The 57512-nt window shown below is 63.2% G+C and carries 50 protein-coding genes and 2 pseudogenes (2 of these 52 cut by a window edge); 31 read left to right on the top strand and 21 right to left on the bottom strand.

The window, feature by feature from the left end; translation table 11 throughout:
* Positions 1-554, bottom strand: the start of a protein-coding gene (locus tag NKI49_RS08060) for a DNA polymerase IV (RefSeq protein ID WP_352599078.1). Its footprint begins 775 nt before the window's first position; 554 of the gene's 1329 nt are visible here — the first part of the coding sequence; the start codon lies at positions 552-554; its stop codon lies off the left edge, out of view.
* A gap of 65 nt (positions 555-619) precedes the next feature.
* Here NKI49_RS08060 and NKI49_RS08055 point away from each other — a divergent pair, with 65 nt between their 5' ends.
* Together NKI49_RS08055 and NKI49_RS08050 are read left to right on the top strand one after the other, a co-directional pair.
* The gene (locus NKI49_RS08055) at positions 620-1207 is read left to right on the top strand and encodes a GNAT family N-acetyltransferase (RefSeq protein WP_352599080.1); all 588 of its coding nucleotides are present in this window, start codon (positions 620-622) and stop codon (positions 1205-1207) included.
* A gap of 82 nt (positions 1208-1289) precedes the next feature.
* Positions 1290-2828 carry a hypothetical protein gene (locus tag NKI49_RS08050; RefSeq protein WP_352599082.1) on the top strand — a complete coding sequence of 513 codons (1539 nt, stop codon included), beginning with the start codon at positions 1290-1292 and terminating at the stop codon, positions 2826-2828.
* 41 nt (positions 2829-2869) lie between these two features.
* Here the strand turns inward: NKI49_RS08050 and NKI49_RS08045 are convergent, their stop codons facing one another.
* Both NKI49_RS08045 and NKI49_RS08040 read right to left on the bottom strand, forming a co-directional pair.
* Complete coding sequence (locus NKI49_RS08045) at positions 2870-3523, bottom strand: hypothetical protein (protein ID WP_352599084.1); 654 nt, start codon at positions 3521-3523, stop codon at positions 2870-2872.
* Complete coding sequence (locus NKI49_RS08040; protein ID WP_352599086.1) at positions 3520-3819, bottom strand: DUF3572 domain-containing protein; 300 nt, start codon at positions 3817-3819, stop codon at positions 3520-3522. The genes NKI49_RS08045 and NKI49_RS08040 overlap by 4 nt, the downstream gene beginning before the upstream one ends.
* 198 nt (positions 3820-4017) lie before the next feature.
* Here NKI49_RS08040 and NKI49_RS08035 point away from each other — a divergent pair, with 198 nt between their 5' ends.
* From NKI49_RS08035 to NKI49_RS07995, 9 genes and pseudogenes are all read left to right on the top strand, one after another.
* Positions 4018-4434 (top strand): response regulator, encoded by a 417-nt coding sequence (locus NKI49_RS08035; protein WP_352599088.1) that lies wholly within the window; start codon positions 4018-4020, stop codon positions 4432-4434.
* A 34-nt stretch (positions 4435-4468) separates the two neighbouring features.
* Positions 4469-5842 carry a PleD family two-component system response regulator gene (locus tag NKI49_RS08030; protein WP_352599090.1) on the top strand — a complete coding sequence of 458 codons (1374 nt, stop codon included), beginning with the start codon at positions 4469-4471 and terminating at the stop codon, positions 5840-5842.
* A gap of 811 nt (positions 5843-6653) precedes the next feature.
* Positions 6654-6941, top strand: a pseudogene (locus NKI49_RS08025) (GIY-YIG nuclease family protein).
* A gap of 431 nt (positions 6942-7372) precedes the next feature.
* Positions 7373-8107 carry a FadR/GntR family transcriptional regulator gene (locus NKI49_RS08020; protein ID WP_352599092.1) on the top strand — a complete coding sequence of 245 codons (735 nt, stop codon included), beginning with the start codon at positions 7373-7375 and terminating at the stop codon, positions 8105-8107.
* Entirely contained in the window at positions 8104-9291 is a 1188-nt protein-coding gene (locus NKI49_RS08015; protein WP_352599094.1) for a PLP-dependent transferase, read from the top strand. The genes NKI49_RS08020 and NKI49_RS08015 overlap by 4 nt, the downstream gene beginning before the upstream one ends.
* Before the next feature lie 29 nt (positions 9292-9320).
* Positions 9321-10598: an ABC transporter substrate-binding protein gene (locus NKI49_RS08010; protein ID WP_352599096.1), complete on the top strand. Its 1278-nt coding sequence runs from the start codon at positions 9321-9323 to the stop codon at positions 10596-10598.
* A gap of 228 nt (positions 10599-10826) precedes the next feature.
* The gene (locus NKI49_RS08005) at positions 10827-11750 is read left to right on the top strand and encodes a carbohydrate ABC transporter permease (RefSeq protein WP_352599098.1); all 924 of its coding nucleotides are present in this window, start codon (positions 10827-10829) and stop codon (positions 11748-11750) included.
* Positions 11750-12598: a carbohydrate ABC transporter permease gene (locus NKI49_RS08000; RefSeq protein ID WP_027025244.1), complete on the top strand. Its 849-nt coding sequence runs from the start codon at positions 11750-11752 to the stop codon at positions 12596-12598. The genes NKI49_RS08005 and NKI49_RS08000 overlap by 1 nt, the downstream gene beginning before the upstream one ends.
* 4 nt (positions 12599-12602) lie before the next feature.
* Positions 12603-13670, top strand: a complete 1068-nt coding sequence (locus NKI49_RS07995; protein ID WP_352599100.1) for an ABC transporter ATP-binding protein — start codon at positions 12603-12605, stop codon at positions 13668-13670.
* A gap of 72 nt (positions 13671-13742) precedes the next feature.
* Here the strand turns inward: NKI49_RS07995 and rpmG are convergent, their stop codons facing one another.
* The 8 genes from rpmG to NKI49_RS07955 form a co-directional block, all read right to left on the bottom strand.
* Complete coding sequence (gene rpmG, locus NKI49_RS07990; protein WP_006201775.1) at positions 13743-13910, bottom strand: 50S ribosomal protein L33; 168 nt, start codon at positions 13908-13910, stop codon at positions 13743-13745.
* Between the two features lie 437 nt (positions 13911-14347).
* Positions 14348-14806, bottom strand: coding sequence for a YqfO family protein (locus NKI49_RS07985; protein WP_027025242.1), 459 nt, complete (start codon positions 14804-14806; stop codon positions 14348-14350).
* A gap of 89 nt (positions 14807-14895) precedes the next feature.
* Positions 14896-16074, bottom strand: coding sequence for an MFS transporter (locus NKI49_RS07980; RefSeq protein ID WP_027025241.1), 1179 nt, complete (start codon positions 16072-16074; stop codon positions 14896-14898).
* A 22-nt stretch (positions 16075-16096) separates the two neighbouring features.
* Complete coding sequence (locus NKI49_RS07975) at positions 16097-16837, bottom strand: NUDIX hydrolase (protein WP_352599103.1); 741 nt, start codon at positions 16835-16837, stop codon at positions 16097-16099.
* A 73-nt stretch (positions 16838-16910) separates the two neighbouring features.
* Positions 16911-17345, bottom strand: a complete 435-nt coding sequence (locus NKI49_RS07970; protein WP_352599105.1) for a DUF983 domain-containing protein — start codon at positions 17343-17345, stop codon at positions 16911-16913.
* Complete coding sequence (rnr, locus tag NKI49_RS07965) at positions 17345-19663, bottom strand: ribonuclease R (RefSeq protein WP_352599107.1); 2319 nt, start codon at positions 19661-19663, stop codon at positions 17345-17347. Before rnr ends, NKI49_RS07970 begins: the two co-directional genes overlap by 1 nt.
* A 5-nt stretch (positions 19664-19668) precedes the next feature.
* Complete coding sequence (topA, locus tag NKI49_RS07960) at positions 19669-22308, bottom strand: type I DNA topoisomerase (protein WP_352599109.1); 2640 nt, start codon at positions 22306-22308, stop codon at positions 19669-19671.
* A 355-nt stretch (positions 22309-22663) separates the two neighbouring features.
* Entirely contained in the window at positions 22664-23041 is a 378-nt protein-coding gene (locus tag NKI49_RS07955) for a COG4315 family predicted lipoprotein (protein ID WP_352599111.1), read from the bottom strand.
* 169 nt (positions 23042-23210) lie between these two features.
* Here NKI49_RS07955 and NKI49_RS07950 point away from each other — a divergent pair, with 169 nt between their 5' ends.
* From NKI49_RS07950 to NKI49_RS07925, 6 genes are all read left to right on the top strand, one after another.
* The gene (locus NKI49_RS07950; RefSeq protein WP_352599113.1) at positions 23211-23957 is read left to right on the top strand and encodes a cytochrome c biogenesis CcdA family protein; all 747 of its coding nucleotides are present in this window, start codon (positions 23211-23213) and stop codon (positions 23955-23957) included.
* Positions 23958-24123: 166 nt separating this feature from the next.
* Positions 24124-25500: a bifunctional UDP-N-acetylglucosamine diphosphorylase/glucosamine-1-phosphate N-acetyltransferase GlmU gene (gene glmU, locus NKI49_RS07945; protein WP_352695595.1), complete on the top strand. Its 1377-nt coding sequence runs from the start codon at positions 24124-24126 to the stop codon at positions 25498-25500.
* Positions 25501-25689: 189 nt separating this feature from the next.
* A complete protein-coding gene (gene glmS, locus NKI49_RS07940) occupies positions 25690-27513 on the top strand; it encodes a glutamine--fructose-6-phosphate transaminase (isomerizing) (protein ID WP_352599117.1) in 1824 nt (607 codons plus the stop codon).
* Positions 27514-27624: 111 nt separating this feature from the next.
* Positions 27625-27906 (top strand): type II toxin-antitoxin system RelE/ParE family toxin, encoded by a 282-nt coding sequence (locus tag NKI49_RS07935; protein WP_352599119.1) that lies wholly within the window; start codon positions 27625-27627, stop codon positions 27904-27906.
* A 37-nt stretch (positions 27907-27943) separates the two neighbouring features.
* On the top strand, positions 27944-28243 hold the full coding sequence (locus NKI49_RS07930; protein ID WP_352599121.1) for a HigA family addiction module antitoxin: 300 nt from the start codon (positions 27944-27946) through the stop codon (positions 28241-28243).
* Between the two features lie 79 nt (positions 28244-28322).
* Positions 28323-29075: a DUF502 domain-containing protein gene (locus tag NKI49_RS07925; RefSeq protein WP_352599123.1), complete on the top strand. Its 753-nt coding sequence runs from the start codon at positions 28323-28325 to the stop codon at positions 29073-29075.
* Here NKI49_RS07925 and recG read toward each other — a convergent pair.
* On the bottom strand, positions 29027-31135 hold the full coding sequence (gene recG, locus NKI49_RS07920; protein ID WP_352599125.1) for an ATP-dependent DNA helicase RecG: 2109 nt from the start codon (positions 31133-31135) through the stop codon (positions 29027-29029). The genes NKI49_RS07925 and recG overlap by 49 nt on opposite strands.
* Before the next feature lie 92 nt (positions 31136-31227).
* On the opposite strand from recG, the gene NKI49_RS07915 reads away from it, so the two are divergent.
* The 3 genes from NKI49_RS07915 (at position 31228) to NKI49_RS07905 (ending at position 36690) form a co-directional block, all read left to right on the top strand.
* Positions 31228-31515, top strand: a complete 288-nt coding sequence (locus NKI49_RS07915) for a succinate dehydrogenase assembly factor 2 (protein ID WP_352599127.1) — start codon at positions 31228-31230, stop codon at positions 31513-31515.
* Between the two features lie 74 nt (positions 31516-31589).
* Positions 31590-35081, top strand: a complete 3492-nt coding sequence (mfd, locus tag NKI49_RS07910) for a transcription-repair coupling factor (RefSeq protein ID WP_352599129.1) — start codon at positions 31590-31592, stop codon at positions 35079-35081.
* A 235-nt stretch (positions 35082-35316) separates the two neighbouring features.
* Positions 35317-36690 (top strand): class II 3-deoxy-7-phosphoheptulonate synthase, encoded by a 1374-nt coding sequence (locus NKI49_RS07905; protein WP_352599131.1) that lies wholly within the window; start codon positions 35317-35319, stop codon positions 36688-36690.
* A gap of 70 nt (positions 36691-36760) precedes the next feature.
* On the opposite strand, the gene NKI49_RS07900 is transcribed toward NKI49_RS07905, so the two are convergent.
* From NKI49_RS07900 to NKI49_RS07890, 3 genes are all read right to left on the bottom strand, one after another.
* On the bottom strand, positions 36761-37528 hold the full coding sequence (locus NKI49_RS07900; protein ID WP_352599134.1) for an RES family NAD+ phosphorylase: 768 nt from the start codon (positions 37526-37528) through the stop codon (positions 36761-36763).
* A complete protein-coding gene (locus tag NKI49_RS07895; RefSeq protein WP_352599136.1) occupies positions 37488-37862 on the bottom strand; it encodes an MbcA/ParS/Xre antitoxin family protein in 375 nt (124 codons plus the stop codon). The genes NKI49_RS07900 and NKI49_RS07895 overlap by 41 nt, the downstream gene beginning before the upstream one ends.
* A gap of 101 nt (positions 37863-37963) precedes the next feature.
* Positions 37964-39034, bottom strand: a complete 1071-nt coding sequence (locus NKI49_RS07890; protein WP_352599138.1) for a GGDEF domain-containing protein — start codon at positions 39032-39034, stop codon at positions 37964-37966.
* 388 nt (positions 39035-39422) lie between these two features.
* On the opposite strand from NKI49_RS07890, the gene NKI49_RS07885 reads away from it, so the two are divergent.
* A complete protein-coding gene (locus tag NKI49_RS07885; protein ID WP_352599140.1) occupies positions 39423-39845 on the top strand; it encodes a GFA family protein in 423 nt (140 codons plus the stop codon).
* Between the two features lie 78 nt (positions 39846-39923).
* Positions 39924-40283 carry a diacylglycerol kinase gene (locus NKI49_RS07880; RefSeq protein WP_352599365.1) on the top strand — a complete coding sequence of 120 codons (360 nt, stop codon included), beginning with the start codon at positions 39924-39926 and terminating at the stop codon, positions 40281-40283.
* 40 nt (positions 40284-40323) lie between these two features.
* Here the strand turns inward: NKI49_RS07880 and NKI49_RS07875 are convergent, their stop codons facing one another.
* Entirely contained in the window at positions 40324-40911 is a 588-nt protein-coding gene (locus NKI49_RS07875; RefSeq protein WP_352599142.1) for a DedA family protein, read from the bottom strand.
* A complete protein-coding gene (locus NKI49_RS07870; RefSeq protein ID WP_027025221.1) occupies positions 40911-41471 on the bottom strand; it encodes a DUF1003 domain-containing protein in 561 nt (186 codons plus the stop codon). The genes NKI49_RS07875 and NKI49_RS07870 overlap by 1 nt, the downstream gene beginning before the upstream one ends.
* Positions 41472-41559: 88 nt before the next feature.
* Here NKI49_RS07870 and NKI49_RS07865 point away from each other — a divergent pair, with 88 nt between their 5' ends.
* The 5 genes and pseudogenes from NKI49_RS07865 to gltX all read left to right on the top strand — a co-directional run bounded on the left by NKI49_RS07865 (position 41560) and on the right by gltX (position 48311).
* Complete coding sequence (locus NKI49_RS07865; RefSeq protein ID WP_352599145.1) at positions 41560-42276, top strand: DNA-3-methyladenine glycosylase I; 717 nt, start codon at positions 41560-41562, stop codon at positions 42274-42276.
* Between the two features lie 144 nt (positions 42277-42420).
* A complete protein-coding gene (locus tag NKI49_RS07860) occupies positions 42421-44097 on the top strand; it encodes an NAD+ synthase (RefSeq protein WP_352599147.1) in 1677 nt (558 codons plus the stop codon).
* A 55-nt stretch (positions 44098-44152) separates the two neighbouring features.
* Positions 44153-44562, top strand: a pseudogene (locus NKI49_RS07855) (GNAT family N-acetyltransferase).
* A 387-nt stretch (positions 44563-44949) separates the two neighbouring features.
* On the top strand, positions 44950-46755 hold the full coding sequence (locus tag NKI49_RS07850; protein ID WP_352599149.1) for an ABC transporter ATP-binding protein: 1806 nt from the start codon (positions 44950-44952) through the stop codon (positions 46753-46755).
* Positions 46756-46937: 182 nt separating this feature from the next.
* Entirely contained in the window at positions 46938-48311 is a 1374-nt protein-coding gene (gltX, locus tag NKI49_RS07845; RefSeq protein WP_352599151.1) for a glutamate--tRNA ligase, read from the top strand.
* Here the strand turns inward: gltX and NKI49_RS07840 are convergent.
* The 3 genes from NKI49_RS07840 to NKI49_RS07830 form a co-directional block, all read right to left on the bottom strand.
* The gene (locus NKI49_RS07840) at positions 48229-49437 is read right to left on the bottom strand and encodes a DUF2865 domain-containing protein (RefSeq protein WP_352599153.1); all 1209 of its coding nucleotides are present in this window, start codon (positions 49435-49437) and stop codon (positions 48229-48231) included. The genes gltX and NKI49_RS07840 overlap by 83 nt on opposite strands.
* Before the next feature lie 75 nt (positions 49438-49512).
* Positions 49513-51837 (bottom strand): NADP-dependent malic enzyme, encoded by a 2325-nt coding sequence (locus tag NKI49_RS07835; protein ID WP_352599155.1) that lies wholly within the window; start codon positions 51835-51837, stop codon positions 49513-49515.
* 176 nt (positions 51838-52013) lie between these two features.
* Positions 52014-52793: an SDR family oxidoreductase gene (locus tag NKI49_RS07830; RefSeq protein ID WP_352599157.1), complete on the bottom strand. Its 780-nt coding sequence runs from the start codon at positions 52791-52793 to the stop codon at positions 52014-52016.
* A gap of 153 nt (positions 52794-52946) precedes the next feature.
* Between NKI49_RS07830 and NKI49_RS07825 the strand changes: the two genes are divergently transcribed.
* Together NKI49_RS07825 and NKI49_RS07820 are read left to right on the top strand one after the other, a co-directional pair.
* Positions 52947-53729 carry a UDP-2,3-diacylglucosamine diphosphatase gene (locus NKI49_RS07825; protein WP_032919518.1) on the top strand — a complete coding sequence of 261 codons (783 nt, stop codon included), beginning with the start codon at positions 52947-52949 and terminating at the stop codon, positions 53727-53729.
* Positions 53730-53843: 114 nt separating this feature from the next.
* The gene (locus NKI49_RS07820; protein ID WP_352599160.1) at positions 53844-55058 is read left to right on the top strand and encodes an MFS transporter; all 1215 of its coding nucleotides are present in this window, start codon (positions 53844-53846) and stop codon (positions 55056-55058) included.
* On the opposite strand, the gene dgcA is transcribed toward NKI49_RS07820, so the two are convergent.
* Positions 55029-56012 carry an N-acetyl-D-Glu racemase DgcA gene (dgcA, locus tag NKI49_RS07815; protein ID WP_352599162.1) on the bottom strand — a complete coding sequence of 328 codons (984 nt, stop codon included), beginning with the start codon at positions 56010-56012 and terminating at the stop codon, positions 55029-55031. The genes NKI49_RS07820 and dgcA overlap by 30 nt on opposite strands.
* A gap of 77 nt (positions 56013-56089) precedes the next feature.
* Here dgcA and NKI49_RS07810 point away from each other — a divergent pair, with 77 nt between their 5' ends.
* Complete coding sequence (locus NKI49_RS07810; protein WP_352599164.1) at positions 56090-57277, top strand: MlaE family ABC transporter permease; 1188 nt, start codon at positions 56090-56092, stop codon at positions 57275-57277.
* A gap of 7 nt (positions 57278-57284) precedes the next feature.
* Positions 57285-57512, top strand: the 5' end (the start) of a protein-coding gene (locus NKI49_RS07805) for an ABC transporter ATP-binding protein (protein WP_352599367.1). 579 nt of this gene lie beyond the right edge of the window; only the first 228 of its 807 coding nucleotides appear in the window; it begins with the start codon at positions 57285-57287; its stop codon lies off the right edge, out of view.

Below are 57512 nucleotides of genomic sequence, written 5' to 3'. Positions count from 1 at the left end.
GCCGAAACGGTGATGCCGATCTCCTTCTCGACGGCCAGCGCGAAGCGGGCCAGCACGACGGCCGGCGGCAAGCCATGCAGCCGTTCGGTGCCGGCAAGATCGAGAAACGCCTCGTCGATCGACAGCGGCTCGACCAGCGGGGTCAGCGCCTGCATCATGGTGCGCACCTCGCGGCCGACGCGGACATATTTCTCCATGTTGGGCGGGATCACCACCGCTTCGGGACAGGCTTCGAGCGCCTTGAACATCGGCATCGCCGAACGCACGCCCTTTATGCGGGCGATGTAGCAGGCCGTGGAGACGACGCCGCGCTTGCCGCCGCCGATGATCAGCGGCTTGTCCTTCAGCGCGGGATTGTCGCGCTTTTCGATCGCCGCATAGAAGGCGTCGCAGTCGATATGGGCCAGATGCAGCCGGTAAAGCTCGGGATGGCGCGCCAGCCGGGGGCTGCCGCAGCGCTCGCAGCGGCGCGTCTGGCTGCGCTGAAAGGCCAGGCAGTCGCGGCAAAAACCATGATCGGGACTATTGACAGGAGCCGCCATTTGTGCGAACATAAGAAGAACAAAACCAATATTACGACGGCGCAAGGCCGGCGACAAGGCTGGCCTGGGGAGAACCTATGAGCACGACCATAGCGCCTCTTGCGCCCGCGCTATGGGCGGATTTCGAGGACCTCTTCGGCAAGCAGGGCGCCTGCTACGGTTGCTGGTGCACGCATTTCCGGCTGGCGCCGGCGGTGCGGCGCGCGAGCAGCCGCGAACGCAACAAGGACCATATTAAGGCGCGCATCGAGGCCGGGCCGCCGCCTGGCCTGCTGGCATTCGAGGACGGCAAAGCGGTCGGCTGGATGCAGGTCGGGCCGCGCGCCGACGTGCCCGAATGGAACAACAAGGGCAGGGGCTCGGCACCGATCGACCCCGCCGACGCCAGCGATCCGGCCGCCTGGGCGATCTCCTGTTTTTTCATCCGCGCCAAGGCGCGGGGCAGGGGGATCACACACCGCCTCGTCGAGGGCGGCATCGATTTCGCGCGCAGCAACGGCGCGCGGTTACTCGGGGCCTGCCCGATAGACCTGTCGCGCGATTCGCGATCGATCGGATTGTTCGTCGGCTCGTCGCGGGTTTTCGAGAAGGCCGGGTTCGAGAGGCTCGTCGAGCGCAAGGCGGGCCGGCCATTGATGCGGCTGGTGCTGGAGCCGACGGCTTGACAGTCGTCGTCTTGCGGGTGTGATGGTATTTCCCTACCAAAGCACGAAGTGATTTTGCCTTTGGGGCCAAACGGAGATTGCCGTGAACCGTATCCTGCCTTTTGCCTTTTTTGCGCTGCTGCTCGGGGCGCCCGCTTTCGGCCAGACGATCGACAGCCAAGGTGCGAAGCAATTGTCCGACGACCTGTCCCGCTATGTCGGCAAGCAAGCGATCGACAAAGGCGTGCTCAAGGTTTCGGTGGAAGGCGGTGCCTACAAAATCGCTTTTGATTTCAAGACTCTAGCCGGAATGTTTCCCCAGCAGAAACTGGTGAAGTTCGACTTTGCGCCTTACGCTCTGCTGGTCAAGCCGCGCAGCGACGGATCCTGGGATGTCTCCATGGATTTTTCGCAAAGCGCCTCCTTCGAGTTCAACGGGCCAGAGGGGCTGCAAAGCACGCAATTTTCGGTCAAGGACGGCAAGGGCAACGGCGTCTACGATCCGAATCTAGCGGCTTTCACCAGCGGCAGCAGTTCCATGGCTGGCATGACCATGGCGTCGAAAGACGCCAAGCAGCAGATGGATGTCAGCGCCGGTGCCGCCACCGCGACCATTGCCGCGACCAAATCCGCGACCGGCGGCGTCGATTTCACGATGTCGCAAAAAATATCGAATTTCGTCGAGGCGATCAAATTCGACGATGCCGAGAGCGGGCTGAAATTCCCGGTCACCGTCAGGTCGCCTGAACTGTCGGTGGAGGCCAGCGGCAAGGGCATGCGGACGAAGCCGCTGCTCGATCTCCTTGCATTTGCCGTGGCCAATGAGGATGAGACGACGCTGAAGGCAAACCAGGCGCAGCTCAAGTCGCTCCTGCTCGCCGCGCTTCCGGTGTGGGAGCGCATCGACGGCACCTATGGTTTCAAGGATTTCGTGGTGGAGAGCCCGGTCGGAAATTTCGGCGCGGCGCAGCTCAGCACCGCGTTCGGTACCGACGGCGTGGCCCAGAACGGCAAGATCGACTATGGCATCAAGGCGTCAGCGCTGACCATACCGCAGCAGCTCGTACCGAGCTGGAGCGTGGCGCTTCTGCCGACCGATATCGACCTCAACTTCGGCGGCGCCAACATCGACCTCGACACCATGGCGAAGAAGGCGATCGAAGCTTTCGATCTCAATCAGGATCCGCCGCTGTCGGCCGATTTCGGCGACAAGCTCAAAGCCGATTTCATGGCCAAGACGCCGAAGCTCGTCATCGGCCACAGCACCGTGAAGAACAAGGATGTGGAGGTCGCGCTGGAAGGCGAGATGACCTTCCCCGACGAGAAGCCGGACGCAAATCTGACGGTCGATGTCACCGGCTTCGACAAGATGGTCGAGGCCTTGCAGGCGGCGGCGAAATCCGAGCCGGAAGTGGCGCAATACGTGCCCGTCGCTCTCATGGTGAAGGGCTTCGGCAAGACGCTGCCCGATGGCCGGATCGAGTGGATCGTCAACGCCAAGCCCGACGGTTCGGTCATGGTCAACGGCGTCATGGTGAAGCCGGCCGATCCAGCCGTGGACGACAGCGTCGACGACAGTGGCGGCGACAGTGATGGCAGCGGGGACGACAGCGGCGGGTCGGGGGCGGACCTGAACCCTTGACGGCTGGAAGTGACGGGAAGAAGGAAGCCAACTTGACGCGCTTATAATCCCAGCGCGCTCGCGATCTTCGGGCCGGCTTCGTGCCAGTCCTGGACGACGACGACATCGTCCGGCACCGGCGGGAGGAATGCGCGCAGCGAATTGTCGGCCATCAGGTGGAAAAGATCGGCGTCGGCGACCGATTCCCGCACCGATGCCAGATTGTGGGGCTGATCGTCGACGAAGACCACCGGCCGACCGCTCTTGCCGCGCAGCCGGGCCACTGCCGGCCCCTTGGCCATTTCGGTTGTCAGAAGCGGGTAGTTCAGCCCGAGCGCGTCGAGATGGACGCGCCGAACGGCACGGTGCCTGTGCGGCATGGCCGTGAGCAATATGATTTCCGCGTCTCCGCCAAATCCTGACAGCGCGTCCGCGGCACCATCCGTGATGCTCTGCCAATCGGCTTGCGCGTCGAAGAAATCGCCCAGAAGTGCCGTGACTTCTGGCTGCTCGATAAGGCGGCCGCTCGCCGTTTCCGCGATATTGCCGGTCAGGCGAAAGGAGGCCAGCGTCAGGCCATAACCGCGCGACTTAAGGAAATGCGGGAACGGGCGGATGAACTCGAGCACGACGTCGTCGACGTCGAGCACCAGCAATGGCCGGTCGTCGGCCGCCAGTTCTTCGATCTGGCGCGCGGTTTCGGGATCATCGCTCATACCGAATGCTCATGGTCGTCATTGCCAAGCGGCAGCGCGCGCAACGCCTTGCCGACGGAAGCCGGCGGCGTGCCGGTGTCCTCGGCGAAGCGCATCAAGGTCGGCTCATGGGCGAGGATGAATTGCAGCACGCCAGCCAGGAACCCCGGTTCTCCGGCAGCCTTGCGGATCGAATGCGCGTCGATCCCCGTGATCGCCAGGAAGCGCGGCAACAGCTCCGGATCGGAGGCGACGAAGCCCAGTGCCTTGACGGCAATGATTTCCGCCTCTTCGCGCATTGACGCTGCGTTTGCCATCATTACCTTCGGTATGTGGAATGAGTCTCCCACGCAGTAATGGCAAGAGTTGGTTGCGGCAAGCCATTACAGCGCGGCGCGCCTTTCAGACGCACGGGACGGGGTGGAATTCGTGCTACTTTCCAGCCGTGGGTTTCCGTTTCGTCAATCATATTGCCGTATAGTGAAGCAGGGTTTGGTGCGTCCAGGGAAAAGCGCATGACGGCCGCCTTCGAGCGGAGGAACGGCCGGGACGGGATATCGATGCCTAAGAAGGTCATGATCGTCGAGGACAATGAGCTCAATATGAAGCTCTTTCGGGACCTCATCGAAGCCAGCGGCTACGAGACGGTGCGCACCCGCAACGGTCTGGAGGCGCTCGACCTGGCGCGCCAGCACCGGCCGGACCTCATCCTGATGGACATCCAGTTGCCGGAAGTGTCGGGGCTGGAGGTGACCAAATGGCTGAAGGAGGACGACGATCTGCACGTCATCCCGGTCATCGCGGTGACCGCCTTCGCGATGAAGGGCGATGAGGAGCGCATCCGCCAGGGCGGTTGCGAGGCCTATATTTCGAAGCCGATCTCGGTGCCGCGTTTCATCGAAACCATCAAATCCTACTTGGGCGATGCCTGATGTGCCTTTTTGAGTCGAGCCGGAGCGTTATGAAATGACCGCGCGGATCCTCGTCGTCGACGACATCCCTGCCAATGTGCGGCTGCTGGAAGTGCGGCTGCTGGCCGAATATTTCGAGGTGCTGACCGCCACCAACGGCCCCGATGCGATCGAGACCTGCGAGAACGGCAAGGTCGACGTCGTGCTGCTCGACGTGATGATGCCCGACATGGACGGGTTCGAGGTCTGCCGGCGGCTGAAGAGCGATCCGGCAACGTCGCATATCCCCGTGGTGATGATCACCGCGCTCGACCAGGTTTCCGACCGGGTGCGCGGGCTCGAGGCAGGCGCCGACGATTTCCTGACCAAGCCAGTCAACGATCTGCAGCTGATGACGCGCGTCAAGAGCCTGGTTCGGCTGAAGTCGCTGACCGACGAGTTGCGGCTGCGCGCCTCGACGACGCGCAACATCGGCATCGAAGAGCTGCTCAGCCGCAATTTCGCGTCCGAGGACACGACGCCGAAGGTGCTCCTCATCGACGAGCGCAAATCGTCCGTCGAACGCATCCAGAAGATGCTGCGCGACCGCGCCGACCTCGACGTCACCAGCGATCCGCATGCCGGCTTCTTCCAGGCCGCCGAGACGCCGTATGAATGCGTGATGATCTCGACCGCCTTTGCCGATTTCGATCCGCTCAGGCTGTGTTCGCAGTTGCGCTCGCTGGACCGCACCCGTTTCGTGCCGATCATCCTTTTGGCGGAGGAGGGCGAGGAGGAGCGCATCATCCGTGGCCTCGAACTCGGCATCAACGACTATCTGATGCGGCCGATCGACCAGCAGGAGCTGACGGCGCGGCTGCGCACCCAGGTGCGCCGCAAGCGCTACAACGACCAGCTGCGCGCCAGCGTCACGCAGACCATCGAAATGGCGGTGACGGACGGCCTGACCGGATTGCACAACCGCCGCTATCTCGACAGCCATTTGCAGACGCTGTTCGACCGCGCAGTTGCGCGGCGCCGGCCGCTGTCCGTGATGATCACCGATCTCGACCGCTTCAAGTCGATCAACGACACGTATGGCCATGATGGCGGCGACGAGGTGTTGCGGGAATTCGCGCGGCGGCTGCGCAAGAATGTCCGCGGCATCGACCTTGCCTGCCGCTTTGGCGGCGAGGAGTTCGTGGTGGTCATGCCGGACACCGACGGCGCGGTGGCCGAGAAGGTGGCCGAACGCATTCGCGCCGAAATCGCGCAGGCGCTGTTTGCCATCGGTCCTGACGGCAAGGCGATCGAGGTCACCGTCAGCGTCGGCGTCTCGTCGGTGCTGAAGGGGGTGGATACGGTGGCGGCGCTGATGAAGCGCGCCGACCTTGCGCTCTATGAAGCCAAGAGCGGCGGCCGCAACCGCGTCGTCGCCAAGGCGGCGTGACCGCCCGGGCCCGATTACCCGGTCTGCCGTTAGGATTACCCGTTTACCTTAATCCAAGCGATTCGCGAGCCTTGGTTAAGAAAGTGTTGATTTCCATAAGCTCTTGCGCAACTGTGCTGGTCAAGACGAAGCCGGCACGAGGGTAGACCGCCGGCTCGATCCCTGGAATACCCCATGATGCTCAGGTCCGCCGCATCTCCTGGGTCCGTGGGGTCGGCCGGCCGGCGCTGGCACATAGTGGCCTCCTCGTACCGCTGCCAAACGCCGACCGGCCCCCTTTGTCTCACCTGACATTAGGATTCCGTGCCAAGCTCCGGAAGATGCGGGGCTTTTTCCGCGCGGACCTGCACGTCGGGGCAGATGCCGGATGTGAACCGCATGCTGTAGTGATTGGTGGAGATGCCCGTCGCTTCGACATCCCGGGCGGAGCGAAGAGTGAAGCGGCGCGGCGCAGACGTTGGGATAACTGCCTAATTTAGGAATGCAGCGCAAGGCAAGTCTGCACCGTAGTTGCCGCTCCTAGGTCGCGGCATGGATCCTAGGGTCTGCGCCTCGTCGCTGCGCTCCTTGCTCCGCCCTAGGATGACGACGTAAGGGGATGCTTCGGCTAATCTCGAAGGTGCCGGCTGCCATTGATGCCAAGCTCCAACGCTCGCGATTAGCCTCAGACCCTCCACGCCCGTCGTCATCCTAGGGCGGAGCAAGGAGCGAAGCGACGAGGCGCAGACCCTAGGATCCATGCCGCGACGCCTGCCGAGAAATGCAGCGGATGAGGATAGTCGGCGCTCCGATTGCCCGTTATGATTGAGGCGTGACCGGCTATGTCTACATAAGTGCGAGTCAGAAGCGCGGCACCCTCTATATCGGCGTCACCAACGATCTCGGCCGCCGCATGCCTGAGCACACGTCCGGCCAAGGCTCCCGTTTCACCAGCCGCTACGGCGTGCAGCGGCTGGTCTGGTACGAGGAATATTTTGACATCACCGATGCGATCCAACGCGAGAAATCGCTGAAGCGTTAGCCCCGTCAGTGGAAGATCGAACTGATCGAGAAAACCAACCCGGAATGGTTCGAACTCTTTCGCGGGACTGGGTGGTAGGTTCTGGATCGCCGTGATCGTCGCGAAGGTCGCGGCATGGATCCTAGGGTCTGCGCCGCGTCGCTGCGCTCCTTGCTTCGCCCTAGGATGACGACGGCGTGGAGGCCCGAGGCTAATCGCAGGCGTTGGAGTTCGACATCGGAGGAGTTTGGCATCGTTGGAGTTCGGCATCAATGGCAGCCGGTAACCTTCGAGATTAGCCGAAGCATCCCTTCCCGTCGTCATCCTAGGGCGGAGCAAGGAGCGCAGCGACGCGGCGCAGACCCTAGGATCCATGCCGTGACTTCTGAGCGATACTACGGTGCGGGCTTCTCTTCCGCTGAATCGACAGATGCTACAGCCCCACGTCTAGCGAGCCTCCCGGCAGCCGATTGACAGCACCTCCTATCTGTGCAGAAATTGGTTGGACCATTGGACCACTTGGAGAGAGCGTGGACCAGAACAGCCTGCCACCCATCCAGACCACGGCGCGCGACGACGCCGTGCTGAAGGCATTGGTGGGCTTTGTTCGCGCCGAGGCCTTGCAGCCGGGCGAGAGACTTCCGACCGAGCGTATTCTGGCCGAGCGGCTGAAGGTCAGTCGCAACACGGTGCGCGAGGCGCTGACGCGGTGGGAAGGGCTCGGCCTCGTCGAGCGGCGGCAAGGCAGCGGCACCTATCTCAAGGCGGCCGTGTCGCCCGACATGCTGCATTTGCCGCTGACGCTGGCCGGCGGCAATGACTTCACCAGCCTGATGCAGACGCTGGAAATACGCCGCGCGCTGGAGGCGGAGGCGGCCGCCCTTTGCGCCGAGCGCGCAAGCCAATCCGACATCGCCGAGATCGAACGCAAGCTTGACATCATGGAGCAGGCGTTTCGCACCCGCGACGGCATGTCCTCGGAAGAGGACTGGGAGTTTCACCAAGCGATCTACAAGGTCTCGGGCAATCCGCTGTTCGAGCAGATCATCGCCGCCATGCACGAGCTGTTCCATCGCTTCTGGGAACATCCGCTCGGCGTGCGCGATTTCGGCCACGCCAGCTTTCCCTACCACCGGACGATCTGCGAGCGCATCGCCGCGCGCGACCCGCAAGGTGCTCGCGACGAGGCGCTGAAGCTGATCGCCACCGTCGAGGACGATCTGAAGCGCGGCGCGGCCAAACTCAAACTTTCGAGCCAGACATGAACGAGCATCCAGCCGCTTTCGATTACGACTATCTCGCCGAGGCGGCGACACTGCTGGCCCATGACGAGCCTTTCCCGGGCGGCGCGGTGGTGCCGCCGATCTACCAGACGTCGCTGTTCACCTTCGCCAATTATGCCGAGATGGCGGACACCTTTGCCGGCAAGCGCAAGCAGCCGATCTATTCGCGCGGCGACAATCCGACGGTGATGGAGTTCGAGGCGCGGGTTGCGGCGCTCGAGGGTGCCGAGGCGGCGCGCGGTTTTTCGAGCGGCATGGCTGCGATCAGCGCCACCGTGCTCGCTTTCGTCGGCGCCGGCGAGCGCGTCGTTGCGGTGCGCAATTGCTACGGCGACGCCTACAGGCTGTTCGAGCGGCTGCTGCCGCGGCTCCACATCAAGGTCGACTATGTCGATGGCTCCGACCCGGATGCGGTGGCGGCGGCACTTCCGGGCGCCAAGCTGCTCTATCTGGAAAGCCCGACCTCGATGATGTTCGAGCTCCAGGACCTGCCGCATCTGACCCGGTTGGCCAGGGAACAAGGCATCGTCACCACGATCGACAATTCCTGGGCGACGCCGGTGTTCCAGAAGCCGATCGCGCATGGCGTCGACCTGGTGCTGCATTCGGCCTCGAAATATCTCGGCGGCCACAGCGATACGGTCGCCGGCGTGGTGGCGGGCTCGGCCGCCCACATCAAGCACATCAACGAGCAGACCTATTCCTATCTCGGCGGCAAGCTGTCGCCTTTCGAGGCATGGCTGCTGCTGCGCGGGATGCGCACGCTGCCGCTGCGCCTGCCGCACCACATGAAGAGCGGGCTCACCATCGCCGAACGGCTGAAGGCGCACGGCAACGTCGAGCGCGTCAACCATCCCGTCTATTCGAACCATCCGGGCAAGGCGACGCTGGCCGGCTATGGCGGACTGTTCTCCTTCGAGGTGACGGACGATATCAATATCCCTGGCTTCGTCGACGCGCTGAAATATTTCCGCATCGGCGTCAGCTGGGGCGGGCATGAAAGCCTGGTCGTGCCGGCCAAGGCGTCGCTGGAGCAGACGCCGGGACTGAATTCGATGGCGCGCTTCGGCGTCAGCCCCCGAACCATCCGCTTCAATGTCGGATTGGAGAATGTCGAAGATTTGTGGGCCGACGTCGCCCAGGCCTTCGAAAAAGCCAGAAAATAACAAGCGGGTTCAAAATGGGAGTCTTGAACATGAAAAAACTGACCGTCATGCTTGCCACCGTCGCGGGGTTGGCGATTTCCGCCGGAAGCGCGCTGGCCGATTCGACCCTCAAAATGGTCGAAGTCATCACCAGCCCGCCGCGCACCGAGTTCCTGAAAAAGCAGATCGCCGAGTTCGAGGCGGCCAATCCCGGCATCAAGGTCGAGCTGATCTCGCTGCCGTGGGGCCAGGCCTTCGAAAAGTTCCTGACCATGGTGCAGGCCGGCGATACGCCCGACGTGGTCGAGATGCCGGAGCGCTGGATGGGCCTTTATGCCAACAATGCCCAGCTTGAGGATCTCGGCCCCTATATGGCCAAATGGGACGATGCCAAGACGCTCGGCGAGCGCGCCAAGCAGTTCGGCTCGACCGTCAACAATACCCAGTTCATGATCCCTTACGGCTACTATGTGAATGCGCTGTTCTGGAACAAGAAACTGTTCAAGGAAGCCGGCCTCGACGGCCCGCCGGCGACGCTCGACGAGTTCGTCGCCGACGCCAAGAAGATCTCGGCGCTGCCGGGCAAATACGGCTACTGCCTGCGCGGCGGGCCGGGCGCCTTCAACGGCATGCACATGTTCATGAACATAGCCGCCGGCAAGGGCGGCTACTTCAACGAGGACGGCACCTCGACCATCAACGAGGAAGGCTCGGTCAAGGGCCTACAAATGCTGGCCGACATGTACAAGGATGGGCTGGCGCCGAAGGATGCGGTGAGTTGGGGCTTCAACGAAACCGTCACCGGCTTTTATTCCGGCACCTGCGCCATGCTCAACCAGGATCCCGACGCGCTGCTCGGCATTGCCGACAAGATGAGCGCCGACGACTTCGCCGTGGCGCCGCTGCCGGTCGGACCGAGCGGCAAGTCCTATCCGACGCTCGGCTATGCCGGCTGGGCGATGTTCGCGAATTCGCAGCACAAGGACGACGCCTGGAAGCTGATGGCGACGCTGCTCTCGCCCAAGGACAATCTGGAATGGGCCAAGGAAGTCGGCGTCGTCCCGATCCACAACGGCGCCGACCAGGATCCGCATTTCAAGACGGAGCAGTTCAAGGGCTGGTTCACTGAGCTCAGCGACAGTTCCAAGTATGAAATGGTGACGCCGCCGACGCATCTGGAGAATCTCGGCAATTTCGTCGACCAGGTGGCGATCAAGAATTTTCAGGAAGTGCTGCTTGGCCAAAAGCCGGCCAAGGAGGTCGCCGACCAATGGGCGGCCTTCCTGACCAAGGAGCAGCAGGACTGGCTGGCGAAAAACAAGAAGTAGCGCGCGCCTTTTTCCTTCTCCCCGTTTCACGGGGAGAAGGTGTCACGAAGTGACGGATGAGAGGCGGCGCCAAGTTCTGAAAAGCTGGCGCTGCCCCTCATCTGCCTGCCCGTCCTCCGCAGCAGCTGCGCAGCAGCTGCGGAGGGTGGACCGGCATCTTCTCCCCGTGAACGGGGAGAAGGACGCTGTCATCACCGCCGGCATCCAACCATCATCGCAGAGCTGCCAATGACCTATGCCGTGTCCGAAATACGATCCGCCGGCAAGCCGCGTCGCAAGCGGCTATCGCACGCTACTATCGAGCCCTGGCTCTATCTCAGCCCGGCGATCGTCCTGCTGGTCGTGGTGCTGCTCGTGCCGCTGGTCATCGGCATCAGCTATTCCTTCCGCAAATTCTCGGCCTTCAAGTCGGAATATGTCGGGCTCGGCCAGTACCAGGCGATGCTGTCGGACCAGGTGCTGGGGCAGGCGCTGGTCAACACGCTATGGTGGACGGTCGCCAGCCTTTTCTTCCAGTTCTTCCTCGGCCTTGGCCTGGCGCTGCTGCTCGACAAGCCGTTCTGGGGCCGCAAGGCGGTGCAGGCGCTGGTGTTCCTGCCCTGGGCGGTGCCGTCCTTCCTGTCCGGCCTGACCTGGGCCTGGCTGTTCAATCCGATCATCGGCCCGCTGCCGCACTGGTTGTTTGCATTGGGGCTGAAGGCCGAGCCGACCAACGTTCTCTCCGATCCCTCGACCGCCATGTGGGGGCCGATCGTCGCCAACATCTGGTTCGGCATCCCGTTCTTTGCCATCACGCTATTGGCGGCGCTGAAATCCATTCCGTCGGAACTGCATGAGGCGGCGGCGATCGACGGCGCTTCACCCTGGCAGCGCTTCACCAAGGTGACGCTGCCGTTCCTGGCGCCGACCATCGCCATCACCGTCATGCTGCGCACCATCTGGATCGCCACCTTCGCCGACCTGATCTTCGTCATGACCGAGGGCGGTCCGGCCGGCTCGACCAACACGGTGCCGGTCTACATCTATGTCAGCGCCTTCAAGTCGCTGGACAAGGGCTATGCCTCGGCGGTGGCCGTGCTGCTGCTGGTCCTGCTCATCGCCTATGCGATCGCACTGATCGCCATCCGCCGCACGCTGGTGAGGCACGTCTGATGATCGCGGGACGTTCAGCCTCGCAGCGCTTCTTCGGCGGCATCGGCCTCTACGCCGCGATCGCCGCCTATGTGATCTTCGCCCTGTTTCCGATCTACTGGACGCTGAAGATCTCGGTGACGCCGGAGCGGCTTCTCTATTCTGAAGGCATCACCTTCTGGCCGTCGCGCATGACGCTACAGAACTTTGTCACCGTGCTCGAGGCCACCGATTTTCCACGCTATTTCCTCAACAGCGTCATCGTTTCGGTATCGACGGCGGCGCTGGTGACGGTCATCGCCACGCTCGCCGGCTATGCCATGTCGCGCTTCACCTTCCGCGGCAAGGCGGCGCTGGCGCTGATGCTGCTTTTGACCCAGACTTTTCCGCTGGTGATGGTCATTCCGCCGATCTACCGCGTGATGGGTCAGATCGGCCTGATCAACAGCCTGACCGGGCTGATCGTCATCTACACCGCCTTCAACACCGCCTTCGCCACTTTTCTGATGCAGTCCTTCTTCGACGGCATTCCGAAGGACCTGGAAGAGGCGGCGATGATCGACGGCTGCACGCGTGCGCAGGCGATGCGCCGCGTGATCGTGCCGCTGACGCTGCCCGGCATGGGCGCGACGCTCGGCTTCGTCTTCACCGCCGCCTGGAGCGAGCTTCTGTTCGCGCTGATGCTGATTTCCAGTGACGACCAGAAGACCTTTGCCGTCGGCCTGCTCACCTTCATCGGCAAGTTCGCCGTCGACTGGGGGCAGATGATGGCGGCGTCGATCCTGGCGTTGATCCCGGTCTGCATCTTCTTCGCCTTCCTGCAACGCTATCTCGTCACCGGCCTGACCGCCGGCGCCGTCAAAGGATAGATCGATGGCCTCTGTCACGCTCGAAAAGGTCCGCAAGGATTATGGCGCCGTCCGGGTGCTGCACGCAGTCGACCTCGAAATCGCCGATGGCGAGTTCGTCGTCCTGGTCGGCCCGTCCGGTTGCGGCAAGTCCACGCTTTTGCGCATGATCGCCGGACTGGAGGAAGCTTCCGGCGGCGAGATCCGCATCGGCGAGCGGCTGGTCAACGACGTCGCGCCGAAGGACCGCGATATCGCCATGGTGTTTCAGTCCTACGCGCTTTATCCGCATATGGACGTGTCGAAGAACATGGGCTTCAGCCTGATGCTGCGGAAGGCCGAGAAGCCGGCGATCGACGCGCGGGTCGACGGTGCCGCCAAGCGACTCGGCCTCGACGCGTTCCTGCAACGCCTGCCGCGGCAATTGTCCGGCGGCCAGCGCCAGCGTGTCGCCATGGGCCGCGCCATCGTGCGCGATCCCAAGGTCTTTCTGTTCGACGAGCCGCTTTCGAACCTCGACGCCAAGCTGCGCGTCCACATGCGCGCCGAAATCAAGGCGTTGCACCAGCAGCTGAAAACCACTTCGGTCTACGTCACCCACGACCAGATCGAGGCGATGACCATGGCCGACCGGATCGTCGTCATGCATGACGGGCTGATCCAGCAGGTCGGCGCGCCGCTCGATCTCTATGACCGGCCGGCCAACATGTTCGTTGCCGGCTTCATCGGCTCGCCGGGCATGAATTTCCTGCCGGCGACGGTTCGCAAGGGCAGGGCGCTCGACGCCGTGCTGGCCGATGGGCAGACGCTGCGGCTGCCGGACGGGTTGCCGCTGGAGGATGGCGACGCCATCACCGTCGGCTTGCGGCCCGAGCATATCAGGCTGGCCGATGACGGTGCGCTGCAAGGCGAGGTGGGGGTCGTGGAACCGCTCGGCCTCTCGACGCAGTTCTACGTCAAGGCGGCCAACCAGCAGCTCTGCGTCTTTGCCATGGGCCGGGCCGGCGTGAAGCCCGGCGACGTCGTGCGTCTGGCGGCCGATCCGGCATCGCTGCACATTTTCGATCCGGCAAGCGGCGATCGCATCGGGTGAGGCACTTCAGCCCCTGGTGAAAACAAAAACGCCGCCCAATGGGCGGCGTTTCGACATTTCCGGAAAACCAGATTACTTGATCTTGGTTTCCTTGAATTCGACGTGCTTCTTGGCGACCGGATCGTACTTGCGGAACGACAGCTTGTCGGTCTTGGTACGGCTGTTCTTGCTGGTCACGTAGAAGAAACCGGTGTCGGCGGTCGACAGAAGCTTGATCTTGATGTTTGCGGCTTTGGCCATGATATCAGTCCGTTGTGTTCGTGGGGTTTTGGCCGCTGAAGCACGGGAAAACACCCGGACGCGGGAAACTTGCCGCGACACATAAACAACGTGCCCGGAAAGTCAAGCCCGGCGACAGCCCGGCGGAGCTTGTGAAGCGGAACGGTCGAACAGCGACAGTCTATTTGCCGAAGTCAGCGCAGTCCGCCGAGCTGCCAATCTCCCCCCTCGTGGGGGAGATGTCCGGCAGGACAGAGGGGGCGCCGTAGAGCGCCGATCTCCCAATTCGCCAGGCCGATCTGGCTCGGCCCATCCTAGATCTTCACCGAACCTGCGCTGCGTGTAGGCCGAAGATTACAGCAAGGCTGGCGGGACAGCGCCCCCCTCTGTCCTGCCGGACATCTCCCCCACTTGGGGGGAGATCGACCTTCATCTCGGATTTCGCCAATCACCAATGCTCACGCGTCCGCTGTGGCTGGCAAGGCGATTTTCTTCCAGTCTCCGGTGGTGTTCCACCAGCGATTCGGGTTGGCCTGATCGTCGAGCCCCTTGGAGCGGCTGGCGAGGATCGGCTGGATGCGGATCACCGGCTCCTGATAGGAGTGCGCCTGGAAAATCGCTTCGACGACGCGGGCGGCCAGCGGCTGGTCGTCGGGCAGCTCGAACGAAACCTCGACCGTTCCAGGACGCCGGCGCAATTCGGTTTCGGCGCCGGCGGCGGCCCCGTCGAGCGGCCTGTAGCGCTCGATGCCATGTGCCGACTGGTAGGCGTTGCGGTCGTATTTGCCCATGGCCAGCGGGGCTATCGCCACCACCGCGTCCATGATGCGGTCGACATCCGCTGCCGGCGCCTGGAAGGTCACAAGCAGCAGAAGCGTCATTCGTAGGGATGTGGTTTCAAAGCCGCTGTCGATCATGGAAGTGTCCTCAACTTCGGATATTGGGACACTCTTTTAACCGGATGCTCCTGACACGGTTATGTCAGGAGCCGCATCGTGCCGTCGCGCTACAGCAGGATCTTGCGGACCAGCCTGATGCTGACCAGGGCGATGTAGGCGGCGAAGAACAGGCCGAGCGACCAGCCGAAGCCGGACGGACCGAACGCATCCATGCCGATGCCGATGGCCTGCGGGCCGAGCACCATGCCGACGCCGTAGCACAGCACGAAGGCGGCATTGGCCGATGCCAGTTCGTGGCCGGAAAGCTGCGAGCCGAGATGGGCAAGGCCGATCGTGTACATGGCCGCGACCACGCCGCCCCAGACGAACAGAAGGGCCGCCATCAGGTGCCAATTCTGGGCGAAGAAGGGCATGAAGATCGTGCCGGCGAGGCCGACGATGGCGCAGGCGAGCAGCAGATAACGGCGGTCGCTGACGCGGTCGCTGATCATGCCGATCGGGATCTGCAACAGCACATTGCCGAGACCGATCATGGTCAGGAGAAGTGCCGCGTCGGCCTCGGAGTAGCCGATGCGGTTGCCGTAGACCGGGAACAGCGCGAAGCCACCGGTCTCGACGGCGCCGAACACCAGCACCGCGAAAGTCGCGGTCGGCACCAGCCAGATGTAGCGCAGGAAGTTGCTGGTCTCGCCGTCGGCCACGATGGTGGGGCTTTCGTTGCGGGCCGCCAGCACCGGTATCGCGGCCAGCGTCACCAACGCGATGATGACGCCAAAAGGCCTGAAACCGGAGCTGCCGAGATGCGCGAACAGCCACGGCCCCGCGGCAAAGCCGAGCGACAGAACGGTCGCGTAGATGCCGAGGACAAGGCCACGCCGGTGCGGCGGCGCCGAGGTGCTGATCCAGAATTCCGACAGGATGAACAGCACCGTCAGCGCGATATGCAGCACGACGCGCAGTGGAAACCACATCCAGAAATCGGGTGCGAAGTGGAAGCCGACGAAGGCCAGCGCACCGGTGGCGATCATGGCGATCATCGTCCAGGCGACACCGAACCGCATGGCGAGCGGCGTGGCCAGCGGCGCACCGGCGATCGAGGCCAGGCCGGCGACCGCCGTGTTGAGGCCGATCATCGAGGCTGAATGGCCGCGCGTTTCCAGGATGACGCTGAGCAGCGGCATGCCGAGGCCGATGGCGATGCCGACGACGCTGATCGACGAGATCGCCGCCACCATCGGTAGCCAGTGTACGCGCTCGTCGCCCTTTTGTTGGGTATCGACCGTCATGTTATGTCTGAATACTCGATGTTTACAGAATTTCGCGGGTGAAGCGGTTGCGGACAAGCCGGTAGAAGGGCACGGGACCGCCCGGACGCAACAGCGGGTCGTGGGCGAGGCGGCTTTCCAGCTCGTCCAGGATCATTCGGGTGATGTCGGGGATGTCGGCTTCCCTGGCCTTGGCAAGCGGCAGCCAGACCAGTTCCTCGAGTTCGTTGGTCGGGCCGCCGCCCGGCAGTTCGACGGCGACGTCGGAGCGCCATGCGCTGAAGAAACGGGTGTCGAAGCGGCGCACCCGGTTGGGCGGCGTGATGGCGCGCGCGATCAAGCGCAGCATGTCCAGGCAGGGTTGGACGCCGTGTTCGGCAAAGCCTTGCCAATCGGCCCTTGCGGTGGCGAACGCGCCTTTGCGGCCGATCAGCAATCCGGCTTCCTCGTAGGTCTCGCGGATAGCCGACAGGGCGATAGCGCGGGCCCGCGCCGCGCTTGTGCGGCCAGGACCGGCGATGAGCTTTGATTCCTGCTCGGGATGCAGCGCGGTCGCCGCGGGAATGCGGCTGTCCGCCGGGTCGGTACGGCCGCCGGGAAACACGAACTTGCCTGGCATGAAGGCGTGGCCGGCACTACGGCGACCCATCAACACCCGGACCTCGTCGCCCTCGCGGTCGAGCAGGATCAGGGTCGCGGCGTCTCGTGGACGAATCGCCCGGCCGCCATGCGTGGCCAGACCCTTGTCGATCTTGTCGACCTCCGCGTTGGTCATACCATCCATGCGCAGGACCTAGCGGAAACGTCTTGCATGCGAAAGTAGCCTTGACGATTGGCATGTTGCGCCAGGCAGCACCTCAGGCACCGGGGTGGGGCTCAGCCACGTCGTGTTCGCCACCAAAACCGTGCATATAGAAGGCCCATTGCAATCCGATGACGGCACCTTTCACCGGTTGCAGCAGGGCAACCGACAGCAGGATGGTCAGCGGTACCCAGATGGCGATGTGCTGCCAGGTGGAAAGCGTCGACGTCGCCTCCACGCCCATGAAGGCACCGAGAACGATATGGCCGACGATGACGATGACAAGATAGGCGGGCAGGTCATCGGCGCGATGGTGGTGAATTTCCTCGCCACAGACATTGCAGGTCTCGACGGCCTTGGTGAAGCCGCGAAACAGCTTGCCTTCGCCGCAGTTCGGGCAGCGGCCGAGCATGCCGCGCTTCATGGCCGTCCACAGCGGGCGGGCAACCCGGCCCGAGTGATGCTCGCCGCCAAAAACCTGTTGTTCCATCATCGTCTCCTGCCGCGCGGACCCGATCGCGATTGCGACGCGCGGGCGCGGCCCTTGGCCTTGTGAAACGACCTTTTGGAGCCCGGCAGGGGCTTCGGGTCGGTCAACATCTCGAAGCGCATGGCACCTGCCATGGGCGCCACCTCGACGAGCCGGACCTCGACCCGATCCGCGAGCTGGTAGCCCTTGCCCGAGCGTTCTCCGTACAGGGAGCGAGCCGTTTCATCGTATATATAGTAATCACCGCCCAGCGTTGACACCGGGATGAAACCATCCGCGCCATACTGCGGCAATTGGACAAATAGTCCCGATTTGGTGACGCCCGAAATGCGGGCGTCGAAACGGTCGTCGATCCGCTCGGCCAAATAGGCGGCGATCAGCCGGTCGACCGTATCGCGCTCGGCCGCCATTGCACGGCGTTCCGTGCCGGAAATCAGCACCGAAACATCCTCGAGCCGCGCTTCCTCGTCCTGCGTCAGCCCGCCCGGGCCGAGGCCGAGTGCGGCGATAAGTCCGCGATGCACGATGAGATCGGCGTAGCGGCGGATCGGCGAGGTGAAATGCGCATAGCGCCTGAGGTTCAGGCCGAAATGGCCGATGTTCTTCGGCGAATATTCGGCCTGGCTCTGCGAGCGCAGCACCACCTCATTGACCAGGCCTTCATTGTCGGCCCCGCGCACGCGCTCGAGAATACCGTTGAACTGGGCAGGCCGCATCTGCGCGCCGCGCGCCAGCGACAGGCCTAGCGTCTGCAGAAATTCGCGCAGCGATTCCTGCTTGGCCATCGAAGGCTCGTCATGGATGCGGAAGACCAACGCCTGCTTCTTGGCCTCCAGCGTCTCCGCGGCGGCGACATTGGCCTGGATCATGAATTCTTCGATGAGCTTGTGGGCGTCGAGCCGTTCCGGCACGACGACGCGATCGACCGTGCCGTCGGGCTTCAGCAGTATCTTGCGCTCCGGAAGATCGAGTTCGAGCGGCTGGCGGCCATCGCGTCCGCGCTTGAGGATCGCATAGGCATCCCATAGCGGCTTCAGCACCGCGTCGAGGATCGGACCGGTCTTGTCGTCAGGCACGCCGTCGATCGCCGCCTGCGCTTGCGGGTAGGCGAGCTTGGCCGCCGATTTCATCATGATGCGGTGGAAGGAATGCCTGATCTTGCGCCCGTCCGCCGAAAAAACCATGCGGACCGCCAGCGCCGGGCGATCCTGGCCTTCGCGCAGCGAGCAGAGATCGTTGGAGATGCGCTCGGGCAGCATCGGCACGACGCGGTCCGGGAAATAGACCGAGTTGCCGCGTTTCAGCGCCTCGCGGTCGAGTGCCGTGCCGTGGCGGACGTAAGCAGCGACATCGGCGATGGCGACCGTGATGAGCACGCCGCCAGGGTTCTTCTCATCGGCATCGGGTGTGGCGAACACCGCGTCGTCATGATCCTTTGCGTCGGCCGGATCGATGGTGACCAGCGGCAAGTCACGCCAGTCCTCGCGATGATCCATTGTCGCGGGCTTGACGGCTTCGGACTCAGCGATGACGTCGGCCGGGAAGATGTGCGGAATGTCATGTGCGTGGATGGCGATCATCGAGACCGCTTTTTCGCTGGTCAGCGAGCCCAGCACGTTGAGTACTTTTGCTCTCGGCAATCCATAGCGGGAGGCTCGCGCGGGCTCGACCTCGACCAGGTCGCCGTTTTTGGCGCCGTTCTGGAATTCCTTGTCGACGATCAGTTCCGGTTGACGCCGCTCCACCGGCTCGATGCGCAAGCTGCCGTCCTGAAGCACGCGAAAAACACCGAGAACGGCATCGCTGCGCTTCTCGAATATCTTCACCACCCGTCCGGTGTAGGCCGGGCCGCCCAGGGCGACATTCGTGTCGTCGGCGGGAAAAGTCTTGGCCAGCACGCGGTCGCCGATGCCCGGCGCCGGTCCGCCGCCACTGCGCGACAGACGGATGGAAACAATGGGTGGCGGTCCATTGGCGGTGTGTTCGGTGGGACGCGCCAGCAGCACGCCGTCGGCGTCTCGGTCAAAAATGTCGAGTACCGTGACATGGGGCAGGGCGCCGACGCGGGCCAGCCGCTTGCGCTCCTTGGTCAGGACGCCTTCATCCTGCAGGTCGCGCAGGAGATCCTTCAACCAGATGCGATCGTCGCCACGCAAGGCGAACGCCTTGGCGATATCACGCTTTCCCGCGCGATCGGGATTTTCGGCGATGTAGCGCAGTATCTCGTCGCGCGACGGCCGGTAGTCGTCCTTGACCTTGGCCCTCGTGTCGGCGGTGCGCGGATCGCCGTGGCCTCGTCCGGTGATCTTGCGCGCCACGACGGCTATCCTTTTTTCTTTGCGGCCGGCTTCTTGGCGGCCGGCTTCTTGGTTGCGGGCGCCTTCTTGGCTGCAGGCGCTTTGGCCGCGGCCGCCTTGCGGAACGGCTTCTTGCCGCCACCGCCCTTGGCTTCCTTCTCGGCAATCAGCGCCAGCGCATCGTCCATGGTCACCGACTGCGGATCCTTGCCCTTGGGCAACGTGGCATTGACCTTGCCGAAATTCACGTAAGGTCCGTACTTGCCGTCGCGCACGACGATCTTGCCGCCGCCATCCGGATGATCGCCAAGTTCCTTCAGCGCCGCCGGCGTGCCGCCATTGCGGCCGCCCTTGCCCTTGGACTGCTTCTCGGCGATCACCGTGACGGCGCGATTGAGACCGATGGAGAACACGTCCTCGATGCTGTCGACATTGGCATAGGTGCCATCATGCAGCACGAACGGACCATAGCGGCCGAGCCCGGCCGAGATTATCTTGCCGGTTTCCGGGTGCTTGCCGACATCGCGCGGCAGGGAAAGCAGGGCAAGCGCCTTTTCATGGTCGATCGAATCGGGCGTCCAGCCCTTGGGCAGGCTGGAGCGCTTGGCTTCCTTGCCGTCGCCACGCTGGATGTAGGGGCCGAAGCGGCCACTGCGCAGCGTGATCTCCTCGGCGGTGTAGGGATCCTTGCCGAGCACCTTGGTGCCGTCCTCGCCGCCGCCATTCTCGCCATTCGGGTTGGCGGCGTCGCCAAGCTGGCGGGTGAAGGAGCATTCGGGATAATTCGAGCAGCCGACGAAGGCGCCGAACTTGCCGAGCTTCAGGGAAAGATTGCCGGTGCCGCATTTCGGGCAGATGCGTGGATTGGAGCCGTCCTCGCGGGCGGGGAAAACCAGCGGCGCCAGTTCCTCGTTCAGCGCATCGAGCACGTCGGTGACGCGCAGTTCCTTGATGTCGGCGACGGCGCCGGAGAAATCCTTCCAGAAGTCGCGCAGCACGTCTTTCCAGGCGAGCTTGCCGTCGGAAATCTCGTCGAGCTTTTCCTCAAGCGATGCGGTGAAGTCGTATTCGACGTAACGCTCGAAGAAGCTTTCAAGGAATGCCGACAAAAGGCGGCCCTTGGCCTGCGGGACCAGCCGGCGCTTGTCGATGGTGACGTAGTCGCGGTCCTCGAGCGTCTTCAGGATCGCCGTGTAGGTCGACGGTCGGCCGATGCCGAGTTCCTCCAGCTTCTTGATCAGCGAAGCCTCGGAATAGCGCGGCGGCGGCTCGGTCGTGTGCTGGGTGGCATTGATCGCCTGGCGGGCAAGCTGTTCTCCGGCACGGATTTCGGGCAGGCGGCGGTTTTCCTCGTCGTCCGCGTCGTCATCCTTCTGGTCGGTGTAGGCGGCGATGAAACCGTCGAAGCGGATGACGGAACCGACAGCGCGAAGTTCGGCGGTGCGGGCGCCGTTGATCGCTTCGATCTCGACGGTGGTGCGTTCGATCTCTGCCGGCTGCATCTGGCTGGCGATGGCGCGCTTCCAGATCAGTTCATAGAGCCGCGCCTGGTCGGCATCGAGATATTGCCTGACCGATGCGGGGGTGCGCATGAAATCCGTCGGGCGGATCGCTTCGTGCGCTTCCTGGGCGTTCTTGGCCTTGGTCGTGTAGAGGCGCGGCTTTTCCGGCAGATATTTTGGGCCGAATTCCTTGCCGATCGCGTCGCGGGCGGCGTCGATCGCCTCGGGCGCCATCTGCACGCCGTCGGTTCGCATATAGGTGATCAGGCCGGTGGTCTCGCCGCCGATCTCCATGCCTTCATAGAGGCGCTGGGCCACCTGCATGGTGCGGCTGGCCGAAAAGCCGAGGCCTGACGAGGCGGCCTGCTGCAGCGTCGAGGTGGTGAAGGGCGGGCCCGGATTGCGCTTGGTGGGCTTGGCTTCGACGGACTGCGCCTTGAAGGTCGCACCTTCGAGCATCGCCTTGATGTCGTCGGCCTGCGCCTTGTTGGAAATGTCGAGCTTTTGCAGCTTCTTGCGCTCGAACGCCGTCAGCCGCGCCTCGAAATTCTCGTTGCGCGGCGTGCCGAGGATCGCGGCGACCTGCCAGTATTCCTCGCGGATGAAGCGCTCGATCTCGGATTCTCGGTCGCAGACCAGACGCAGCGCCACCGATTGGACGCGGCCGGCCGAACGGGCGCCAGGCAGCTTGCGCCACAGGACCGGCGACAGCGTGAAGCCGACGAGATAGTCGAGCGCGCGGCGGGCGAGATAGGCATCGACCAGCGGCGCATCGATCTGGCGCGGATTGGCCATCGCCTCCAGCACGGAAGACTTGGTGATGGCGTTGAAGACGACGCGGCTGACCGGCTTGTCCTTCAGCGCGCGCTTCTGCTTGAGCACCTCCAGCACATGCCAGGAGATGGCTTCCCCTTCGCGATCCGGGTCGGTGGCGAGGATCAGGCCGTCGGCATCCTTGACCGCCTTGGCGATGTCGGCGAGCCGCTTGCCCGAGGCGGTGTCGACCGCCCAAGACATGGCGAAATCCTCGTCCGGGCGCACCGAGCCATCCTTGGCCGGCAAATCACGGACGTGGCCGAACGAGGCCAGAACCTTGTAGTTCTTGCCTAGGTATTTGTTGATGGTCTTCGCTTTGGCCGGCGATTCGACGACGACGACGTCCATGAGGTCTCATATCAACTGTGATGCGGCAGAAGAATTCCGCTGCGCGCGACGAAATCTCGGTTCTGTTCGTCGCTCACATGGCCGCGCTTTTGCATCCGGTCAAGGGGAGGCGCCCAAATTGCCGGACGGTCCGCAGCAATACACTCTAAGAGTGTATGGAGAACATCACAGAATTCCGGTCGAGGGACTCTGCGCGGCGGTATCGGCGGAAACGACCTGCTTCATTTCAATCGAGTCGCGGAAAACCAGGGCCGACATACAGCGGTTTGCCATAGCGCGTCGGACAAAAGCCGGCCGCCGGGATGTCCCGGCGACCAGCCTTGTCCAGCCAGCAGGCGGGAAACGGTATCGAGGACTAATCGGCCTTGACGATGTGCCAGACACCGCCGACGCCGTCACCGCTCACGTCACCAGCCTTCTTGTCCTTGATGAAGGTGTAGACCGGCTTGCCGTCATAGGCCCACATCCTGGTGCCGTCGGTGCGGTCGACGACGTTCCATTCGTCGTCCGCCTTGCCGCCGGCCTCGGCCTTCAGCGGCGGCCAGTTGGTGGCGCATTTGTCGTAGCAGTTGGTCTTGCCCTTCTCATCCTTGTCATAGGTATAAAGCGTCATGCCGTTGGCGTCGGTGTAGATCTTGGTGCCACCGACCTCGGCTTCCTTCCATGCCTCGGCGGCGAAGGATGCGGCGGTGCTGAGCAAGAGCGCGGCCAGCCCTGCGGTCATGGTTTTCATGGAAATCTCCCTGGGTGATGTGGAAGAGGCGCGGGAAATCGCGGCCTCACAGCATCAACGCCAGCGGCCCGTCGTTTCTTCCTGACAAGCAGGATCTTGCCAACACAATGGTGATTGGTGGACAAGGCTGCGCGTCGCTATATCAGCCACGGCATTGGAGTTTTTGGGAATGGCATTGGACATCGGCTATGTCAGCGCGGTCGGAGCGGGGGCGATCTCGTTCCTGTCGCCTTGCGTGCTGCCGCTGGTGCCGCCCTATCTCTGCTACATGGCCGGCATCTCGGTCGACGATTTCCGCGGCAATGCCGGCGTGACGGCAAGGCAAGGCACGCGGGGCGCGCTCATCTATTCCTCGATCGCCTTCGTGCTCGGCTTCTCGACCGTGTTCGTCGCGCTGGGCGCCGGCGCCTCGACCATCGGCCGGCTGCTGCGCGTCTGGCAGGAGCCGCTGGCGATGGGTGCAGGCGTGCTCATCATCCTGATGGGCCTGAATTTCCTCGGCATTTTGCGTATCCCGCTGCTGTCGCGCGAGGCGCGCTTCCAGTCGCAGGGCAAGCCGGCAAGCCTGCTTGCTACCTACGTCATGGGGCTGGCCTTCGCCTTCGGCTGGACGCCGTGCATCGGCCCGGTGCTCGGGCCGATCCTGACGCTGGCAGGCGGACGCGAAACCGTGGGCGAGGGCGCGCTGCTGCTCGCCGCCTATTCGCTTGGGCTGGGCATACCGTTCCTGATCGCCGCGCTGTTCTCCGGCGCCTTCATGCGCTTCCTCGGCAAATTCCGCGTCCATCTCGGTCGCGTTGAAAAGGCCATCGGCGCGCTGCTGGTGGTCGCCGGCGTGTTCTTTCTCACTGGCGGCGTGCAGACCATGTCGTACTGGCTGCTGGAGAATTTCCCGCTGCTGGGGCGGTTGGGATAGGTGCTGGGCGGATGAGCGCCGCTTGGGCTCGGCAATGAACAACAGACCCGCTGATTAAGAGCCAACTGCTATCCACCATCTCACCGGAATTTAACCGCATTGGTGCAGCATGGCGCCACTGCTAGCATGCTTTGATTCCCAACCCTTTTCATATGGTTGTCCATCCATGAGCCAGAGATCCTGCCTGTCCGTCATCCTCGCCGCCGGCGAAGGCACGCGTATGAAGAGTGCGCTGCCGAAGGTTCTGCACCAGATCGCAGGTCTGCCGATGGTCGCTCATGTGGTGAAGGCGGCCGAAGCCGCCGGCGCCGGTAGCCAGGCGCTGGTGATCGGCCACGGGGCGGAGGAAATGCGCAAGGCGGCTGCAAAGTTCGCGCCGAAGGCGGAGAGCTTCGTGCAGGAGAAGCGCCTCGGCACCGCGCATGCGGTATTGGCAGCGCGCGACGCGATATCAAGGGGTTATGACGACATCCTGGTGATGTTCGGCGACACGCCGCTGATCGACGCGGACGCGCTCACCATGGCGCGGCTGAAACTGGCGGAAGGCGCCGCCGTCGTGGTGATCGGCTTCCGCCCGCCCAGTCCGACCGGTTATGGCAGGCTCATCGAAACAGCCGGCAAGCTCACCGCCATCCGTGAGGAAAAGGACTGCTCCGCGGAGGAGAAAAAAATCGGCTTCTGCAATGCCGGCATGATGGCGGTGGCCGGCAGCCAGGCACTGAGGCTGCTAGATGCGGTCGGCAACAACAATGCCAAGGGCGAGTATTACCTGACCGACATCGTCGAGATCGCCAGCGCCAGGGGACTCGACGTCGTCGCCACCGAAGCCAGCTTCGAAAGCGCGCTCGGCATCAACAACCGCGCCGAACTGGCGCAGGCCGAAAGCATCTGGCAGGCACGCCGGCGGCATGAGGCGATGCTGTCGGGCGTGACGCTGATCGCGCCGGAGACCGTGCATTTCTCGCACGACACCCAAATTGGCGCCGACACGATCGTCGAGCCCAATGTCTGGTTCGGTCCGGGCGTGAAAATCGCCACCGGCGCCAGGATCCACGCCTTCAGCCATATCGAAGGCGCCACTATCGCAGCGAATTGCGATGTCGGGCCGTTCGCGCGGCTGCGGCCGGGCGCGGATCTCAGGACCAAGGCAAAAGTCGGGAATTTCTGCGAGGTCAAGCAGGCCGTCATCGAGGAGGGCGCCAAGGTCAACCACTTGACCTATATCGGCGATGCCCGCATCGGCGCGGGCGCCAATATCGGCGCCGGCACCATCACCTGCAACTATGATGGTTATTCGAAGTTCTTCACCGATATCGGCGAGGGCGCTTTCATCGGGTCGAACTCCTCGCTTGTGGCGCCGGTCACGATCGGCAAGGGCGGCTACGTCGCCTCGGGCAGTGTGATCACCGAAAGCGTGCCCGACGATGCGCTCGCCTTCGGCCGCGCCCGTCAGAAGACCATCCCCGGCAAGGGCAAGGAGGTGCGCGAGCGCTTTGCTTCGGCCGCGGCCGCGAAGAAGAAGGCGGCCGGCGCGGACCACTAGCGCTCAGCCGGCGGGTTCGCGTCTTTGCCAATCGAAAACCCGAACGATTGCAGTAACCGGATTGCAAGAGCGCTCTGTCATGGTGCAGAAGCGTTCGTTATACGCAACGAAATGCAAAGTGACTTTCGCGGCAGGCCGGCCATCCCTAAGTAAGCGCTGGTTTTCCATGGGGAATCGGGGACTGTCTGCATGTGCGGTATCGTTGGAATCGTCGGCCACTCGCAGGTTGCGCCGCTCATCGTCGACGCGCTGAAGCGGCTCGAATATCGCGGCTACGACTCGGCCGGTGTCGCCACCATCGAGCACGGCCAGCTTGCCCGCCGGCGCGCCGAGGGCAAGCTGATCAACCTCGAGCGCCGGCTCAGGGATGAGCCGTTGGACGGCACGATCGGCATCGGCCACACGCGCTGGGCCACGCATGGCGTGCCCAACGAGACCAATGCGCATCCGCATTTTTCCGATGGCGTCGCCATCGTTCATAACGGCATCATCGAGAATTTCGCCGAACTGCGCGACGAGTTGATCGGCGACGGCTATTCTTTCTCGTCGCAGACCGACACCGAGGTTGTCGCCCATCTGGTGGCGCGGGAACTCGCCAAAGGTCTGAAGCCGGTCGAGGCCGCGCACCAGGCGCTGAAGCGGCTGGAAGGCGCCTTCGCGCTGGCGATCATGTTCAAGGGCGACGACAACCTTATCGTCGGTGCACGCAATGGCCCGCCTTTGGCTGTCGGCCATGGCGATGGTGAGATGTTCCTCGGATCGGATGCGATCGCGCTCGCCCCGTTCACCAATTCGATCACCTATCTCGAAGACGGCGACTGGGCGGTGGTGCGCCGCGACAGCGTCGCGATCTTCGATATCGACGGCCGACAGGTCGAGCGCAAGCGCCAGCAGTCGCTGTCGACCAGCTTCATGGTCGACAAGGGCAACCGGCGCCATTTCATGGAAAAGGAAATCCATGAACAGCCCGAGGTGATCTCGCACACGCTGGCGTACTACGTGGATTTCGTCGGCGGCGTCTCGAAGCCTCTCGATCTGCCGTTCGATTTCGCGGAGATCAACCGGCTGGCGATCTCGGCCTGCGGCACCGCCTATCTCGCCGGACTGATCGGCAAATACTGGTTCGAGCGCTATGCGCGGCTGCCGGTCGACATCGATGTCGCCTCGGAATTCCGCTACCGCGAGATGCCGCTGTCGGCGAACGATGCCGCCTTCTTCATCTCGCAATCGGGCGAGACCGCCGACACGCTGGCTTCGCTACGCTATTGCCGCAAGGCCGGCATGAAGATCGGTGCCGTCGTCAATGTCCGGGAATCGACCATGGCGCGCGAATCCGACGTCGTGCTGCCGACGCTCGCCGGTCCGGAGATCGGCGTCGCGTCGACCAAGGCCTTCACGTGCCAGCTTTCGGTGCTGGCGTCGCTCGCCGTGCGCGCCGGGGTGGCGCGCGGCACGATCTCGAAGGAGCAAGAGAAGATATTGGTGCGCGAGCTTTCCGAAGCGCCGCGCTATGCCAACCAGGTGCTCAAGCTCGAAGAGCAGATCGAACGGATCGCGCGGGAAGTGTCGCGCTACTCCGATGTGCTTTATCTCGGCCGCGACACCAATTTTCCGCTGGCCATGGAAGGCGCGCTGAAGCTCAAGGAAATCTCCTATATCCACGCCGAGGGCTATGCCGCGGGCGAGTTGAAGCATGGGCCGATCGCGTTGATCGACGAGAACATGCCGGTCATCGTCATCGCGCCGCACGACCGCATCTTCGAAAAGACCGTGTCCAACATGCAGGAAGTGGCGGCGCGGGGCGGCAAGATCATCCTGATCACCGACAGCAAGGGCGCTGCACAGGTAAGCGTGAAGACGATGGAGACGATCGTGCTGCCGGACGTGCCGGAAATCATCTCGCCGATCGTCTACGCGCTGCCGATCCAGATGCTCGCCTATTTCGCCGCGGTGTTCATGGGCACCGATGTCGACCAGCCGCGTAATCTGGCGAAATCGGTGACGGTGGAATAGGCGCCGACAAATCTCGTTTCGGGGCCAGCCGCGGCAAAAAAGCATCGCTCAGTGATACATCTTGCTTGCGTCCGTCCTGTATCAATGTATGATACAAGCGAGGGGTGAGCGTTGATCGTTTCGTTCAAAGGCAAGGCGGTGCAAGCGGTCGCCGAGGGCAGGGCGCCGAAAGGCTTTCCGTCCGATCTCATCGTCCGTGGCGAGCGCCGCCTCCGTGCAATCGAAAATGCCATGCAACTAAATGACCTTCGATCGCCGCCCGGAAATCATTTAGAAGCTCTGAAAGGAGGCCGCGTCGGACAGCATTCAATTCGCATCAACGACCAGTGGCGTATCTGCTTCAGATGGACCACTGCTGGCGCTGAAGATGTGGAGATCGTCGATTATCATTGAGCGGGCATTTGCCCTGAATCGTTGAGGACCCTGAACTATGCTCAAGTTCGCACGTCCAGTTCATCCTGGAGAATTCCTACGGGAAGAGTATCTCGTTCCGCTTGGCATGAGTGCCGGTGCGCTGGCGAAAAAACTCAATCTGCCGCGCACCCGTATTGAACGCATTGCCAAGGAGGAGATCGGTTTGACCCCCGATACCGCCCTTCGCCTTGCCAGATTTTTCAACACTACGCCCGAGTTTTGGATGAATTTTCAGCAAGCTTACGAGCTTGAGACCGAGGCGAGGAAATTGGCATCGGAACTCGAAAAGATCGAACCACTGGAAGCGGCGGCATAGTTGGCTTTTAAAAACTTCGCAGTTCCAAACGGTCTCGCTGTTCACTAATCTGCGCTGCAACCCGCGCTCCCGGTGAACCATGTCCGATGCTCCGAAGACCTCAGGCATGACCCGGCTGAGGAACTATTTCCTCACAGGTTTCGTCGTTTGCGCGCCGCTGGCGATCACCGCCTATATCGCCTGGTCGTTCATCGGCTGGGTCGATTCCTGGGTAAAACCCTATATTCCGGCACGCTATAGCCCCGACACCTATCTGTCGTTCCCGGTGCCCGGCTTCGGGCTGATCGTCGCCCTGATCCTGACCACGCTGATCGGTTTCCTGACCGCCAACATCGTCGGCCGCGCCATCGTCAATTTCGGCGAACGGCTGCTTGGCCGCATGCCGCTGGTGCGCGGCATCTATGGCTCGCTGAAGCAGATTTTCGAGACCGTGCTGTCGAACAAGGGCGACATGTTCCGGCAAGTCGGGCTGGTCGAATATCCGCGCAAGGGCGTCTGGTCGCTGGTCTTCGTCGCCAGCGAGAAGGAGACCGAGATCAATCAGAAGCTCGATCAGGAAGGCGATCCGCTGATCGCCGTGTTCATGCCTTGCACGCCGAACCCGACCACCGGATTCCTGATGTATGTGCCGAGGTCCGACATCGTGCTGCTCGACATGACGATCGAGGACGGCGCCAAGCTGATCGTCTCGGCTGGACTGGTTGCGCCCGAGGTGAAGGCGAAATTGGTGACGCTGAACGGCGAACCGATCAACGGAACTGTGGCCAATCCGCCGCTAGGGCCTCATCCGGCACGCAGGAGCCGCACCGCTTCGTCGCGGCCGAACAAATAGAGCAGCAGGCGCAACGCCTCGCCCCGATCGGATTGGAGTTCGGGGTCGCCGGACAGGATCAGCCTCGCATCGTCGCGGGCCGCCTCCAGAAGATCGGCATGCGCCTCGATGCGCGCCACCTGGAAACCCGGCGTGCCGGACTGGCGGGTGCCCAGCAACTCGCCTTCGCCGCGCAGCTTCAGGTCTTCCTCGGCGATCAAGAAACCGTCCTCGGTCTCGCGCATCACCGAAAGCCGGCGTTTTGCGGTCTCGCCGAGCGGGTCCTTGTAGAGCAATACGCAGGACGAAGGCTTGTCGCCGCGTCCGACACGGCCGCGCAACTGGTGCAACTGGGCCAGGCCGAACCGCTCGGCATGTTCGATGACCATGACGGTGGCATCGGGCACGTCGACGCCGACCTCGATCACGGTGGTGGCGATCAGGATGCGCGTGTCGCCTTGCTTGAAGGCGCGCATTGCCTCGTCTTTCTCGGCACCCTTCATGCGGCCGTGGACGAGACCGATGCGGTCGCCGAACAACGGCTTCAGCGAGGCGTAACGGTCCTCGGCCGACATAAGCTTGATCTCTTCGGATTCCTCGACAAGCGGACAGATCCAGTAGATCTTCTGGCCGCCGGCGACGGCTTCGACCATGCGGCCGACGAGTTCGTCCAGCCGTTCGAGCGGCAGCGTGACGGTGCGGATCGGCTGGCGGCCGGCCGGCTTTTCCGTCAGCTTGGAAACATCCATGTCGCCGAACGCGGTCAGCACCAGCGTGCGCGGGATGGGGGTTGCCGTCATCACCAGCATGTCGGGCGCGTCGCCCTTGGCGGTGATGGCAAGCCGCTGATGGACACCGAAGCGATGCTGCTCGTCGATGACGGCCAGGACGAGGTCGTGGAAGGTCACCGTCTCCTGGAACAGCGCGTGGGTGCCGACGACGATGTCGATCCCGCCGCTCGCCAGGCCGGCCAGCGTGTCGGCGCGTTCGCGGCCTTTTTCGCGGCCGGTCAGGATGGCGATGCGCAGCCCGGCCTTGGCGGCCAACGGCGCGATCGTCGCCAGATGCTGGCGCGCCAGGATTTCGGTCGGCGCCATCAAGGCTGCCTGGCCGCCGGCCTCGACCGCGCGCGCCATGGCGAGCAGGGCGACGACCGTCTTGCCGGAGCCGACATCACCCTGGAGCAGCCGCAGCATACGTTCGGGATCGGCAAGGTCGGCGTTGATCTCGGAGAGCGCGAATTCCTGGCTTGCGGTCAGCGAATAGGGGAGTGCGGCGCGCAATTTCTCGACGACGCTGCCGTCGCCGACCAGGGGACGGCCGGACAGGCGGCGGATCTTTGCCCTGACCAGCGCCAGCGAGACCTGGCCAGCGAGCAATTCGTCATAGGCGAGGCGTCGCCAGGCAGCACCGTCGACGGAGACATCGAGCGGGTCCGCCGGATTGTGGATGCGGGCGAGCGCGTCGCCAAAGGCCGGAAAGCTCTGCCGCCGCATGAAGGCGCCATCCTGCCATTCCGGCAATATGGGCAAGCGCGCGAGTGCCTGGCCAATTGCCCGGCGCAGCACCTTGCCCGACAGCCCGGCGGTGAGCGGATAGACCGGTTCGACCAGCGGCAGGTTCTCGGCTTCGCTGGCGAGCGCGATATGGTCGGGGTGGACCATGGTCGGGCGGCCGTTGAACCATTCCATGCGGCCCGAGACCACGACATGCTCGCCCACAGGCATCGCCTTTTCAAGATAGGCGGCATGGGCATGGAAGAAAGTCAGCCCGATCTCGCCTGTGTCATCATGGGCAAAGACCCGATAGGGCACCGACCTGTTGCCGCGCGGTGGCGGCTGATGGCGGTCGATGCGCACATCGAGCGTGACGATCTGGCCTTCGGCCGAACCGGCAATACCCGGACGGCTGCGGCGGTCGATGACGGTGTGCGGAAGCACGAACAAAAGATCGCCGGCGCGCGCGGCGCGATCGCCGAGATCGGCCGCTACGACCTTCTCGATCAGCGCGCCGACCTTTGGCCCCACACCGGCAAGCGAGGTAATCGGGACAAACAATGGATCGAGGATGGAAGGGCGCATGATGTCAGCTTATGTTGCGACGGCCGCAGCGCAAGGCTGACAGCCCCTTCTATCCACGCTATATGCGCCGCAGCAAGCGAGGATGCGGCACGATGACGGGAACGAAACGATCAAGCGAGGGGCTCGACGCCCACCGCCGCAAGCTTTTGTTCCGGTCCTGGCATCGCGGCATGCGCGAGATGGATCTGATCCTCGGCAGCTTCGCCGATGCCGAGATCGGCGCCTTGACCGATGACGAAATCGACCAATATGAGAGGCTCCTCGACATTCCCGACACCGAATTCCTGCCGCTGATTACCGGCGAACGTCCAGTTCCGGCGGATATCGATTGTGCCGTCCTGCAAAAAATCCTGGCATCCCGCCGGACCATGACTTTCTGAACACACAAGCAATTCCAGGAAAAGTGCGAAGCGGTTTTCCCGTCCGGAATTGCGACAAACAAGACAGTGATTTGATGAGTCTCATTCCCACCATTGGCCTGCCGAAAGGCCGTGCCGGCCAGTTCATCGTCGACGGTGTCGCCGATGGCTATGAAGCATTCGCGCTGGTGCAGGCGGCGCATGAGATCGCGCCCGGCAAGCCGGTGCTGTTCGTGGCGCGAGATGGCCAGCGCCTGCCGGCGATCATCGAGGCACTGTCCTTCGCTGCACCCGGCCTGCCGGTGCTGGAACTGCCGGCCTGGGACTGTCTGCCCTACGATCGCGTCTCTCCTGGCTCGGACGCCGCCGCCAAACGCCTCGATGCGTTGTCCGCCATGATCGCGCTGTCGAAGAAGCCGCACCGTGCCGTCATCCTCACCACCGCCAATGCGCTGCTGCAGCGCATTCCGCCGGCGGACCTTGTCGAAGCGCAGACCTTTCATGCCAGCCCGGGCAACCAGATCGACATGAACGCGCTCGTGTCACGGCTGGAGACGTCCGGCTTCGAACGGGTGCCGACGGTGCGCGGCATCGGCGAGTTTGCGGTGCGCGGGGGCATCCTCGACCTGTTCGCCCCCGGCTGGACCGAGGCGCTGAGGCTCGATTTCTTCGGCGACACGCTGGAATCGATTCGTGTCTTCGATGCCGCCACCCAGCGCACCACCGGCCAGCGCAAGTCGATGGCGCTGCAGGCGATGAGCGAGGTGGCGCTGACGCCCGAGACTATCAGCCGCTTCCGCCGCGCCTATATCGAGGCGTTCGGTGCGCCCTCGCGCGACGACGGGCTCTACGCGGCGGTCAGCGAAGGGCGGCGCTTCGCCGGCATGGAACACTGGCTGCCGTTCTTCTACGAGCGGCTGGAAACGGTGTTCGATTATCTGCCGGACACGCCTGTCGTGTTCGATCATCTGGCGCATGAGGCGCTGGCCGAACGCCATACGCTGATCCTCGATCACTACGAGGCCCGCAAGAAGCAGGCCGACAGCGCTTTGAAGGATGCGGTGCCTTACAAGCCGGTGCCGCCGGAGCTGCTTTACCTCTCGCCGGAAAACCTGATCGCTTCGCTCGGGCCGCGCGAAGCGATCGATTTCTCGGCCTTCGACGCCCCTGATGCCGGCGCGAAGAAAGTCTACCATGCCGGCTCGCGTCATGGCCGCAGCTTCGTCGAGGAGCGCGCCGACCCGAACGTCAATGTCTTCGACGCCGTCGTCAAGCACATCGCCGACGAGCGTGCCGCGGGCCGGCGCGTCATCATTGCCGGCTGGACCGAAGGCTCGCTCGACCGGCTTGGGCAGATCCTGGCCGAGCACCATCTCGGCAATCTCAAGCAGGTCGACACGCTGGCGGAAGCGCAAAAGCTCGAGCCGGGGCAGGCGGCTCTTGCGGTGCTGCCGCTCGAATCCGGCTTCGAGACCGAAAAACTGGCTGTCGTCGCCGAACAGGACATTTTGGGCGATCGGCTGATCCGGCGCTCGAAGCGCAAGAAGCGGCCTTCCGACTTCATCGCCGAAGCCTCGGCGCTGTCGGCCGGCGACATCGTCGTCCACGCCGACCATGGCATCGGCCGCTTCATCGGCCTGCGCACCATCGAAGCGGTCGGCGCGCCGCATGATTGCCTCGAAATCCATTACGCCGGAGACGACCGGCTGTTCCTGCCGGTCGAAAACATCGAGCTACTGTCGCGCTATGGCTCGGAATCGGCCGAAGCGACGCTCGACAAACTCGGCGGCGGCGCCTGGCAATCGCGCAAGGCGCGGCTGAAGAAACGCCTGCTCGACATGGCCGGGCAGTTGATCCGCATCGCCGCCGAACGGCAGATGCGCGCCGCACCCGCGCTGGTGCCGGCGGAAGGCCTCTATGGCGAGTTCGCCGCTCGTTTTCCCTATGAGGAAACCGACGACCAGCAGACGGCGATCGATTCGGTTCGAGACGACCTTGGCGCCGGCAAGCCGATGGACCGGCTGATCTGCGGCGACGTCGGCTTCGGCAAGACCGAAGTGGCGCTGCGCGCCGCCTTCATCGCGGCGATGGAAGGTTTTCAGGTCGCGGTGGTGGTGCCCACAACGCTGTTGTCGCGCCAGCATTTCAAAACGTTTTCGCAGCGCTTTTCCGGCCTGCCGATCCGTATTGCCCAGGCGTCGCGGCTGGTCGGCGCCAAGGAGCTGGCGGAAACCAAGAAGGGCATCGCCGAGGGGCAGGTCGACATTGTCATCGGCACGCATGCGCTGCTCGGATCCTCGATCTCGTTCAAAAGCCTTGGCTTGCTGATCATCGATGAGGAGCAGCACTTTGGCGTCAAGCACAAGGAACGGCTGAAGGACCTGAAATCCGATGTGCATGTGCTGACGCTATCGGCGACGCCGATCCCGCGCACGCTGCAACTGGCGCTGACAGGGGTGCGCGAACTGTCGCTGATCGCCACGCCGCCGGTCGACCGCATGGCGGTGCGCACCTTCATCTCGCCTTTCGATCCGCTGGTGATCCGCGAAACGCTGCTTCGGGAGCGCTATCGCGGCGGCCACTCCTTCTACGTCGTGCCGCGCATCAGCGATCTGGCCGAAATCCAAGATTTCCTGAGAGAATCCGTGCCCGAGCTGAAGGTAGCGGTGGCCCATGGCCAGATGCCGCCGGGCGAACTCGACGACATCATGAACGCCTTTTACGACGGCCAGTATGACGTGCTTTTGTCGACGACCATCGTCGAATCCGGCCTCGATATCCCGACCGCCAACACGCTGATCATCCATCGCGCCGATATGTTCGGCCTGTCGCAACTCTACCAGCTGCGCGGGCGCGTCGGCCGCTCGAAGGTGCGGGCATACGCGCTGTTCACGCTGCCGGCCAACCGCAAGCTGACCGACACCGCCGAGCGCCGGCTGAAGGTACTGCAATCGCTCGACACGCTGGGAGCAGGCTTCCAACTCGCCAGCCACGATCTCGATATCCGTGGCGCCGGCAATCTTCTGGGCGAAGAACAGTCCGGCCATATCAAGGAGGTCGGCTTCGAGCTCTATCAGCAGATGCTGGAAGAGGCCGTGGCCGAGGTGAAGGATTCGCGCGACGTCCAGGATGGCGGCTGGTCGCCGCAGATCGCCGTCGGCACGGCGGTTATGATCCCGGAAAGCTACGTGCCGGACCTTCAGCTCAGGCTGGCGCTCTATCGCCGGCTTGGCGACCTCGAAACCACCGAGGAAATCGACGCTTTCGGCGCCGAATTGATCGACCGTTTCGGTCCGCTGCCGGATGAAGTGAAGTATCTCCTGAAGATCGTTTTCATCAAGGCACTATGCCGCAAGGCCAATGTCGAGAAGCTCGACGCTGGGCCGAAAGGGGTCGTCATCCACTTCCGCAAGCGCGAGTTCTCCAACCCGGTCGGACTGGTCAAGTTCATCGGCGAGCAGGGTTCGCTGGCCAAGATCCGGCCGGATCAGAGCGTCGTTTTCGCCCGCGACTGGCCGACTGCCGAAAAACGGCTGGCCGGGTCCGCGGTAGTGATGACGCAGCTGGCGCGGCTGGTGGCGGCCTAGAAAGGCATCATCCCGCTGCTTCGTGATCGAGCAGCCGCCAGATCGAGCAGCCGCCATTCGCCACGCGGCCAAATCCGGTCTAGAATAGGAAATCGGCTTCGTGTATGGAGCCGCGATCCCCATACGGGGCCGGTTGGCGGGCGATGGCGCCCGCCTGTTTGTTTGACGCAATTCCGGACGGAAACCGTTTCTCACTATTTCCTGGGATTGCTCGGAAAGAGCGTTGGGTGCAGCGATGACGAAATGGTCGCCGAATTCGTGGAGAGCAAAGCCGATCAAGCAGGTTCCTGCCTATCCGGACCTTGCCGCGCTGAAGAATACGGAAGCCCAGCTTGCAACGTTTCCGCCGCTGGTTTTTGCAGGCGAGGCGCGCAAGCTGAAGAAGCAGCTGGCAAGCGTTGCCGCCGGCGACGCATTCCTGCTCCAAGGCGGCGATTGCGCCGAGAGTTTTGCCGAGCATGGCGCGGATAATATCCGCGACTTCTTCCGCGTCTTCCTGCAGATGTCGGTGGTGCTGACTTTCGCCGGCTCGCAGCCCGTGGTGAAGGTCGGCCGCGTCGCCGGCCAGTTCGCCAAGCCGCGTTCGTCCGACAACGAGACCAAGGGCGAAGTGACGCTGCCCAGCTATCGCGGCGACATCATCAACGGCATCGAGTTCGATGCCAAATCGCGAATCCCCGATCCCGCCCGCCAGGAAATGGCGTACCGCCAGTCGGCGGCGACGCTCAACCTTTTGCGCGCCTTCGCGCAGGGCGGCTATGCCAGCCTGGAGAACGTACATAGCTGGATGCTCGGCTTCGTGTCCGACAGCCCGCAGGGCGAGAAATACGAGTCGCTGGCCAACCGCATCACCGAGACGATGGACTTCATGAAGGCCGTCGGCATCACCTCGGAAACCAACTATGCGCTGCGCGAGACCGATTTCTACACCAGCCACGAGGCATTGCTGCTCGGCTATGAGGAGGCGCTGACCCGCGTCGATTCAACCTCCGGCGATTGGTATGCGACTTCAGGCCACATGATCTGGATCGGCGACCGCACGCGCCAGCCGGACCACGCCCACGTCGAATATTGTCGCGGCATCAAGAATCCGCTCGGCCTGAAATGCGGTCCGTCGCTGACGCCGGACGGGCTGCTGGAATTGATCGACCTGCTCAACCCGGAGAACGAGCCGGGCCGGCTGACGCTGATCGCGCGTTTCGGCTCCGACAAGGTCGCCGACTATCTGCCGAAGCTGGTGCGCGCGGTGCAGAAGGAAGGTCGCAGCGTCGTCTGGTCGTCGGACCCGATGCACGGCAACACGATCGAGGCCGCCGGCTACAAGACGCGGCCGTTCGACCGCATCCTGAAGGAGGTGCAGACCTTCTTCGAGGTGCATCGCGCCGAAGGCACGCATCCGGGCGGCATCCATGTCGAGATGACCGGCAAGAACGTCACCGAATGCACCGGTGGCGCGCGCGCCATCACGGCCGAGGAGTTGCAGGACCGCTACCACACCCATTGCGACCCGCGCCTCAATGCCGACCAGGCGATCGAACTGGCTTTCCTGGTGTCGGATCTGCTGAAGAAGAGCCATCCGGTGCAGCACAAGCAGGTCGTGAACGGTTAAGCTTGATTTCGGTCTGAACTGTTGATGGAAAAGCGCTGGAGAAATCCGGCGCTTTTCTTTTTGGAATGGATCAGTGCCCGCGTTCCCACCGCAGGCTGGCGAGACGAGGATCTGAAAAAGCTGTTCTCGAAAACTCGAAGCGCTTTTGCGGGAATTCGCAGATCGCCTGAACGCCGAAGGCGCCGAGGCGGATGCGCCAGGTCTGCGGCTCCATCGGCTTCGCCTTGGCAAAGCCCTTGCACGTCAAAAGCGCGACGTTGGCGCCCTTCAGATCGCGCGCCGATCGGTAGCGGATCGCTTCCAGCCTGGCCTCGCGGGCGGTGTCTGCGATCGCCTGGCATGCCGCATAGTCGGTCGGATGTGTCCATGCTGCCGAGTCGCGATCGAGCGGCGGGCGGGTCAGGTCAATCACCCTGGCGCATTTGATCGCCGCGGCAAAGGCCGTGTAGTCGGCGGCGTCGCGCGGCCAGGGCGTTTGCGGCGACTCGGCAAAGAACAGCAAGCGGTAGAACGCCATTTCCGCCACGGCCGTGAATATGGTCTCGGCCGCATAGTAGACTCCCAAGGTCCTGCCGGCGCGGCGGAAGCGCGAACCATGCGGATAGATCGAGCCGTAGCGGAAAGGCGTGGCCAGGAGATAATGGAGATGGCGGCATTCCTGCGGAATCTGCGGCTTGATTTCCTCGATCAACTCTTCGAGGAGAGCCTGCTCGTCGAGCGTGTCGACGAGTTTCAGGGTCGAGACGTGGTGCTGCGCCTCGACCATGCGCCAGTATTTGCCGTCGATATGGCAGGCTTCAGATGAGAGCGCGTCGGGAGTCCAGGTAGGCAATGACATCGACAAGCCCGGTAATGGTGAGGATTTTTTCGAGCGGGGCGGCATCGAACGCCGTGTTGGCGTTCTTCAGCCATGACCGCGCGACAGCCGCGTCGCCGCCGACAATGGCGTCGAGCGAGCGGAACAACCTGACGAACAGCACCGCGAGTTCGAATGGCTTAGTGCCGCGCTCAAGCAGAAATTCTTCCCTGCGCATGCGCGAAACCGTGGCTTCCGAGACGCCGATCACGGAAGCCAGCATCCTGGCGGTAACGTCCAGCAGATCGGCGGCGCGCAGCATTGCCTTGGTCAGAACCACATTTTCGGCTGAACTGGCAGCGTTTTGGGGTCGCATAGCGGATGTCTTCCCGTTTCCACAGAAAATATAGGCCGAAAAATTTCACGTGGAAAGGGGCGGCCGCAGAAATCTGGATGCGATGGCGGCCAGGAGTAGGACTAATCCTTCTTGTAGAGCAGCCAGCTCTTGCCGGCGCGTCCGGCCATCGTCGAATGCTTGGTCACGCGGTTGCGCCCGCTGAGTTTCGAACGGTAGAGCGCCCGGTCGGCTTTGCTGTAGAGGTCTTCCGGCCCCTCGGCCTCGGATGCCATGCAGATGCCCATCGAGACGGTGACGGTGCCGTAATTCGTGCCGGTCTGGCTGCTGGTGAATGGCGTCTGTTCGATCAGGGCGCGAATTCGGTCCGCGACGTCATAGGTGGCATCCTCGCTGGCGCCCTCGATGATCAGCGCGAACTCCTCGCCGCCAGTGCGCGCGACGAACATGTCGCCGCGAATGCTGGTCTGGAAAATGTCGGCGATGATCTGGAGGATCTTGTCGCCGACCGGATGGCCGTACCTGTCATTTATGTCCTTGAAACGATCGATATCGGCAAGGATGAGGGCGTTGAACAGGATGCCCTTGTTGCTGGTGTAGATCCTGGTGATTTCCTTGTCGAAGGCGCGCCGGTTCCAGATATGGGTCAACGGGTCGGTGTCGGCCAGCCGCTTGTATTCCTCGAGCTTCGACTTGACGCTCTCGAGTTCGGCCGTCTTGTCGCTGAGCGTCAAGGCGACCTGCCGGCCATGATCGATCGTCGAATTGGTGGCAGTTGCCATGGCATTCGCGATCTTCTGGAGAAGGTCCTGGGAAAGAAGGCTGCGGCTGCTGAGGCCGCTCGACGTCTCATCGAGAAGCCTGCCGTATTTCTCAATGTGGCTGCGTTCGCTCCTCAACAGCGAAGCGATGTCCTCGAGTTCCTTGGCGATGACCTCCCTGGCATGCTCGACGATGCCGGGGCCATGGTTCTGGGCAAAGAAGGTACGGCCGATCTGGTCCAGCTCGTCCTGCGTCGGCCGGCTGCTCAGCGACACGACGGCCAGACTGAGTTCGCGATTGGAGCCGTTCAAGGCCTCGTAGAAGATCTCGTAATTGCGCGGCAGGCCGAGTACGCCCAACTGGCGCATCGTCGCGAGGACGGTGGTGGCGATATCCGTGCTTCTTTCAGTCTGGGCTATCATCGGCTGCATGTTCTGCTACTTCCCCCTGGACATCGCCGTGGACTGGCGGACATCCATTGTCGCCGACCCGGGGGACGCTATTTCATTGCAATACCTCGCGCAGGCGTGTCCCCACCCGTGACCTTCGCGTGGCATAACATAAATGCGGTAGCGCTAAAGTTTCCTTAATTCGCGTAGTCCCACCGGTTTTCTCAGCCTGCCTCGGTGGAGGCTTAACCTGTGCACCAATAAATCCAAGACAATGCCGGTCCGCCGGCCCGCGTTCGAAACCCGCGCGTTACGATGTTCCAAAAATGCCGAATTTCGAATTCGCCACGCAAATGGATGTCGCATTTGCTTGCTTGTGGTTGCCTCAAAGCTGGAATTCTGGCGGAGTTTCGTCCAAGGAGGAGTTGAAATGCGTGACAGTCACGAGGGGTCTTGCTTGTGCGGAGCGGTCCGCTTCAGAGCGCACGGGCCGCTGCGCGGTGTCGTCTATTGCCATTGCTCGCAGTGCAGGAAGCAGAGCGGACACTTCTATGCCGCGACCAATGTCGCCGATGCCGACATCGTGGTCGAAGGCACCGAAAGCATCACCTGGTACGAGGCGTCTTCCTTCGCAAGGCGCGGTTTCTGCAAGAACTGCGGGTCGCTGCTGTTCTGGAAACCTCGCGACGACGCATACATTTCGGTTCTGGCGGGATCGTTCGATGAGCCGACGGACCTTCGGGGCGAATGCCATATTTTCGTCGGCGACAAGGGCGACTATTACGCCATCGATGACGGACTGCCGCAATTCGAAAAGTCGACACCGTCGATCAAGGTCCTGCCGGACGAATGAATTTTGGGCGAGCAGCCTTATTCCATTGATCGGGTCATTGCTTTATCCCGTGCCGGTGATTCGGAAAGGGGTTTGGGCATGCAGCGGCTGATCCACGCGTATTTTAACTCGCTGCGGGCGTTTCGCAAGCTGGCCGTCAGCGAAAGGGCCTTCCAGCAGGAGCTCATGCTGCTTGTGCTCGCCCTGCCGCTCGGCTGGTTCGTTTCGATCTCGTGGCGCGGTTATGCCTTGCTGATCGGCGCGGTGCTGCTGCTGATCATGGTCGAAGTGCTGAACACCGGGATCGAGGCGGCGTGCGATGCCTTTAGCCGGGAATTCAACGTCGACATCCAGTTGGCCAAGGATTGCGGTTCGCTGGCGGTGCTGATTTCGGTCGTCATCGTTGCCGGGGTCTGGGGCATCGCCATCATCGAGCGGATCGCAGGGGTGCCGATCTAAGTCGTGGGCGGCTTGTCCACGGCGTGATGAGTAAGGATCGTCATTGTTCCTTGCCGCGCTCCTTTTTGGCGATGTGGTGGGCGAAAAGCCAGGCAAGCACGGCCACCGCAAGACCGATGCCCAACCCGATCAGCAGCCGTTCATGGCGGACCAGCGCCTGGCCGATGAGGCGCTCGGCGCCCAACCCGAAAAAATAGCCGATAGTGCTGAACAGCACCGCCCAGACCGCCGATGAAATGGCGTTGAGCAGGATGAAGCGCGGTACTGCTATGGTTGAAAGTCCTGCCGCGACACCGCCGACCAGGCGCATGCCGTAGACATAACGGTTCGACAGCACGAAGATGTTGGGGTGGGTGTTGAGCAGACGGTAGGCGCGGCGGAAACCCGGCCGTTTGCGCAACCTGACGACGTAGCGATGGTCGGCGAATCTTCTGCCGAGGATGAAGAAGGATGTGTCGCCGATGAAGGCGCCGAGGGCGGCGACGACATAGGCATGCCAGAGGACGAAAACATGCTGGTGGGCGAAGAAGCCGCCGAGGATGGCGGCACTTTCACCTTCAGCGACACAGCCTAGAAAGACGGCGATCAACCCATATTGGTCGATGAAATCGTGGACAAGCCCAGTCATCAAGACGACTGCTGTTTCGGCAGCCGCCGGTCGAGCTTCTCGACCAGCGCCGCCAGTCGCACGATCTCGTCGCGCATGCCGATGATCTGGCCATGGCGCAGTTCGTCGAGCTTTTCATGCAGCGCCATGATCTCGATCTCGGCCTTCAGATTGACCTCGTAATCGTGGGCGGCGTCGATGCGGTCGCGCTCGGTCTGGCGGTTCTGCGCCATCATGATCACCGGCGCCTGCAAGGCGGCGACCATCGACAGTACGAGGTTCAGGAAGATGAACGGGTAGGGGTCGAAGGCATCGCGCGACAGGAGCCAGACATTGCCTGATGTCCACAGGACTAGAAAGGCGATGAAGGTGAGGATGAAGGACCAGGAGCCGCCGACGCGGGCGATCGTATCGGCAAGCCGGTCGCCAAAGGTCTGGTGGAAGGCGACGGCCTTGTTGGTGTCCCTGGAGATCGTGGTGCGCTCGAGTGTCGATTGCAGCACCCGGTTTTCGAGCTGACTGAGGCCGTCCGGCCGTCGCTTGAGCCAGCGGTTCGCCAGGTCGTCGATCGTCTTGTTCATGGCCGTCTCCAGGGTCTTGGCTGGCGATAGAGGTAGAGGCTGCCGGGTCCTGCGGGAAGTGCTACATTGTGGCGAAGAGCGAGGACTGATGGCCGACTTTCAGAAAATTCGCCTGCGCGCGGCAAAACGCAAGGGCGGCGAAGCCGAACTTGCGTCGCTGCTGGGGCCGGTGCCCGACAACGCGGCCGTTGCCGACATCGCGGATAACCGCATTCTCTCGACGATGGCCGAGCGTGTGTTCGCCGCCGGTTTTGTCTGGCGCGTCATCGAACAGAAATGGCCCGGCTTCGAGGAGGCGTTCCTCCATTTCGAGCCGAAGCGGCTCTTGTTCCAGCCTGACGATTTCTGGCACGACCTGACGGCGGACCAACGCATCGTGCGCAATCCGCAGAAGATCAAATCGGTTCGTGAGAACGCTGCTTTTGTCGAGCGCGTATCCAGGGAACATGGCGGTTTTGGCAATTTCCTCGCGGAATGGCCTGATGACGACCAGGTCGGGCTGATGGCGTATCTCGGCAAGCATGGCAGCCGGCTCGGCGGCAACACTGGCCAGTATTTCCTGCGCTGGCTGGGCTGGGACGCCTTCGTCATTTCGGCCGACATGGCGGCCGCGCTTCGCGACGCGGGGCTCGATATCGCGGAAAACCCGACATCGAAGAAGGACCTCGGCAAGATCCAGGTCCAGATCAACCAATGGGCGGCCGAGACAGGTCTGCCGCGCCGGCACATCTCGCGCATCCTGGCGATGTCGATCGGCGACAACCATTCTCCGCAAGCGTTGCGAGAATATATGGGCGAGGACTGATTCCAGGCTCCGAGGCACGATCAACATCCCGTCGACCGAACTGACACGATCTGTCGATCGGTCCGACACGATCTGTCGATCGGTCGGGGGTGGTCCAAACGAACGCCATTGCGGGGCGAATTTTGCCGCGCTAAGTCAGCAGGCATGACCCAGAAGCCCGACCTACTGCGCATCGCCGTCGCCCAGCTCAATCCCACGGTCGGTGATGTCGCCGGCAACCTCGCCAAAGCCCGTGAGGCGAGGGCGGATGCTGCCCGGCAGGGCGCCGACCTCGTGCTCTATACCGAGCTTTTCCTCGCCGGCTATCCGCCGGAGGATCTGGTGCTGAAGCCGGCGTTCCTGAAGGCCTGCGAAAAGGCGGCACAGGACTTTGCCGCCGATACCGCCGATGGCGGTCCGGGCGTCATCATCGGCACGCCACTGAAGCGCAACAGCGGCACGCACAATTCGATCATCTTCGCCGATGGCGGCAAGATCATCGCCGAACGCTACAAGCTCGATCTGCCGAATTATGGCGAATTCGACGAGAAGCGCGTCTTCCAGGCCGGGCCCGAGATCCAGGGGCCGGTCAATTTCCGTGGCGTGCGGGTCGGAATCCCGATCTGCGAGGACATCTGGGGCGATATCGGCATCTGTGAGACGCTGGCCGAGAGCGGGGCGGAAATCCTGCTGGTGCCGAATGGCTCGCCTTACTACCGGGCCAAGATCGATGTCCGCCACCAGGTGGTCATACGACAGGTCATCGAATGCGGGCTGCCGATCATCTACGCCAACCAGCTTGGCGGCCAGGACGAGCTGATCTTCGACGGCGCGTCGTTTGCCATAGGTTCCGACAAGACGCTCGCCTTCCAGATGAGCCAGTTCGAGGAAGCTGTCGACGTCACCACCTGGAAGCGAAAAGGTGATGGCTGGGCCTGCTCGGAAGGCCCGATGTCCAAAATCCCGGAGAGGGAAGAGGCCGACTATCGCGCCTGCATGCTGGGTTTGCGCGACTACGTCAACAAGAACGGCTTCAAGAACGTCGTTCTCGGCCTCTCCGGTGGCATCGATTCGGCGATCTGCGCGGCGCTTGCCGTCGATGCGCTCGGCGAGGAGCGGCTGCGCGCGGTGATGATGCCGTATCGCTATACCTCGAAGGATTCGCTCAAGGACGCCGAGGACTGCGCCCGCGCGCTCGGCTGCCGTTACGACATCGTGCCGATCTTCGAGCCGGTCGAGGGCTTTCTGCACACCCTGACGCAGCTTTTCGAGGGCACTGAGGAAGGCATCACCGAGGAAAACCTGCAAAGCCGCGCACGCGGCACGATCCTGATGGCGATCTCCAACAAGTTCGGCTCGATGGTCGTGACGACCGGCAACAAGAGCGAGATGTCGGTCGGCTACGCCACGCTCTATGGCGACATGAATGGCGGCTTCAATCCGATAAAAGACCTCTACAAGATGCAGGTCTACGCATTGTCGCGCTGGCGCAATTCGCATGTGCCGCCGGGCGCGCTCGGGCCTTCGGGCGAAGTGATTCCGAACAACATCATCGACAAGGCGCCGTCGGCGGAGCTACGCGAGAACCAGACCGATCAGGACTCGCTGCCGCCCTATCCGGTGCTGGACGATATCCTCGAGTGCCTGGTCGAGAACGAGATGGGCGTCGACGATATCGTCGCGCGCGGCCATGACCGGGCGACGGTGACACGCATCGAGCATCTGCTCTACATCGCCGAATACAAACGCCGGCAGGCCGCACCCGGCGTGAAGATCACCAAAAAGAACTTCGGCCGCGACCGCCGCTATCCCATTACCAACCGTTTCAGGGATCGCGGCTAGACCGCCGGGTCCCGGCTGGAAGCCTGCGCCATGTGGCCCGGGCGAGGGAGTAGCCATGCTCGATTGTGAGATCAGTTTCGACCTGTCGCGGATCGATTTCCGCGCGACCTCCGACCTGTTGATGGCGAGCTACTGGGGCGCCGGGCGCAGCGATGAGATGCATCGCCGTGCCTTTGCCAATTCGCTGTGCGCCGCCGCTTTTGTCGACGGCAAGCAGGTCGGTTTCGGCAGGGCGATTTCCGACCGAACGGTGTTCGCCTATCTCGCCGACATCATCATCTGGCCGGAATATCGCGGGCAAGGCATTGGCTCGCGACTGGTGCAGGCTCTTCTCGATCATCCCGACCTCGGCACCGTCTCGCACTGGAGCCTGTCGACCGGCGATGCGCATGGGGTTTACGAGAAGCTTGGCTTCAACCGTCGACCGACGGCCGGTACATGCGCCTCGATCGCATTCCGCAATGAAAGGCGCGCGGCTGTGACTTGCACCGACGTTGTTGCAAAATAACCTCAGTGCTTGGACCAGATAGACTTTTGGCGTGAGCTCGTCTTGGCGTTGCATCTGAGCGTCTCTATAAGAACCATTCCGCAATTCATTTGCGGGAGGTCTGAATGGCAGTATTTCAAATGCGAGGCCGCAAAGCCTAAGTCTCTACCGGCGCTGGACGGGGATCTATTTTCCGTGCCGAAACCGGATCGAGCGCAGGCTCATGCCGATGCCGGTCGCCGCCCGACCACGGGCGAGTCGCCAAATATGCCACTCCGCATTCTGGGCAATCATTAGCCCGTTGAGGGGCGTCTTCAATCTTCGACCTTACTGGGATCGGGCTCGTTTGCGCCCGAAATGACATCATGGCTCGTTTCAAAATCGATTTGCGCGCGAGCGCCTTTCGCAGCGTTCTTGGCTTTACGCTCACTCATTGGCGACGCCAGCCGTGGCGGCTTTCGCTCATCATGGGTGGTTTCCTGCTGTCGACGCTGGCCGACGTTCTGACGCCGCTCTATTCCGGCCGGCTGGTCGACGCCGTGGCCAGCAGCGCCGGCGCGGACGCGATTGCCTGGAATGCCGCGATGACGGCGTTTTCAATGCTGATGGCGCTCGCTCTGACCGGGGTCGCGCTGCGCAACCTCGCCTTCATGGCGATCGTCGAACTGACGCTGAAGATGATGGCCGACATCGCCGCCGATTCCTTCCATCGCGTCCAGCGCTTTTCCACGGATTGGCATGCCAACAGCTTTGCCGGCTCGACGGTGCGCAAGGTGACGCGCGGCATGTGGGCGCTCGACCTGCTCAACGACACCATCCTCATCGCTCTGCTGCCGTCGGTCGTCATGCTCATCGGTTCGACGCTGCTGCTCGGCTGGTTCTGGCCGCTGATGGGTGCCGTGGTTGCAGCCGGTTCCGTGCTGTTCATCATGGTGACGACGATGCTGTCGCTTGGCTATGTCGCGCCGGCGGCACGGCTCGCCAACACCTGGGACACGCGCCTCGGCGGCTCGCTGGCCGACGCGGTGAGCTGCAATGCCGTGGTCAAAGGGTTTGGCGCCGAGGAGCGCGAGGAGCAACACCTCGCCAGGATCGTCGCCAAATGGCGTGCACGAACGCGGCGCACCTGGGTGCGCGGCACCATCAACGGCACCACGCAAGGGGCGCTGCTGCTGGTCATGAGAGCGGCGGTCATCGGCCTGGCGCTGATGCTGTGGTCGTGGGGGCAGGCAAGCGCGGGCGATGTCGCTTTCGTTCTGACCTCGTTCTTCGTTTTGCAGGGTTATCTCAGGGATATCGGCACGCATATCCGCAATTTGCAGCGCTCGATCAACGACATGGAGGAACTGGTCGATTTCCAGGCCGAACCGCTCGGGATCGAGGACCGGCCTGGCGCCAAGCCGATCCGGATCACGCAAGGGCGCATCGGCTTCGACCATGTCACCTTTCACTACGGCAGTCACCGATCGCCGCTCTATCGCGACTTTTCGGTCGATATCGCGCCGGGTGAACGTGTCGGCCTCGTCGGCCATTCAGGTTCGGGCAAGACAACCTTCGTCAAGCTCATCCAGCGGCTCTATGACGTGAATGCGGGAAAAATCCTGATCGACGGTCAGGACATCTCGCAGGTGGCGCAGGCGTCGCTGCGCGGGCAGATCGCCATCGTCCAGCAGGAGCCGATCCTGTTCCACCGGTCGCTGGCCGAAAACATCGCCTATGCCCGGCCGACGGCGACGCAGGATGAGATCGAGCATGCAGCAAGGCTAGCGAGCGCGCACGACTTCATCACCAATCTGCCGAAAGGGTACGGCACGCTGGTCGGCGAGCGGGGCGTGAAACTGTCGGGCGGCGAGCGGCAGCGCGTGGCGATCGCACGCGCTTTCCTGGCCGATGCGCGCATCCTGATCCTGGACGAGGCGACATCGAGCCTCGATTCGGAATCGGAGGTGCTGATCCAGCAAGCGATGGAGCGGCTGATGGTCGGCCGCACGACGCTGGTCATCGCGCACCGGCTTTCGACGGTGCGGGCGCTCGACAGGCTGCTGGTCTTCGATCGCGGCAAGATCGTCGAGGAAGGCTCGCATGACGAGCTGATCCGGCTGAAGGGCGGCATCTACCGCCGGCTGTTCGAGCGTCAGGCATTGGAGCTGACCAAGGGCTTGGTGATCTGACCGGAAGTGTTGCAGGGCCGCGTCCGGCGGGGCGCGGCCCCCGCATTCCCGAACAGACGTTCGTTGCGCCGCCCAGGCACCAGGCTGCCCGGTCTTTTCATCGCGCGCGTCATGTTCTATGTCTTCCGCACGGCGCGGGGGCGCGTCTTGTCAATCGCAAAAGCATCCGGTACGCCCCGCTCATGACCGTTACCGTTCGTTTCGCCCCGTCGCCGACCGGCCGCATCCATATCGGCAATGCGCGCACCGCTTTGTTCAACTGGCTCTTCGCCATGAACAACAGGGGACGGTTCATCCAGCGCTTCGACGACACCGACATCGCCCGCTCGAAGCAGGAATTTTCCGACGCCATCCTCTACGATCTGCATTGGCTGGGCATTTTCCCGGACGCCACCGAATACCAGTCGCGGCGCTTCGAAATCTATGACGCGGCGGTCGAGCGGCTGAAGGCGGCGGGCGTTCTCTATGCCTGCTACGAAACCCCGGAGGAGCTCGATCTCAGGCGAAAGGTGCGCCGTACGCGCGGCTTGCCGCCGGTCTACGGCCGCGAGGCATTGGCGCTGACGCAAGAGCAGGTGGCCGAGTACCAGACCGATGGTCGCCGGCCGCACTGGCGCTTCCTCTTGCCCAATTTCTCCGGCGATCCGCAGCAGCCGGAGCGCACCGAGATCCACTGGAACGATCTGGTGCGCGGCGAGGAGACTGTCGACCTTGCCTCGTTGTCCGACCCTGTTCTGGTGCGCGAGGACGGCACCTATCTCTACACGCTGCCTTCGGTAGTCGACGATATCGAGATGGGCGTCAGCCATGTCATCCGCGGCGACGACCACGTCACCAACACCGGCGTGCAAATCGCCTTGTTCAAGGCGCTGGGTGCCGAACCGCCAGTCTTCGGCCACCATAATCTCCTGACGACCGCGTCGGGCGAGGGCCTGTCCAAGCGCACCGGCGCGCTTTCCATCGAAAGCCTCCGCGAGGACGGGATCGAGCCGATGGCCGTCGCTTCTCTCGCCGTGCTGGTCGGCACTTCGGAGAACGTCGCGGCAGTGGCGACGATGAGCGAGCTTGCCGAGCGGTTCGATCCGGCGGCGACCTCGAAATCCGCGGCCAAATTCGATCCCGACGAGCTGTTCGTGCTCAACCGCACGCTGCTGCACCACATGCCATTCGCCGAGGCGAGGGACCGGCTGATCGTGCTCGGCATCTCCGGCGAACAGGCCGAGCCGTTCTGGCTGGCGGTGCGAGGCAATCTCGATAGGCTGGCCGATGCGGTGGGCTGGTGGCGTATCCTGCGCGAGGGGCCGCAGGAGACGCCGGATTTCTCCGATGACGACCGCGATTTCCTCGGCCAGGCGTTCGATCAGCTGCCGGAGGAACCCTGGAACGGGACGGTCTGGAAGGACTGGACGGGCAAGATCAGGGAAGCGACCGGGCGCAAGGGCAAGGCGCTGTTCATGCCGCTCAGGCTTGCTCTTACCGGATTGCCTTCGGGGCCGGAGCTTGCAGATCTATTGCCGCTGATGGGTCGGGAAGGAACGTTGGCCCGACGACCCTGACTTTACGCTGGTCCGGCGGCACCGCCGACACGGGCAATGTCACGGGTTTTGCGGAAAGCCGCTTCATGGCTTCGCGGTCGAGCCCACCCTCGACGTTCGCCAGGGTTTCCGGATCGGCGCCCGGATCGGGTTTGGAAACCGGGACCGGAATGACCGGCGCCGCGTTCGTTTCAGGCTTCGACTGTTCCGGTTTGGGTGGGTTGCCGGCGATGATCTGGAAATTCTGCGCGGCGTTGCAGCCGCAAGCCGGCGGCCGCGACATGTCGGATTGCTTGTAGAGATAGGCGGTCGGCAATTCGCTGTAGGGCCTGCCGGTGACCGATGAGGTCATCGACGCCGAATCGTCGTCCATGCCGCGCGAATAGAAGACCTGCATCTCGGTGCCGGGGCAGCTCGATTCGCAATTCTTCTGGTCGCGTTCGAAATCGCCGATGGAAGCCGAGTTCGACATCGGGAAGAAATAGCCGTCACAGGTGCGCACGCAAGACGTGTGGAATTCACCGCCAACGCTTGGAAAATCCGGCACGCCGGGCCGGTTGAGCACCCGGCGAACGTTGCGCTCCTCGCCGGGATCGTCAGGTTGGTCCAGCGCGTCTAGTGTATCGGGCTGCCGGCTATTGCCGCCGAAAAGCTGGTCGAACAGATTGGTGTCGCCGTCTTCGCGGTTCGCCTCCAGTAAAGGCTCGCGCCGCGGCGCAATGGTGTCGTCGCGGCAATCGTTGGCGTCGAGCGCCGCGAGGATGCGCTTGCTGTCACGGCGCGAGCCACCGCCGGCCAGTCGCTCGCGTTTGGCTTGCAAGGCGTCGAGATTGGCGTTCATGCGGTCGATGGTGGCATTGAGTGCGGCGCATTCGTTGACGTTGCGGGAAAACAGCGAAAAACCGCATCCGGCCCTGCTCGCCTGGCCGCGGGCCTTTGAAATCTGTTCTTGCTGTCTTTCGATCGCGGCATCGTATTTCCGGACCATCGCCGGACCACCGCCGCCGCCGCGCGAGGCCATCGCGAGATCGGCCTCCAGCTGGCGGCAGATCCGCGAGGCAGCCTGTGGCTCGGTGACCGCGGCGCCGGAAAGCAGGAGGCCAAGCAGCACGGCAGCGTACGCCTGCTTCCACCCCGCGCTTGTCATCCGCCCAAACTCCGCCTGTTCGTCCGCGAGGCTATCGTGTTCGCGGTTAACCGCAGTTTATCGTACAATCCGCGTTTAGCCCAGATTGACGACCGCCTGCGCCTTGTGCGCGGCCTCCACGACCGCCAGGGCCGTCATGTTGACGACGCCTCGCGACGTCACCGATGGCGTCAGGATATGCGCCGGCTTATCGGTGCCGAGCAGGATCGGCCCGACATGCAGCGCGTCCATCATGGCGCGCAACGCCGTCAGCGTGATGTTGGCCGAATCGAGATTCGGGAAGACCAGCAGATTGGCCTCGCCCTTCAGTCGCGAATGCGGATAGACGCGCTGGCGCAGAGGCTCCGACAAGGCGGAATCGGCATGCATTTCGCCGTCGCACTGCAAGTCCGGCGCGATGCGCGCCAGGATCGCCGCCGCCTGCCGCATCTTCAGCGCGCTTGGCGAATCGCGCGAGCCGAAATCCGAATGCGACAGCAACGCTGCCTTCGGCTCGATGCCGAAGCGCTGGATCTCCTCGGCCGCCAGCACCGTCATCTCGGCGATCTCCTCGGCCGTCGGATCGACGGAGACGTGGGTGTCGGTCAGAAAAATGATGCCGCGCTGCGAAATCAGCATGGAAAGCGTCGAAAGATCGTAGTCCTTGATGCCGGCGCGTGGCCCGATGATCAGCGTCACGTTGCGCAGGTGCCGCTCGAACCGTCCCTCGAGGCCGCAGACCATGGCATCGGCATCGCCGCGCTTCAGCGCCAGCGCGGCGATCACCGTGTTGTCGGTGCGCACCATGGTGCGCGCGGCTTCCGTCGTCACGCCACGCCGGCCGGCGAGTTCGATCAGCAGGTCGACATAGTGGCGGTAGCGCGGATCGTCCTCTGGATTTATGAGGCCGAAATCGACGCCCGGCTTGATGCGCAGCCCGTAGCGCTTGAGCCTGACCTCGATGACATGCGGACGGCCGATCAGGATCGGCTCGGCAATGCCTTCCTCGAGCACGACCTGGGCGGCGCGCAGCACGCGTTCGTCCTCGCCGTCGGCATAGATGACGCGCTTGGCACTCGATGCCTTGGCGGAGGAGAAGACCGGCTTCATTACCAGGCCGGAGCGGAAGACGAAGCGGTTCAGCTTGTCGATATAGGCGGCGAAATCGGTGATCGGCCTTGTCGCGACACCGGTTTCGCAGGCAGCCTTGGCGACGGCCGGCGCAATGCGCAGGATGAGGCGCGGATCGAAGGGCGAGGGGATCAGGAACTCAGGCCCGAAGACCGGCGTCTCGCCGGAATAGGCGCGTGCGGCGACGTCCGAAGGCTCTTCACGGGCAAGGGCGGCGATGGCGCGCACCGCGGCCATCTTCATCTCCTCGTTGATGGCGCTGGCGCCGCAGTCGAGCGCGCCGCGGAAGATGTAGGGAAAGCACAGGACATTGTTGACCTGATTGGGAAAATCGGAGCGGCCCGTGCAGATCATCGCATCGGGACGTGCCGCGCGAGCGACTTCCGGCATGATCTCCGGATTGGGATTGGCAAGCGCCAGGATCAGCGGTTTCGGCGCCATGTGCTGGAGCAGTTCAGGTTTCAGCACACCTGCCGCCGAGAGGCCGAGGAAAACGTCGGCGCCGGATATGACGTCGGCCAGCGTGCGCGCCTCGGTGTCCTTCACATAAGGATCTTTCCAGCGGTCCATCTCGTCGACACGACCCTTGTAGGCGACGCCGAAACGGTCGGTGACCCAGATGTTTTCCACCGGCGCGCCAAGCGAGACCAAAAGATTGAGGCAGGCAAGCGCGGCGGCGCCGGCGCCCGAGGTGACGATCTTTATGTCCGATATGGCCTTGCCGGCGAATTCCAGCCCGTTGAGCACGGCGGCGGCGACGATGATGGCAGTGCCATGCTGGTCGTCGTGGAACACCGGTATGCCCATGCGGGCCTTGAGCCGTTCCTCGACTTCAAAACACTCCGGCGCTTTGATGTCCTCGAGGTTGATGCCGCCAAAGGTCGGCTCCAGCGCCGCGACGGTCTCGACCATGCGCTCGATCTCCGGCGCGTCGATCTCGATGTCGAAGACGTCGATGCCGGCAAACTTCTTGAACAGGACGGCCTTGCCTTCCATCACCGGCTTGGAGGCCAGCGGCCCGATATTGCCGAGGCCGAGCACCGCCGATCCATTGGAGACGACACCGACCAGATTGGCGCGTGCGGTGTAGTCGGCGGCGGTCGCCGGGTTGTCGCGGATTTCCAGGCAAGGGGCGGCGACGCCAGGTGAATAAGCGAGCGCCAGGTCGCGCTGGTTGCCGAGCGGCTTGGTCGCCTGGATCTCGAGCTTTCCCGGCCTTGGGTGTTTGTGGAAATAAAGGGCGGCCTCGTCGAGGTCCGAACGTGCCGTTTTTTTGTTCTCGCCTTCCATGCGGCCGCTCCCTCGAAACCTGCTACGACGGTCCTTTTAGCATGCGGCCGAGATTTTTCGCGATGCTAAATGACGCGCTGGAAGCTTTGAGCGCCGGCGCGTCGAAAACCATTATCAGTCAGGTACTTACGGCTATCTGCTGCCAGATAAATCCCGGTGCTTCATCGGCGCGCCAATCAAAAGGCGCTGACGTAGAGGCCGCCGTCGACCGGTATATTCTGGCCGGTCAGATAGCCGGCATGGACCGAGCACAGGAAGGCACATATCTGGCCGAATTCCTCCGGCGTGCCGAGCCGCTTGGCCGGTACGTCGGCGCTGATGCGCGTCTTGCGCGCCGCCGCCGCGGCGGGATCCTCCGGAGTGCCGGCCTCATGCGGGCCGCGCAGCCGGTCGGTGTCGAGTTTGCCCGGCAGGAGACTGTTGATGGTCACATTGCGGTCGATCACCGTTCTCGCCACGCCGGCAAGGAACGAGGTCAGGCCAGCGCGCGCGCCCGACGACAGGTCGAGGCCGGGGATGGGGACGTAGACCGACAGCGAGGTGATGTTGACGATGCGGCCGAAGCCGCGTGCCGCCATGCCGTCGATGACGGCCTGGACCAGTTCGATCGGCGTTACCATGTTCTGGGTGACGCCTTCGAGGATCTTGGTGCGATCGAGTTCACGGAAGTCGCGAAGCGGCGGGCCGCCATTGTTGTTGACGAGGATATCCGGGTCGGGACAGGCGGCGAGCAGCGCCTTCTGCACCTCCGGCTTCGACACGTCGCCGACGACCTCAGTCACCGTCACGCCATAGCGCTCGCGCAGCTCCGCGGCGGTCTTGCCCACCAGTCCGGCGTTGCGCCCGTTGACGACGATGTCGCAGCCGGCTTCGGCCAGCGCCATGGCGCAGCCGCGCCCAAGCCCCTTGCTCGACGCGCAGACGATCGCCTTCTTTCCGCGAATACCGAGATCCATGACGATTTCTCCTGTGATTTGCCGGGCAAGCTAGCCCTTGGGCTGGCCCAATCGCAACCGTCATACGGTTGTTGCATGAATCGGGGCATAGGCTCTGGCGAAGGCAATGGTGAAATCGCGATGTCAGGCCAAGAGCCCCGCACTTTCCGCAGTATGTTCATTTCCGACGTCCATCTGGGCTCGAAAGCGGCGAAGGCCGAGTTCCTGATCGATTTCCTGCGTCACCACGATGCCGATATCATCTATCTGGTCGGAGACATCGTCGACGGCTGGCGATTGCGGCGCAGCTGGCACTGGCCGCAAAGCCACAACGACGTCATCCAGAAATTGCTGCGCAAGGCACGCAAGGGCGCCAGCATCACCTATATCGCCGGCAACCACGACGAATTCGCCCGCCAGTTTCAGGGCGTGCATTTCGGCGGCATCGTCGTCGCCGACCGTGCCATCCACGAAACAGCCGACGGCAAGCGCCTGCTCGTCATCCATGGCGATCAGTTCGACACCGTCGTCCACAATGCGCGCTGGCTCGCTTATCTCGGCGACCATGCCTATGACGCCGCCATGCTGGTCAACCGCGTGGTGACGCGGCTGCGCCAGCTGCTCGGCCTGCCATACTGGTCGTTTTCGTCCTGGGCCAAGGTCAACGTCAAGAAGGCGGTCAATTTCATCGGCTCGTTCCAGACCATGCTGACCGAGGAAGCGCGCCGCTCGCATGTCGACGGCGTGATCTGCGGCCACATCCACCATGCCGCGATCGAGAATTTCGAGGACGTGCGGTACATCAATACCGGTGACTGGGTGGAAAGCTGCACGGCCGTGGTCGAGCATTTCGACGGGCGGATGGAAATCCTGACCTGGGCCCATGTCCTGCCCGAAGCGCCGGACGAGCCCTTCATCCCGATGCTCATAGAGGACAGGGTGATCCAGGCCGCCTGACTCCGAACGGCCGCGGATTTCGGTTAGTCCAGCCGGTTTCGCCGGTTTTTCCGACGTGTTAAGGCATCGATCTACGTCGCCGGCTGGTCGAACGCGGCGTAATTGGATCGATTCATGCCGCTGCCGCCGCTTTCGCCGGAACAACTCGTCAAGCCGCGCCATTTCGAACTGCGCATGGGTCTGATCTTCGCGACACTGTTCGTGTCGCTCGGCACCCATCTGCCTTATTTCCCGCTCTGGCTGCAGGCCAACGGGTTTCACGCCGAGCAGATCGCCGTCATCCTGGCCGCGCCGATGTTCCTGCGCGTGGTGACGACGCCGCTGCTGACCGCGCTGGCCGACAGGGCGAGGGACCGCGCCGATGTCTATGTCGCGCTGGTGGCTGCGTCACTGCTGTTGTCGGCGGGTTATTTCCTGACTCCAACCTATTTCGTCGTGCTTGCGGTATCGCTGCTGCTGACCATCGTGTGGACACCACATTCGCCGCTCGCCGATTCGCTGGCGCTTTCGGGCGTGCGCCGCTTCGGCTCCAACTACACCAGCATGCGCAAATGGGGTTCGATCTCCTACCTGTTCGCCAATATAGCCGGTGGCTTCATCCTTTCGGCAACCGGTCCCGGGGCGGTTCCGGTCATCATTTTCGTGGCGCTGGCGGCGGCACTCGCGGCGGGATTGCTGGCACCGCGTCTTGGCCGTCCGCGCCGCGCCTCGCCACTGTCGGCCACCGACATCCACCATTTGGCGCCAAAACTCCTCAACCCCTATTTCCTGTATTTTTCCATCGGCGTCGGCGTCATCACGGCCAGCCATGCATTCCTCTATGGCTTCGTCTCCATCTACTGGAAATCGATCGGCATCAGCGATTCGGTGGTGGGGCTGCTATGGGCTTGGGGCGTGGTGTCGGAAGTCTGCATGTTCATGATGTTCACCCGCTTCTTCGGCTCGTTTTCCGTCGTGTCGATCATGGTGATAGCGGGGATCGGCGCCATCGTGCGCTGGATCGCCTTTCCGCTGGTCTGGCCGCTCGGCCTCGGCGTTGCCGGATTTTTCGGCGTCCAGACGCTGCACTCGGTCTCGGTGGCGCTGGTGCTGATCGGCTTGCAGAAGATGATCGGCGAAACGGTCTCCGAGGAGCGGACCGGCGCCGCCCAAGGCATTGCCTATTTCTCCAACGGCTTCTTCATGGCGGTGGCGACACTGGCGTCGGGCCCGCTCTACGACCGTTTCGGTGTCGACGGTTTCTTTGCCATGATCCCGATCGCCTTGATCGGCCTCGCATTGATCGGGCTTGCGGCGCGCTCAGCCCCACAGCGCCGTATCGGGCGGTGATACCAGCGATCCCTGGTAGACGAGGCCGGGGACGCGGTCCCTGGCAAGCAGCAGCGGACCATCGAGGTCGACGAAATCGGCGTCCTGGGCGAGCAGGACGGCCGGCGCCATCGCCAGCGACGTGCCGACCATACAGCCGACCATCACGCCGAAGCCCAGCTCCCGGGCGCGATCACGGAGGACGAGTGCCGCCGTCAACCCGCCCGACTTGTCGAGCTTGATGTTGACGGCGTCATAGAGACCGACAAGCGTTTCGAGGTCCTTCGCCTCGTGTACGCTTTCATCGGCACAGATCGGCACCGGATGCGCGATATGGCGCAGGATTGCGTCGCTGCCCGCCGGCAATGGCTGTTCGATCAAGGCGATGCCTAGCTCGGCGGCGAAGGCGAGATTGGCGACGATGTTGTCGTCGGTCCAGCCTTCATTGGCGTCGAGGATGATGCGGCTTTGCGGCGCGGCCTGTCTCACCGCCTGGATTCGGGCGATGTCGTTTTCTCCGCCGATCTTGACCTTGAGCAGGGGACGGGCGGCGTTGGCCCGGGCTTGCGCCGCCATTGCCTCCGGTTCGCCGAGCGACAGCGTGTAGGCGGTTTCGAGTGTCCTTGCCGGGACAGCGCCAATCGCCTTGGCCACCGGTGTTCCGCTGATCTTGGCCTCGAGATCCCAGAGGGCGCAGTCGATGGCGTTGCGGGCAGCTCCGGCCGGCATGGCGTCGAGCAAGGCGGTCCGGCCGAGGCCGCCGACGATCCGCTCGCTCATGGCCTCTATCGCGTCGCGCACACCGTCCATGCTCTCGCCATAGCGCTTGTAGGGAACGCACTCGCCACGGCCGACGTGGCTGCCCTGCCGGATCGTGCATGTGATCACTTCGGCCTCGGTCTTCGAGCCGCGCGAAATGGTGAAGGTGCCGGCGATCGGAAAACGCTCCGCCTCGACCGAAATGACACGCGCCATATTTTTCTGCTCCGGCTATGCGAGAAGGGTTGTCGGCAAATCGACAAGGCCGGACCCATCAGGCTAAACAGGACGCCATGTTGACCATCGGCAAGCGTGACGCAAGCGGCACCACCGCCTCGGAGGCTGACCACCAACCGCGCGTGTCGGTCGGCGAGGAAGATGGCGTTCTCGGCTGCGTTTTCTCTGGAATTTGGACGACGCGGACAGTGGGGCTGGTCGACGCAGAAATGCGCAAGATCGAGAAGCGAAAGGGTTTCAAGACCTTGGCACTCGATCTTTCCAAGATCGAGAAGATCGATACCGCCGGTGCCTGGCTGATCGACCGGCTGGTCAGCGCTTTCGAGAAGAAGCAGGTCGAGGTCAGGCTGCAGGGGCAAAGCGAGATCGCCTCGATACTGCTCGACGCGGTAGGCGAGGCGGTCCGGCGCGAACCGGAATCAGGGCCGGCGCGGCCGCCCAATATCATCATTCGCGCCCTGGAGGCGGTCGGCCGGCGCGTCTACGAGATGCGCGACGACTTTCTGGCCTCGATGAATATTCTGGGCGCCACCATCCGCGGCGCGCAGATGAAGCTCGGCCGCGGCCATGCCGTCAACCCGGCGGCGATCTTCAATCAGATCGATCGAATGGGCGTCGGCGCCATTCCGGTGGTGGTGCTGATGTCGGCTATCGTCGGCGCCATCGTTGCCCAGCAAGGCGCCTACCAGCTCAGCTATTTCGGCGCCGATATCTTCGTGGTCGACCTCGTCGGCGTGCTCATCCTGCGCGAACTCGGCGTGCTGATGACGGCGATCATGATCGCCGGCCGCTCCGGCAGCGCCATCACCGCCGAGATCGGTTCGATGAAGATGCGCGAGGAGGTCGATGCGCTGAAGGTCATCGGGCTCAATCCGATCGGCGTGCTGGTCTTCCCGCGCCTGGTGGCGCTGGTGATCGCCTTGCCGTGCCTGACGATCATCGCCAATTTTGCCGCGCTCGGCGGCGGCATCGCCGCGGCCTGGCTCTATTCCGACATCGCACCGGCCGCCTTCATCGACCGGCTGCGCGTCGCCATCGACCTCAGCACCATTTTTGCCGGGCTGATCAAGGCGCCGTTCATGGCCATGATCATCGGCACGATCGCCTCCGTCGAAGGCATGAAGGTTGGCGGCAGCGCCGAATCGCTGGGCCAGCACGTCACCGCCTCGGTGGTGAAGTCGATCTTCGTCGTCATCATCCTCGATGGACTTTTTGCCATGTTCTACGCCGCGATCGAGTTCTGACATGGCCATGCGAAGCGACACCGGGGCCAAAGGTACAACGGACGAGAGCGAGACCGTGCTGTCCGTGCGCGACGTCACCGTCGCCCTGGACGACAAGGTGATCCTCGACAGATTGTCGCTCGACATCACGCGCGGCGAGATCCTGGGCTTCGTCGGAGCCTCCGGCGCCGGTAAATCGGTGCTTTTGCGCACCATCCTTGGCCTGCTGCGCAAGCAGACGGGAACGATCAGGCTG

Origin of the sequence: Mesorhizobium sp. M0587 (assembly GCF_040320945.1) — a bacterium.
Lineage (GTDB): Bacteria > Pseudomonadota > Alphaproteobacteria > Rhizobiales > Rhizobiaceae > Mesorhizobium.
This window is presented reverse-complemented; position numbering and strand designations above follow the sequence as displayed.

Bases quoted from the DNA above. Each gene is read 5' to 3' on its own strand.
- NKI49_RS07980 (WP_027025241.1), bottom strand. From the start codon at position 16,074: ATGACGGTCGATACCCAACAAAAGGGCGACGAGCGCGTACACTGGCTA.
- NKI49_RS08000 (WP_027025244.1), top strand. From the start codon at position 11,750: ATGATCGCGGGACGTTCAGCCTCGCAGCGCTTCTTCGGCGGCATCGGC.
- NKI49_RS08005 (WP_352599098.1), top strand. From the start codon at position 10,827: ATGACCTATGCCGTGTCCGAAATACGATCCGCCGGCAAGCCGCGTCGC.
- glmS (WP_352599117.1), top strand. From the start codon at position 25,690: ATGTGCGGTATCGTTGGAATCGTCGGCCACTCGCAGGTTGCGCCGCTC.
- NKI49_RS07995 (WP_352599100.1), top strand. From the start codon at position 12,603: ATGGCCTCTGTCACGCTCGAAAAGGTCCGCAAGGATTATGGCGCCGTC.
- mfd (WP_352599129.1), top strand. From the start codon at position 31,590: ATGAGTCTCATTCCCACCATTGGCCTGCCGAAAGGCCGTGCCGGCCAG.
- NKI49_RS07950 (WP_352599113.1), top strand. From the start codon at position 23,211: ATGGCATTGGACATCGGCTATGTCAGCGCGGTCGGAGCGGGGGCGATC.
- NKI49_RS07875 (WP_352599142.1), bottom strand. From the start codon at position 40,911: ATGACTGGGCTTGTCCACGATTTCATCGACCAATATGGGTTGATCGCC.
- gltX (WP_352599151.1), top strand. From the start codon at position 46,938: ATGACCGTTACCGTTCGTTTCGCCCCGTCGCCGACCGGCCGCATCCAT.
- recG (WP_352599125.1), bottom strand. From the start codon at position 31,135: ATGCGCCCTTCCATCCTCGATCCATTGTTTGTCCCGATTACCTCGCTT.
- NKI49_RS08030 (WP_352599090.1), top strand. From the start codon at position 4,469: ATGACCGCGCGGATCCTCGTCGTCGACGACATCCCTGCCAATGTGCGG.
- NKI49_RS08035 (WP_352599088.1), top strand. From the start codon at position 4,018: ATGACGGCCGCCTTCGAGCGGAGGAACGGCCGGGACGGGATATCGATG.
- NKI49_RS07970 (WP_352599105.1), bottom strand. From the start codon at position 17,345: ATGGAACAACAGGTTTTTGGCGGCGAGCATCACTCGGGCCGGGTTGCC.
- dgcA (WP_352599162.1), bottom strand. From the start codon at position 56,012: ATGGCGCGTGTCATTTCGGTCGAGGCGGAGCGTTTTCCGATCGCCGGC.
- NKI49_RS07890 (WP_352599138.1), bottom strand. From the start codon at position 39,034: ATGCAGCCGATGATAGCCCAGACTGAAAGAAGCACGGATATCGCCACC.
- NKI49_RS08055 (WP_352599080.1), top strand. From the start codon at position 620: ATGAGCACGACCATAGCGCCTCTTGCGCCCGCGCTATGGGCGGATTTC.
- NKI49_RS07820 (WP_352599160.1), top strand. From the start codon at position 53,844: ATGCCGCTGCCGCCGCTTTCGCCGGAACAACTCGTCAAGCCGCGCCAT.
- NKI49_RS07900 (WP_352599134.1), bottom strand. From the start codon at position 37,528: ATGTCATTGCCTACCTGGACTCCCGACGCGCTCTCATCTGAAGCCTGC.
- NKI49_RS08040 (WP_352599086.1), bottom strand. From the start codon at position 3,819: ATGGCAAACGCAGCGTCAATGCGCGAAGAGGCGGAAATCATTGCCGTC.
- NKI49_RS07835 (WP_352599155.1), bottom strand. From the start codon at position 51,837: ATGGAAGGCGAGAACAAAAAAACGGCACGTTCGGACCTCGACGAGGCC.
- NKI49_RS07850 (WP_352599149.1), top strand. From the start codon at position 44,950: ATGGCTCGTTTCAAAATCGATTTGCGCGCGAGCGCCTTTCGCAGCGTT.
- NKI49_RS08015 (WP_352599094.1), top strand. From the start codon at position 8,104: ATGAACGAGCATCCAGCCGCTTTCGATTACGACTATCTCGCCGAGGCG.
- NKI49_RS07810 (WP_352599164.1), top strand. From the start codon at position 56,090: ATGTTGACCATCGGCAAGCGTGACGCAAGCGGCACCACCGCCTCGGAG.
- NKI49_RS07860 (WP_352599147.1), top strand. From the start codon at position 42,421: ATGACCCAGAAGCCCGACCTACTGCGCATCGCCGTCGCCCAGCTCAAT.
- NKI49_RS07865 (WP_352599145.1), top strand. From the start codon at position 41,560: ATGGCCGACTTTCAGAAAATTCGCCTGCGCGCGGCAAAACGCAAGGGC.
- NKI49_RS07840 (WP_352599153.1), bottom strand. From the start codon at position 49,437: ATGACAAGCGCGGGGTGGAAGCAGGCGTACGCTGCCGTGCTGCTTGGC.
- rpmG (WP_006201775.1), bottom strand. From the start codon at position 13,910: ATGGCCAAAGCCGCAAACATCAAGATCAAGCTTCTGTCGACCGCCGAC.
- NKI49_RS07985 (WP_027025242.1), bottom strand. From the start codon at position 14,806: ATGATCGACAGCGGCTTTGAAACCACATCCCTACGAATGACGCTTCTG.
- NKI49_RS07925 (WP_352599123.1), top strand. From the start codon at position 28,323: ATGTCCGATGCTCCGAAGACCTCAGGCATGACCCGGCTGAGGAACTAT.
- NKI49_RS08010 (WP_352599096.1), top strand. From the start codon at position 9,321: ATGAAAAAACTGACCGTCATGCTTGCCACCGTCGCGGGGTTGGCGATT.
- NKI49_RS07955 (WP_352599111.1), bottom strand. From the start codon at position 23,041: ATGAAAACCATGACCGCAGGGCTGGCCGCGCTCTTGCTCAGCACCGCC.
- NKI49_RS07975 (WP_352599103.1), bottom strand. From the start codon at position 16,837: ATGGATGGTATGACCAACGCGGAGGTCGACAAGATCGACAAGGGTCTG.
- NKI49_RS08045 (WP_352599084.1), bottom strand. From the start codon at position 3,523: ATGAGCGATGATCCCGAAACCGCGCGCCAGATCGAAGAACTGGCGGCC.
- NKI49_RS07905 (WP_352599131.1), top strand. From the start codon at position 35,317: ATGACGAAATGGTCGCCGAATTCGTGGAGAGCAAAGCCGATCAAGCAG.
- glmU (WP_352695595.1), top strand. From the start codon at position 24,124: ATGAGCCAGAGATCCTGCCTGTCCGTCATCCTCGCCGCCGGCGAAGGC.
- NKI49_RS07895 (WP_352599136.1), bottom strand. From the start codon at position 37,862: ATGCGACCCCAAAACGCTGCCAGTTCAGCCGAAAATGTGGTTCTGACC.
- NKI49_RS07880 (WP_352599365.1), top strand. From the start codon at position 39,924: ATGCAGCGGCTGATCCACGCGTATTTTAACTCGCTGCGGGCGTTTCGC.
- NKI49_RS07885 (WP_352599140.1), top strand. From the start codon at position 39,423: ATGCGTGACAGTCACGAGGGGTCTTGCTTGTGCGGAGCGGTCCGCTTC.
- NKI49_RS07825 (WP_032919518.1), top strand. From the start codon at position 52,947: ATGTTCATTTCCGACGTCCATCTGGGCTCGAAAGCGGCGAAGGCCGAG.
- NKI49_RS07870 (WP_027025221.1), bottom strand. From the start codon at position 41,471: ATGAACAAGACGATCGACGACCTGGCGAACCGCTGGCTCAAGCGACGG.
- topA (WP_352599109.1), bottom strand. From the start codon at position 22,308: ATGGACGTCGTCGTCGTCGAATCGCCGGCCAAAGCGAAGACCATCAAC.
- NKI49_RS07830 (WP_352599157.1), bottom strand. From the start codon at position 52,793: ATGGATCTCGGTATTCGCGGAAAGAAGGCGATCGTCTGCGCGTCGAGC.
- NKI49_RS07915 (WP_352599127.1), top strand. From the start codon at position 31,228: ATGACGGGAACGAAACGATCAAGCGAGGGGCTCGACGCCCACCGCCGC.
- NKI49_RS07930 (WP_352599121.1), top strand. From the start codon at position 27,944: ATGCTCAAGTTCGCACGTCCAGTTCATCCTGGAGAATTCCTACGGGAA.